Annotated in this window: 50 protein-coding genes and 1 CRISPR repeat array (1 of these 51 cut by a window edge); of the genes, 19 read left to right on the forward strand and 31 right to left on the reverse strand. The window is 39.4% G+C overall.

The window, feature by feature from the left end:
- Positions 1-95: 95 nt before the first annotated feature.
- The 6 genes from coaBC to ureG all read left to right on the forward strand — a co-directional run bounded on the left by coaBC (position 96) and on the right by ureG (position 7,967).
- Positions 96-1,307 (forward strand): bifunctional phosphopantothenoylcysteine decarboxylase/phosphopantothenate--cysteine ligase CoaBC, encoded by a 1,212-nt coding sequence (gene coaBC / locus AACU25_RS14550; protein ID WP_096576734.1) that lies wholly within the window; start codon positions 96-98, stop codon positions 1,305-1,307.
- A 939-nt stretch (positions 1,308-2,246) separates the two neighbouring features.
- Positions 2,247-3,674: an ABC transporter substrate-binding protein gene (locus tag AACU25_RS14555; protein ID WP_096576736.1), complete on the forward strand. Its 1,428-nt coding sequence runs from the start codon at positions 2,247-2,249 to the stop codon at positions 3,672-3,674.
- Entirely contained in the window at positions 3,671-6,067 is a 2,397-nt protein-coding gene (locus tag AACU25_RS14560) for a hybrid sensor histidine kinase/response regulator (protein WP_096576737.1), read from the forward strand. Before AACU25_RS14555 ends, AACU25_RS14560 begins: the two co-directional genes overlap by 4 nt.
- A gap of 49 nt (positions 6,068-6,116) precedes the next feature.
- Positions 6,117-6,557, forward strand: coding sequence for an urease accessory protein UreE (ureE, locus tag AACU25_RS14565; protein WP_096576739.1), 441 nt, complete (start codon positions 6,117-6,119; stop codon positions 6,555-6,557).
- Positions 6,538-7,224: an urease accessory protein UreF gene (locus AACU25_RS14570; protein ID WP_096576741.1), complete on the forward strand. Its 687-nt coding sequence runs from the start codon at positions 6,538-6,540 to the stop codon at positions 7,222-7,224. Before ureE ends, AACU25_RS14570 begins: the two co-directional genes overlap by 20 nt.
- Before the next feature lie 140 nt (positions 7,225-7,364).
- On the forward strand, positions 7,365-7,967 hold the full coding sequence (gene ureG / locus AACU25_RS14575; RefSeq protein WP_096576743.1) for an urease accessory protein UreG: 603 nt from the start codon (positions 7,365-7,367) through the stop codon (positions 7,965-7,967).
- A 67-nt stretch (positions 7,968-8,034) separates the two neighbouring features.
- On the opposite strand, the gene AACU25_RS14580 is transcribed toward ureG, so the two are convergent.
- On the reverse strand, positions 8,035-8,418 hold the full coding sequence (locus AACU25_RS14580) for a response regulator (RefSeq protein ID WP_096576745.1): 384 nt from the start codon (positions 8,416-8,418) through the stop codon (positions 8,035-8,037).
- 472 nt (positions 8,419-8,890) lie between these two features.
- On the opposite strand from AACU25_RS14580, the gene AACU25_RS14585 reads away from it, so the two are divergent.
- The 6 genes from AACU25_RS14585 to AACU25_RS14610 all read left to right on the forward strand — a co-directional run bounded on the left by AACU25_RS14585 (position 8,891) and on the right by AACU25_RS14610 (position 16,318).
- Positions 8,891-10,321 carry a deoxyribodipyrimidine photo-lyase, 8-HDF type gene (locus AACU25_RS14585; protein ID WP_096576747.1) on the forward strand — a complete coding sequence of 477 codons (1,431 nt, stop codon included), beginning with the start codon at positions 8,891-8,893 and terminating at the stop codon, positions 10,319-10,321.
- A gap of 632 nt (positions 10,322-10,953) precedes the next feature.
- Positions 10,954-12,108, forward strand: coding sequence for a phosphotransferase family protein (locus AACU25_RS14590; protein WP_096576749.1), 1,155 nt, complete (start codon positions 10,954-10,956; stop codon positions 12,106-12,108).
- A gap of 25 nt (positions 12,109-12,133) precedes the next feature.
- Positions 12,134-13,243, forward strand: coding sequence for a T3SS effector HopA1 family protein (locus AACU25_RS14595; RefSeq protein WP_096576751.1), 1,110 nt, complete (start codon positions 12,134-12,136; stop codon positions 13,241-13,243).
- 388 nt (positions 13,244-13,631) lie between these two features.
- Positions 13,632-13,847, forward strand: coding sequence for a hypothetical protein (locus AACU25_RS14600; protein ID WP_096576753.1), 216 nt, complete (start codon positions 13,632-13,634; stop codon positions 13,845-13,847).
- Positions 13,848-14,023: 176 nt separating this feature from the next.
- Complete coding sequence (locus AACU25_RS14605) at positions 14,024-15,178, forward strand: aminoglycoside phosphotransferase family protein (protein ID WP_096576755.1); 1,155 nt, start codon at positions 14,024-14,026, stop codon at positions 15,176-15,178.
- A gap of 57 nt (positions 15,179-15,235) precedes the next feature.
- Positions 15,236-16,318, forward strand: a complete 1,083-nt coding sequence (locus AACU25_RS14610; RefSeq protein ID WP_096576757.1) for a T3SS effector HopA1 family protein — start codon at positions 15,236-15,238, stop codon at positions 16,316-16,318.
- A 47-nt stretch (positions 16,319-16,365) separates the two neighbouring features.
- On the opposite strand, the gene AACU25_RS14615 is transcribed toward AACU25_RS14610, so the two are convergent.
- From AACU25_RS14615 to AACU25_RS14630, 4 genes are all read right to left on the reverse strand, one after another.
- Complete coding sequence (locus AACU25_RS14615) at positions 16,366-17,139, reverse strand: peptidylprolyl isomerase (protein WP_096576759.1); 774 nt, start codon at positions 17,137-17,139, stop codon at positions 16,366-16,368.
- Between the two features lie 56 nt (positions 17,140-17,195).
- Positions 17,196-18,704: a beta-barrel domain-containing protein gene (locus AACU25_RS14620; RefSeq protein WP_096576761.1), complete on the reverse strand. Its 1,509-nt coding sequence runs from the start codon at positions 18,702-18,704 to the stop codon at positions 17,196-17,198.
- A 452-nt stretch (positions 18,705-19,156) separates the two neighbouring features.
- Positions 19,157-21,880: a peptidase domain-containing ABC transporter gene (locus tag AACU25_RS14625; protein ID WP_096576763.1), complete on the reverse strand. Its 2,724-nt coding sequence runs from the start codon at positions 21,878-21,880 to the stop codon at positions 19,157-19,159.
- Between the two features lie 35 nt (positions 21,881-21,915).
- Positions 21,916-22,515 (reverse strand): helix-turn-helix domain-containing protein, encoded by a 600-nt coding sequence (locus AACU25_RS14630; protein WP_096576765.1) that lies wholly within the window; start codon positions 22,513-22,515, stop codon positions 21,916-21,918.
- Positions 22,516-22,953: 438 nt separating this feature from the next.
- Between AACU25_RS14630 and thrB the strand changes: the two genes are divergently transcribed.
- From thrB to AACU25_RS14645, 3 genes are all read left to right on the forward strand, one after another.
- Positions 22,954-23,877: a homoserine kinase gene (thrB, locus tag AACU25_RS14635; protein ID WP_096576767.1), complete on the forward strand. Its 924-nt coding sequence runs from the start codon at positions 22,954-22,956 to the stop codon at positions 23,875-23,877.
- Between the two features lie 9 nt (positions 23,878-23,886).
- A complete protein-coding gene (locus AACU25_RS14640) occupies positions 23,887-24,396 on the forward strand; it encodes a hypothetical protein (RefSeq protein WP_096576769.1) in 510 nt (169 codons plus the stop codon).
- A 279-nt stretch (positions 24,397-24,675) separates the two neighbouring features.
- The gene (locus AACU25_RS14645) at positions 24,676-24,819 is read left to right on the forward strand and encodes a hypothetical protein (protein ID WP_190445915.1); all 144 of its coding nucleotides are present in this window, start codon (positions 24,676-24,678) and stop codon (positions 24,817-24,819) included.
- A gap of 321 nt (positions 24,820-25,140) precedes the next feature.
- A CRISPR array of direct repeats spans positions 25,141-26,271; the repeat unit is 37 nt; unit sequence GTTGCAATTTCACTTAATCCCTATTAGGGATTGAAAC.
- A 315-nt stretch (positions 26,272-26,586) separates the two neighbouring features.
- Here the strand turns inward: AACU25_RS14645 and AACU25_RS14650 are convergent.
- The 7 genes from AACU25_RS14650 to yidD all read right to left on the reverse strand — a co-directional run bounded on the left by AACU25_RS14650 (position 26,587) and on the right by yidD (position 34,156).
- Positions 26,587-26,817, reverse strand: a complete 231-nt coding sequence (locus tag AACU25_RS14650) for an EF-hand domain-containing protein (protein WP_045870719.1) — start codon at positions 26,815-26,817, stop codon at positions 26,587-26,589.
- A gap of 254 nt (positions 26,818-27,071) precedes the next feature.
- Entirely contained in the window at positions 27,072-28,256 is a 1,185-nt protein-coding gene (gene bioF, locus AACU25_RS14655) for an 8-amino-7-oxononanoate synthase (protein ID WP_096576771.1), read from the reverse strand.
- Positions 28,257-28,279: 23 nt separating this feature from the next.
- Positions 28,280-28,915 (reverse strand): Holliday junction branch migration protein RuvA, encoded by a 636-nt coding sequence (gene ruvA / locus AACU25_RS14660; protein ID WP_096576773.1) that lies wholly within the window; start codon positions 28,913-28,915, stop codon positions 28,280-28,282.
- Entirely contained in the window at positions 28,912-29,661 is a 750-nt protein-coding gene (locus AACU25_RS14665; protein WP_096576775.1) for a sucrose-phosphate phosphatase, read from the reverse strand. The genes ruvA and AACU25_RS14665 overlap by 4 nt, the downstream gene beginning before the upstream one ends.
- Positions 29,662-29,986: 325 nt before the next feature.
- The gene (gene ilvA, locus AACU25_RS14670; RefSeq protein ID WP_096576777.1) at positions 29,987-31,498 is read right to left on the reverse strand and encodes a threonine ammonia-lyase, biosynthetic; all 1,512 of its coding nucleotides are present in this window, start codon (positions 31,496-31,498) and stop codon (positions 29,987-29,989) included.
- A 508-nt stretch (positions 31,499-32,006) separates the two neighbouring features.
- Positions 32,007-33,368 (reverse strand): IS4 family transposase, encoded by a 1,362-nt coding sequence (locus AACU25_RS14675; RefSeq protein ID WP_096573981.1) that lies wholly within the window; start codon positions 33,366-33,368, stop codon positions 32,007-32,009.
- A 500-nt stretch (positions 33,369-33,868) separates the two neighbouring features.
- A complete protein-coding gene (gene yidD, locus AACU25_RS14680; protein ID WP_096576781.1) occupies positions 33,869-34,156 on the reverse strand; it encodes a membrane protein insertion efficiency factor YidD in 288 nt (95 codons plus the stop codon).
- 224 nt (positions 34,157-34,380) lie between these two features.
- On the opposite strand from yidD, the gene AACU25_RS14685 reads away from it, so the two are divergent.
- Positions 34,381-35,214 carry a M90 family metallopeptidase gene (locus AACU25_RS14685; protein ID WP_096576783.1) on the forward strand — a complete coding sequence of 278 codons (834 nt, stop codon included), beginning with the start codon at positions 34,381-34,383 and terminating at the stop codon, positions 35,212-35,214.
- Positions 35,215-35,357: 143 nt separating this feature from the next.
- Here the strand turns inward: AACU25_RS14685 and AACU25_RS14690 are convergent, their stop codons facing one another.
- The 5 genes from AACU25_RS14690 to AACU25_RS14710 form a co-directional block, all read right to left on the reverse strand.
- Positions 35,358-36,149, reverse strand: a complete 792-nt coding sequence (locus AACU25_RS14690; RefSeq protein WP_096576785.1) for a nucleoside phosphorylase — start codon at positions 36,147-36,149, stop codon at positions 35,358-35,360.
- A 48-nt stretch (positions 36,150-36,197) separates the two neighbouring features.
- Positions 36,198-37,733: a GH3 family acyl-acid amido synthetase gene (locus AACU25_RS14695; protein WP_096576787.1), complete on the reverse strand. Its 1,536-nt coding sequence runs from the start codon at positions 37,731-37,733 to the stop codon at positions 36,198-36,200.
- A gap of 67 nt (positions 37,734-37,800) precedes the next feature.
- On the reverse strand, positions 37,801-38,436 hold the full coding sequence (locus AACU25_RS14700) for an acyl transferase (RefSeq protein WP_321206750.1): 636 nt from the start codon (positions 38,434-38,436) through the stop codon (positions 37,801-37,803).
- Positions 38,437-38,470: 34 nt separating this feature from the next.
- On the reverse strand, positions 38,471-39,217 hold the full coding sequence (locus AACU25_RS14705) for a sterol desaturase family protein (RefSeq protein WP_190445822.1): 747 nt from the start codon (positions 39,215-39,217) through the stop codon (positions 38,471-38,473).
- Between the two features lie 19 nt (positions 39,218-39,236).
- On the reverse strand, positions 39,237-40,259 hold the full coding sequence (locus AACU25_RS14710) for an aromatic ring-hydroxylating dioxygenase subunit alpha (RefSeq protein WP_096576789.1): 1,023 nt from the start codon (positions 40,257-40,259) through the stop codon (positions 39,237-39,239).
- A 180-nt stretch (positions 40,260-40,439) separates the two neighbouring features.
- Between AACU25_RS14710 and AACU25_RS14715 the strand changes: the two genes are divergently transcribed.
- Positions 40,440-41,033: a PDDEXK family nuclease gene (locus AACU25_RS14715; protein WP_096576791.1), complete on the forward strand. Its 594-nt coding sequence runs from the start codon at positions 40,440-40,442 to the stop codon at positions 41,031-41,033.
- A 3-nt stretch (positions 41,034-41,036) separates the two neighbouring features.
- Here the strand turns inward: AACU25_RS14715 and AACU25_RS14720 are convergent, their stop codons facing one another.
- The 12 genes from AACU25_RS14720 to AACU25_RS14775 all read right to left on the reverse strand — a co-directional run bounded on the left by AACU25_RS14720 (position 41,037) and on the right by AACU25_RS14775 (position 50,971).
- Positions 41,037-42,023 carry a DNA-methyltransferase gene (locus AACU25_RS14720; RefSeq protein WP_096576793.1) on the reverse strand — a complete coding sequence of 329 codons (987 nt, stop codon included), beginning with the start codon at positions 42,021-42,023 and terminating at the stop codon, positions 41,037-41,039.
- 49 nt (positions 42,024-42,072) lie between these two features.
- The gene (locus AACU25_RS14725) at positions 42,073-42,315 is read right to left on the reverse strand and encodes a helix-turn-helix domain-containing protein (protein ID WP_096576795.1); all 243 of its coding nucleotides are present in this window, start codon (positions 42,313-42,315) and stop codon (positions 42,073-42,075) included.
- The gene (locus AACU25_RS14730; RefSeq protein ID WP_096583766.1) at positions 42,312-42,572 is read right to left on the reverse strand and encodes a type II toxin-antitoxin system Phd/YefM family antitoxin; all 261 of its coding nucleotides are present in this window, start codon (positions 42,570-42,572) and stop codon (positions 42,312-42,314) included. Before AACU25_RS14730 ends, AACU25_RS14725 begins: the two co-directional genes overlap by 4 nt.
- 41 nt (positions 42,573-42,613) lie before the next feature.
- On the reverse strand, positions 42,614-42,904 hold the full coding sequence (locus tag AACU25_RS14735) for a 2Fe-2S iron-sulfur cluster-binding protein (protein ID WP_190445821.1): 291 nt from the start codon (positions 42,902-42,904) through the stop codon (positions 42,614-42,616).
- A 158-nt stretch (positions 42,905-43,062) separates the two neighbouring features.
- Positions 43,063-43,254, reverse strand: coding sequence for a hypothetical protein (locus tag AACU25_RS14740; protein WP_045867390.1), 192 nt, complete (start codon positions 43,252-43,254; stop codon positions 43,063-43,065).
- A 91-nt stretch (positions 43,255-43,345) separates the two neighbouring features.
- Positions 43,346-44,521 (reverse strand): P-aminobenzoate N-oxygenase AurF, encoded by a 1,176-nt coding sequence (locus AACU25_RS14745; RefSeq protein ID WP_096576799.1) that lies wholly within the window; start codon positions 44,519-44,521, stop codon positions 43,346-43,348.
- 63 nt (positions 44,522-44,584) lie between these two features.
- Positions 44,585-45,487, reverse strand: a complete 903-nt coding sequence (locus tag AACU25_RS14750; protein ID WP_321206749.1) for a ferritin-like domain-containing protein — start codon at positions 45,485-45,487, stop codon at positions 44,585-44,587.
- Between the two features lies 1 nt (position 45,488).
- Complete coding sequence (locus AACU25_RS14755; RefSeq protein ID WP_096576803.1) at positions 45,489-46,538, reverse strand: aromatic ring-hydroxylating dioxygenase subunit alpha; 1,050 nt, start codon at positions 46,536-46,538, stop codon at positions 45,489-45,491.
- A gap of 263 nt (positions 46,539-46,801) precedes the next feature.
- Positions 46,802-48,502: a SulP family inorganic anion transporter gene (locus AACU25_RS14760; protein WP_321206748.1), complete on the reverse strand. Its 1,701-nt coding sequence runs from the start codon at positions 48,500-48,502 to the stop codon at positions 46,802-46,804.
- A gap of 25 nt (positions 48,503-48,527) precedes the next feature.
- Positions 48,528-49,268, reverse strand: coding sequence for a hypothetical protein (locus AACU25_RS14765; RefSeq protein ID WP_096576805.1), 741 nt, complete (start codon positions 49,266-49,268; stop codon positions 48,528-48,530).
- A 277-nt stretch (positions 49,269-49,545) separates the two neighbouring features.
- Entirely contained in the window at positions 49,546-50,568 is a 1,023-nt protein-coding gene (locus AACU25_RS14770; protein ID WP_096576807.1) for an aromatic ring-hydroxylating oxygenase subunit alpha, read from the reverse strand.
- 19 nt (positions 50,569-50,587) lie between these two features.
- Entirely contained in the window at positions 50,588-50,971 is a 384-nt protein-coding gene (locus AACU25_RS14775; protein ID WP_096576809.1) for an Mpo1-like protein, read from the reverse strand.
- Positions 50,972-51,156: 185 nt separating this feature from the next.
- Between AACU25_RS14775 and AACU25_RS14780 the strand changes: the two genes are divergently transcribed.
- Entirely contained in the window at positions 51,157-52,986 is a 1,830-nt protein-coding gene (locus AACU25_RS14780; protein ID WP_096576811.1) for a bifunctional serine/threonine-protein kinase/formylglycine-generating enzyme family protein, read from the forward strand.
- Positions 52,987-53,229: 243 nt separating this feature from the next.
- Here the strand turns inward: AACU25_RS14780 and AACU25_RS14785 are convergent, their stop codons facing one another.
- Complete coding sequence (locus AACU25_RS14785) at positions 53,230-54,735, reverse strand: bifunctional metallophosphatase/5'-nucleotidase (RefSeq protein WP_096576813.1); 1,506 nt, start codon at positions 54,733-54,735, stop codon at positions 53,230-53,232.
- Positions 54,736-54,827: 92 nt separating this feature from the next.
- Positions 54,828-56,414 (reverse strand): glycoside hydrolase family 10-like protein, encoded by a 1,587-nt coding sequence (locus AACU25_RS14790; RefSeq protein WP_339382028.1) that lies wholly within the window; start codon positions 56,412-56,414, stop codon positions 54,828-54,830.
- Positions 56,415-56,751: 337 nt separating this feature from the next.
- On the opposite strand from AACU25_RS14790, the gene AACU25_RS14795 reads away from it, so the two are divergent.
- Positions 56,752-57,671, forward strand: the 5' portion of a protein-coding gene (locus tag AACU25_RS14795; protein ID WP_096576815.1) for a cyclic peptide export ABC transporter. Its footprint extends 712 nt past the window's final position; 920 of the gene's 1,632 nt are visible here — the first part of the coding sequence; it begins with the start codon at positions 56,752-56,754; the stop codon falls past the right edge of the window.

The following is a 57,671-nucleotide window of genomic DNA, read 5'->3' on the forward strand; positions in this document are numbered from 1 at the left end:
GGCATCAGGATGAAGCATGAGGATGAAAGCAACTGCACATTTACCAAATACTCTTCATTTCAGCCTTTATCCTTTAGAATTCATCCTGTTTACCCATGCCTAATTCCATATCTAAAGTTTTAATTGGTGTAGGTGGGGGTATCGCCGCCTATAAAGTTTGTGAATTAGTTTCCTCGCTGTTTAAAACTGGGGTAGAAGTACGCGTCATTCTCACCAATTCAGCGCAAGCATTTATCACCCCCCTAACTTTAGCTACCCTTTCCCGTCATCAGGCTTATACAGATGATATGTTTTGGCAGCCAACTCACTCGCGGCCATTACATATAGAATTGGGTGAATGGGCAGATTTGCTGGTGATTGCGCCCTTAACAGCCAATACACTCGCCAAGTTAACTTATGGCATGGCTGATAATTTGCTCACAAATACAGTGCTAGCTTCTACCTGTCCAGTCTTACTAGCACCCGCAATGAATACAGATATGTGGGAACAGCTAGCAGTACAGCGCAATTGGCAGCAATTGTTGACAGATAGTCGGTATCATGGGATGAGTACAGCATCAGGATTATTAGCCTGCGATCGCGTTGGTGCTGGAAGGATGGCAGAACCTCCAGAGATTTTGACTTATATTCAATCGCTATTACACACAGGCGGTAAACGAGATTTAGCCGGGAAGCGGGTATTAATTAGTGCTGGCGGAACGCGAGAATATCTTGATCCAGTTAGGTTTATTGGCAACCCATCCACAGGTAAAATGGGCTTGGCTTTAGCTCAAGCTGCCTTGCATCGTGGCGCAAACGTCACCCTAGTTCATGGCCCTGCTAGTTGGAATGTCCCCTTGGGAGTGCAAGCAATTCCTGTAGTTAATGCGGAAGAAATGCAGCAAGTCATGGGGGAATATTTCACCAGTGCAGATATCATAGTCATGTCCGCCGCCGTCGCAGATGTCAAACCCAGAGATTATAGTACCGAGAAATTACCCAAGCGATCGCTTCCCCAATCTTTACCCTTGGAATCTGTACCAGATATCGTCAGTCAATTAGCCAAACTCAAGCAACCACATCAACAATTAATTGGATTTGCAGCTCAATCTGGGGATATTATTACCCCTGCTTTAGAAAAGTTACAGCATAAAAAATTAGATGCCATTGTTGCCAATCCCATCGATAAAACTGATAGTGGTTTTGGCAGTGATAATAATCAGGCAGTATTTTTAGATAAACAAGGGAGACATAGAGAAATTCCACCTTGTTCTAAATTACAAATGGCACATCATCTATTTGATTTCGTTTCCAATGGAAAAAATTAATGCTCTATGGGGGCAGTTTCTGTGATATGTTCACATAGCAACCAGATATTTAATTTCAATCTGTCCTGACAAAAGTATACATATACAAAACTTTACATATTTCAGTAAAATCGCATCTACTTACCTTAAAATTTGCAACGCAAAAACACACTTAAAATAATCATTAATCTGAATTTTTAGATATGTTTGTACTGTAGCGCTTACAGAAAAGTATTTACGCAAAATCATTTATTTTATTGCGAGAGTTCACAATTACAAATGTATATTTAGGTTGGCAGTACTAGTTAAAATGTGCTGCTATTTTGTGGTAAAAAAAGCTAGTAATATTGAAAGTCTGTAGATTTATTGATAGCCAGGAAGTCAATACTACTTGGTTAAGGGGAACGGGTTAAAGGTTATTTATTTCCCTTGAACCATTCCCCTTTTTCCCCTTAACCGACAAGTATTGTACAGGAAGTGTGGTTGAGAGTTAAGGTTAAATTTTATGGTCAAAGCTGAAAAATAAGTAATATTTTGCGTTAAAGTGCAATCACTACCAACATTACCTATGTGGGTGGTCTGAGTCATTTGACGATTGAATAATATTCCTCATAGGGCAAAAGCTGAGAATATTGGTATTTTAACTTTTGAACCTTAGCTACTTAGTTGAGAGAAATTTAAAAAATCATTTTAAATTCCTTGTAGCGGTACTAGTACAAGTCGGCGTAAATAAATAGACCATCTGTAATTGCTAAAAGGCTTGTGGTATAAGTATTCTTTCTTTTGACTTTTGACTTTTTACTTTTGCCTTATTGTACTAGTGTGTTTACCAAAGCGAATTCCCAAATCCGATACTGTCTCTGTTAATAGTTATCTATTTTTTGTTCAAAAACTATAGTTATAACCTGGGATGAATTTAACTTAAAAATCACAAAATTAATACCATGATAAAAAATCATAATGATCACCAGAAGAAAATTCCAAAAATTATCTTTTTTCAGCCTATTATTATCTAGTCTAAAAGGTTGTGCCAAGTTAGATAAATCTGATTTAAAACTTAATTCTGCTGTCACCAATCCAGAAACGTTTATCCTGTGGGAGCGTGGATACTTACCAGGAGAAAACCAAGGCATTCTGCAGTTAGTAGCAGCATGGAAGCAACTCACAGGAAAGAAAGTTAATTTAAAGTTGGTTTCCGATGATTTTATTGAACAATCATTATTAGAAACTTGGAAAAATCCTAATAATGTTAAAGCTCCTAACATTATATTTTCAATTACTTTTAATCAAATTATTGCACCTCTATTGGCATGGGAAGATCAGCTGCTCGATCTATCAGATTTGATTGAGCCGATCGCATCCAGTTTTGATCCAGACGTATTACCCCAAGTCCTTTATCACAATCAAGTTCGGGGCGATCGCAGTTACTATGCCTTGCCTATAGGACAATCGGATGCTTATATCCATTATTGGAAAGACTCCCTAGCGGAAATCGGATATACCGAAACCGACATTCCCCAAGAATGGCATCAATTTTGGCAGTTCTGGAAAACTGCACAAACCCAATTGCGATCGCATCAACACCCTGATTTATACGGTTTGGGTTTGTGTATGTCTGCAAACGGCTTTGATACCATAGCCGCTTTTCAACTTTTTTTAGATGCCCATAATGTCAAAATCGCTACTCATCAGAACGGAATCGTTCTTAATAATACGAATAACAGAAAGGATTTCATTGCTATCATTGAGGAATTTGCTGATTTTTACCGACAAGGCTATGTGCCAACCGATACTCTAACATGGTCGGGTTCAGGTAATAATATTGCATTTCTCAACCATAGAATCCTGATGACCCTCAACATGACCTTATCGATTCCTCGATCCCAAAAATTAGAGAATAATCAGTATAACCAGAATGCCGCAAAGCGATATCGAGATATTGGTACCTTGGCAACCTACCCCAAAAAACTAGACGGCACAACTTTGCAAGCACCTAGAGTACTTAACCAAATTCTGGTTCTCAAACACAGCCAAAACTCCCAAGATACCTTAGACTTTGTGCAATATTTGCTGAAACCAGATAATATCCGGCAACTTATTCACGGATTCAACGGCCGAATTTTGCCGACGATGCCACAACTGTTAAAAGATCCCCTGTGGCAAGATCCATCCGATCATCATTCCGCAGCAGCGCTGGCAATCTGCAATCGGCCTCGGCTACCTGAGTATGACAAACTGCACCCCATATTCAGCCATATTTATATGCAGCAACTTTGGGCACAAATCATTCACCGCGTGATTTGCAAAAATGCCTCACCTACCGAAGCTGCTAACTGGGGAATTGAGGAGATCCAAAATATTTGGCAAAGCTTTGAGAACAAACTATGAGTATTTGGAATCGCAACAGTTTATTATATCAACTGGTCTATCGGTTTTCTGTCATTTCCTGGATTGCTATTGGGGTGAGTGCTGCTAGTTCCTCATGGTATTCTCGCCATGATTTGCAGAGAGAAGTTGTCAACAGTTTAAACAATTCCTTAGATTTTCAATCTCAAGAACTGGATTACTGGGTAAACTATCAATTGCGGGATGTGCTGCAACTTGCACAACAAACTGAGATTCGAGAAGCTGTGCCAAAACTCCTAGAACCGCAAAATTCCCCAAAGCGAAAAGCGGCTGACGAACGTCTGAAACAGTACTTAAATCGAACCGCAGCAATTAAATCTAATCTTCGCAATATTTGTATTACAGAAAATAGCGGGTTTGTGCTTTTTTGCTCAGACTCTTCACACAAGAGATATAAATATTTACCCTCAGGTTATCCTGTAACTTATTTAACAGAAAAAAATCTGGTTTCCATCGCGCCTAATTTTTATTTAAATTCCGAACAAAAACCAACTATTACAATAGCGACTCCCTTAAACGATAGTTTAGGGATGCAAATGGGAGCTATGGTGATGGATCTCAATTTGGCAGAACTCCGAAATATATTGTTAGCAAGCACCCTCAAAACTAAAACTCAAGCCATTTATTTGGTGGGAGAATCTAACTTAAACGCTGTTGCTTTCTTAAACACAGCAGCTTTTAAGTTATCCAAAGCAGCAAATTTATCTGCCACTATCCCATTAAAAAGCGAAGCCATTGATCGCGCGATCGCCCAGCAAGATGGTATGGGATTGTACCTCAACCAGTACGATGTATTGGTGATTGGGGTGTATCGTTGGTTGCCCAAGTATAATTTGGGATTCATTGCCGAAATGAGTCAAGAGGAAGCCTTTGCCCCCGCAGATCGTTTAGCCTTAAGCATTGTATTGTTTGGCTGTGTGGCATCTGCTTTCTTAATGTTGGCGATTTATTTGCTGTCTCGGCAGATTACCCAGCCGATTCTGGACATTAGCAAAGCTGCGGAACGTTTAGCACAAGGAGACTTAAATCAACACATACCGGTGATTACTCAAAATGAAGTAGGCATTCTCGCCCAAACATTTAACACTATGGCCAAGCAATTGAAGTTAGATCGAGAAAATCTCGAACAGCGCGTGAATGAGAGAACTGTAGAACTAGCTGTAGCCAAAGGTCAAGCAGAATTTGCCAACCAAGCCAAAAGTGAATTTCTGGCTAACATGAGTCATGAACTTCGCACTCCCCTGAATGCTATTCTCGGACATTCCGAGGCATTGCTAGAAAACATTTTTGGGACACTCAACGAACGTCAACAAAAGTCAATTTTCAGCATCCACAACAGTGGAACACACCTTTTGGCTGTGATTAACGATATTTTAGATGTTTCCAAAATTGAAGCTGGTCATCTAGAGTTGAATATCTCTACTGTAGCGATTTTATATCTCTGTGAGTCTAGCGTGGCGTTTGTCAGGCAACAAGCGCAGCAAAAAGAAATTCGACTACAAACAATCCTTGCGAGTGACTATGAATATATTGCCGTGGACGAACTGCGGATACGCCAGTTGCTGATTAATCTGCTGACGAACGCCATCAAGTTTACCCCATCTGGCGGGCGAGTCACCCTAGATGTTCATCTGGAACAAGAAGTTACAAATTTGGAATCACAATCTCCCACCACAGAAGAATTTCTTTGTTTTTCCGTCAGCGATACAGGAATTGGTATTCCCGAATCCTTTCAAAATAAGCTTTTTCAACCTTTCGTTCAAGTTGACAGCAAACTCAATCGCCGCTATCAAGGCACAGGCTTAGGATTAACCTTGGTGAAACAAATTGCCGAGTTGCATGGGGGTTCAGTCAGTTTATCTAGCGAGGTAGGAAAGGGCAGTTGTTTTACAGTTCGTTTACCTTCAAGCTGTCTTTCCACAGATATTTCCTTGCCGAATCCGCCTTCTCAATCAGATATTCCAGCGTTCAGCCCAACAGATATCTCAGAACCAAGGGGAGATAAACCTTTGGTTTTGTTAGCCGAAGATAACGAAGCCAATGTCCTCAGCATTTCCTACTACCTGGCGGCTAAAGGTTTCCGTCTGCTGGTGGCGGGTAATGGCGAAGAAGCGATCGCAATTGCTAAAACCCAACATCCCGACATAATTTTGATGGACATTCAAATGCCGGGGGTCGATGGTTTAGAAGCGATCGCACGCATCCGTCAAGATAGTCAACTTTTCCATATCCCCATCATTGCACTCACGGCTCTGGCTATGCCTGGCGATCGCGAACGTTGTCTAGCTGCTGGGGCTAACAACTATTTAGCAAAGCCTGTTAAACTACAATACTTGGAAATTAGCATCCGGCAATTGCTGCAATCATCTCAATAACAATAATTTTTAATACTGAGCTATTTACTATATTTAATTTAATTAATTTATGTTGACCTTTACCCAACTGAAACCACCTGATTCTGATGCTGTAGTTAGCTTAACTTTACCTCTCACAGCCGAAGAACGCACCCGCAGCCGCCATCGTTTTGAAACAGCAGATGGTCAGGTTGTATTTTTGCGTTTACCTAGAGGTACAGTTCTGCAAGATGGTGATATTCTCCTAGAAGAAACCCAAGATATTTTAATGAGAATTAAAGCAAAACCAGAACCAGTAATAACTGTTTTTGCTAATACACCACAGTTATTATTAAGAGCCGCATATCATTTAGGAAATCGCCATGTTCCTGTAGAAATTACAATTAATTATTTACGCTTATCTCACGACTCAGTTTTGCAAACAATGTTAGAACAATTAGGGTTAGAAATTAAAGCAGAAATTTTACCATTTCAGCCAGAACAGGGAGCTTATGGACATCACGCTCACTGATAACTCTTTTTTAGCTATTTTGCAATTAACTAGCCCAGCTTTACCCGTGGGAGCATATAGTTATTCGGAAGGATTAGAAACTTTAGTTGAACAAAATACTATTACCAATCAGCAAACCCTGCAAGACTGGTTAGCATCTCAACTAAGTTATGGTGCAATTCGCATTGAAGCGGCGGTGATGCTCAGAGCTTATAAATCAGCGAAAATCGGAGATTTAGCGGCATTAACCCATTGGAACCATTGGTTATCGGCTGCTAGAGAAACCACAGAATTACGCAATGCTAGCTGGCAAATGGGGCGATCGCTCATGCAATTACTTGGTAAACTACAACCAGAAATCATGCCCATAGTGAATGCTGTGGGTAATCCTAGCAATTATGCGATCGCCTTTGGTATTGCGGCAGCTCATTGGCAAATCAACATTCAAGCTGCTGTACTAGGATATCTGCATAGTTGGGCGAGTAATTTAATTACCGCTGGTGTCAAACTGATACCTCTAGGACAAACCACCGGACAGCAGTTACTACTAGACTTACAGCCATTATTAAATATTGCAGCAGTAGAAATTTTAGCTTTAGAAGATGATGAACTCGCCTGTTGTACTTGGGGCTTATCCCTTGCTAGTATGCAGCATGAAACGCAGTATACAAGGTTGTTTAGGAGTTAGGGATTGGGGACTGGGGACTGGGGACAAGGGAAAAATAACAAACCCGCAATTACCAATTACCAATTACCAATTACCAATTACCAATTACCAATTACCAATTACCAATTACCAATTACCAATTACCAATTACCAATTACCAAATGACAAATAACACTTTTCGAGTAGGAGTTGCAGGCCCGGTTGGTTCGGGGAAAACTGCGTTAGTAGATGCTTTATGTAAGGCTTTGCGCGAACAGTATCAAATTGCTGTAGTGACCAATGATATTTATACTCAAGAGGATGCACAATTTTTGGTGCGTTCTCAGGCGCTAGCAAGCGATCGCATTTTGGGTGTAGAAACGGGTGGTTGTCCCCATACTGCAATTCGCGAAGATGCTTCGATGAATTTGGCCGCAATTGAACAATTAGAGCAGCGATTTACTAATTTAGATTTGGTATTTTTAGAAAGTGGCGGCGATAATTTAGCAGCTACATTCAGCCCGGAATTAGTTGATTTAACCATTTATGTCATCGATGTCGCGGCTGGTGATAAAATCCCTCGCAAAGGCGGGCCAGGTATTACTAAATCTGATTTATTGGTAATTAATAAAATCGACCTTGCGCCTTATGTCGGTGCAGATTTAAATGTTATGGATAGAGATGCTAAAAAAATGCGTGGCGATAAACCCTTTATTTTTACTAACTTAAAAACTCAACAAGGGCTAACAGAAGTAATTCAATTCGTCCGCAAACATATTGCCTAACATGAATTTAAAAAATGAGTCACATACATCTGATACGATTAATTTTGTATCACAGTTATGGTGGAACCTAATCTTTTGGCAATAATGCTGTAACTGAGGCGATTAGAGTATCTAAATCAATAGCCTTTCTTATAAATCCGTTAATTTCCACATGATTAATATTTTCAATATCAAATTTATCTATTCCTGTAATCAGGATAATAGGAATGGACTTAAGTTTATGAGATTGTTTTATTTTTTGAATAATCTCTAATCCGCTAATTACAGGCATTTTCAAATCTACTATTAATAAGTCTGGTAAATCAGGCTTATTATCCAGAAAATCCAGCAATGCTACACCTGAAAGAAAGATTTTGCTTTTAAATCCATGTATTAAAAGTGCCGATTTTAACCAGAGTGTATTTTCTACAGAATCATCACAAATAAATATTTGTTTTGTATGGTTATGCATATATATAAAATCATGATTAATTATAAAAGATTAGTTTGATTCAAAGATTTATAATACTTAGATATTGTATGAATAGAAAATTATTATTTAATAATATTTACATGATGAAAAATTTTTGTGATCAAAATCACAAAATAAAGTAATTAAAATGTGCTTCTGTACGTAGGAAGAGAAAAATATTTGCCAATAAGCATGAAAGGATGATTATTTGAGCCTTGGCATGGAAATTGAGTCTATAATCGCCTGTAAGCCTTGACTTTCAAGTAAAATTATGGAGTTTAATTAAAATGTCAGCATCACAACTACTCGAGAAGCATTGAAATACACAAATCATAATAAAAAATATGGTTATATAGATAAATAAAAATTTTTTCTGCTTCTGTTTTACCCTATCTAGAAATTTATCGACAGAATGATGCTGATATGTACACGAGACTATAAGCTAGTACAAGCGAACTATTAAAATAATGGAATGTCTGACTTAATTCTATTTTGGCATCGCCGCGATTTAAGGATTTCTGATAATACAGGACTAGCCGCAGCCCGTAAACAAAGTCCTAAGGTAGTAGGAGTATTTTGTCTTGACCCGAATATTCTCCAACGAGATGATATTGCGGCGGTGCGGGTAACTTATATGATTGGCTGCTTACAAGCATTACAAAAGCGCTATGCGGAAGCTGGTAGCCAGTTGTTAATACTTCATGGTAATCCCATGCAAGCAATTCCCGCCTTAGCTACGGCGTTGAATGCCAAAGCTGTGTTTTGGAACTGGGATGTAGAACCCTATTCTCAAGAACGCGATCGCACTATAATTGATGCACTCCAAGAAAAAGGCATTGCATTTTTAACAGAAAACTGGGATCAGATACTGCACTCGCCAGCAGAAATTCGCACGGGTGGTAATGCCCCTTACACTGTTTACACCCCCTTCTGGAAAAATTGGATTAGCAAAGCCAAGGCTAAACCAGTAGAAACTCTGCAAAATGCCGAAGGGTTAACAGCCATTGAACAAGAAATTGCCCAACAAACTGGAGCAATACCACTACCAACCGCCAAAGATTTAGGATTTATCTGGGATGGTGGATTAGTTCTTCCCCCAGGAGAAACTGCAGCGCAGGAACGGTTAGAGGAATTCAGCGCTAGTGCGATTAATGAATACCAGGAACAGCGGAATTTTCCAGCTATGGATGGCACATCGCAACTAAGTGCAGCTTTAAAGTTTGGAGTAATTGGCATTCGCACCGTTTGGCAAACTACCCTAGAAGCGTTAGAAAATAGCCGTAGCGACGAAACCACAACCAGCATCCGCACATGGCAACAAGAACTAGCATGGCGGGAATTTTATCAACACGCTATGTATCACTTCCCGGAATTAGCTGAAGGTGCATACCGCGAAGCCTTCAAAAACTTTCCTTGGGAAAACAACGAAGAACATTATCAAGCTTGGTGTGAAGGTAGAACAGGTTACCCCATTGTTGATGCAGCCATGCGCCAAATGAATGAAAGCGGCTGGATGCATAACCGTTGTCGGATGATTGTTGCCAGTTTCTTGACTAAAGACTTATTAATCAGTCCGCAATTGGGAGAAAAATACTTTATGCAGAGATTGATTGATGGGGACTTATCTGCCAATAATGGTGGTTGGCAATGGAGTGCTTCTAGTGGCATGGATCCCAAACCTATACGTATTTTCAACCCAGCTAGCCAAGCACAAAAATTCGATCCAGATGCCGAATATATTCGCCAATGGTTGCCAGAATTGCGGTCTATAGATACAGAATATTTAGTTACGGGTAAAATCACACCACTAGAACGCCGTGCTGTCGGCTATCCTGACCCCATTGTGGATCATAAGATTCAGCAAAAACAGTTTAAACAGGTTTATCAACAGCAAAAAAACTAGCTTGAAAATGGGCATAGGGCATTGGGGATGAGGCATGGGAAAGACACATACATTTTCATGCTTGGTTATGCCAAAACCTAGCGTGAATGACTGACATGAAGAATTAATACCGATTCACCAGAATCCTAATTATACAGATAGATTTTGCGTAGGGGTTTAGCAATGCTCATTGGTGTCAACTTAACGTGAAACCCTCTTGGCGACAACGTTCTGCCCTCATCCTGTGCCCCTTGAACACCAACAGAGGGTAGCAAGAGATTTAATTCCCCTTCTCCAGGGGGAGAAGGGGTGAGGGGATGAGGGCGAGGGTTTTTGTACAACACGCGCCGTATTATATAGCTTTTAGCTTAAGTTGACACGTATGAGTAATACTAAACCCTATATCTGAGGTGGTATGAAGTGCGATCGCATCAAAATAGGACATAAATATTCTAGTAATCTTTCTAGATAATGAATATCTCTACTCATGACGATATTTTCTAGGTAAATTACCCTAAATAATAGGTTCAAACTAGATTTTTTTTGTCACTTTTAGAATTTCACAATTTTAGAAAAATATCAAATCCTTGCAGAAGATAGTAATTAACAGCAGTAACCTGCTAAATGCAAAATCTGATATTTTTCAGTTACCCATGACCTTTTTATTGAATTCTAATAATGTCTGCGATTATTTAGCTAGACATAACCTTTGTTCTCCAAGCGAAACAAACCAGATTGACATAGAGTTAAAATCTGCTAAAAATTTTAATTTATTAGTAACACTGCCAAATCATCAAAAGCTGTTAGTCAAGCAAGAACGGCACAATCACGCAGGGAAAGCATCGGGAGAATTTTTAAGTGAGTGGCGCATTCAAGAATTTGTACAAAAATTTCCCGAATTAAATTATCTTCGCCCTTCTCTACCAGAGATACTGCATTATGATGCAGAAAATTCCATTATGGTTTTTACATTTCTGGATGATTATCAGGATGTCATGGAATTCTATACCCAGGAAAAATCTTTTGATAGTGAAATCGCTGCGGCAATTGGTACTTTTTTAGCTGCTATCCATCGCTATACTTTCAACAAGCAAGAATATCAAGATTTCTTCTCTCAAAATCCTGATAATTCCAGAACAGATATGGTGAGAAATTTAATCCGGGGGTTGGAACGGATAGAACCAGAAATTTTTGGTTTAGTACCTGATGATGGTTTGAGATTTTTTGCCCTATATCAACGCTACGACAGTTTAGGAGAAGCTCTTATAAACTTGGGTAATACTGTTATTCCTTGTTGTTTAACCCACAATGATCTGAAGCTAAATAATATATTAGTCAATAAAAATTGGCAGCAATCAACTGACAGCATTATACGCCTAATTGATTGGGAACGTTCTACTTGGGGAGATCCAGCTTTTGATTTAGGAACACTTATTAGTAGCTACATACAATTATGGCTAGGTAGTTTAGTTATTAGTAAATCTTTAAGTCTTGAGGAATCTCTAGGTTTAGCGATGACTCCTTTAGAAAAACTTCAGCCTTCAATTGCTACATTAAACCAAGTTTATTTGCAGACATTTCCAGAAATTTTAGAAAACCGTCCTCATTTCTTGCTACAGGTAATGCAATTTACAGGTTTTGGTTTAATTCAAAGGATTCAGGCAATGATTCTGTATCAAAAATCTTTTGGCAATACAGGAATTGCTATGCTTCAGGTTGCTAAAACATTATTATGTCGCCCAGAACAATCAATGCAAACAATTTTCGGTGCTAGTGAATTAACTCAACAACCTGCTTTGACAGCTTAGTATATTTCCTCATAATTAAATTATTATGCGATTACTTAACTCTGTTCATAGTCAGCTTCAAGCTGGGGTAGATAGTCGATTACTGGATGTTCTAGAAGATATTATAACCAATATTGAAATTAAGTCTGATTTCTCTATTCTTCATCCAGATTATAAGCCATTTGACATACCTACTGATACTGTTGAACGCTTCCACAAATTGCCTGAAGCAATACAAAAAAAATATTTCAGCTTGCAATTGCGGAGTTTTCTGTATGGTATTTATTACAACGGTTCAATGCGAAGCGAACTTGCAGTAGATAACGAAGAAAATAATTTAGCTTTAGATTTAGAAAATAATACGCTTTTTGGAGTAGATGTATTTTTTTATCAACAGTTACATGACAGTAATTTTGGCAAGGGATATTTTCAGCGAGGTTGGTCAGTTTTGAAAGAAGAAAATGATGGTAGTTTAGTGATAAAAAAGGGTGATTTAAGGCTACATATTCAAAGAGATAAGCATTTACTAGAGGCTGATAAATCAGCTTCTGTAGGTGATATAATAGCAGTAAGAATGCCAAAAAATGTGGTACAGAGTGGCTTTTATATGGCGGTTGGTAATGCTGGATTATATCGCAATCATGATTTAAAAAATCAAGTGACTGTGCGAATATATTTCAATTTAACTCCGTCAGGTGCTATTAACGTTATGGGCAACCTAACACAGTGTTTGAATAAAGAAAATATTCCTTTTCAATTTAAAGTTTTGTACCATCCAAAAAGTTATAATCGTTACGATTCAGGTGTTTTATATTTTGACAAGCGGGATTATGCAACAGTAAGGCAATTTTTAAATTACATTTATATAGAAAATAAAAGAAACTTTAAATCTGAAATCCCTCTATTTACTAAAAAACTAGCACCAGGTTTAGGTTTAGCAGAAGAACCAGATAAGAAGTTTGCTGAACGAGAAAGTTTTGGGGTGAATCGCTGTCAGATAATTGCAAATGGTTTGTTAGAAGCTTGGTATCAGGGCGATAACTCGCCTCAAGGAAAGATAAAGGCAATTATTGGACAATTTTCACATTTAGGAATTGATTTAAAGCGCGTTCATCTCAACGTACATTCCGAGGATATTTACCAAGTTTTAGCTTAAGCAAAGAATATTTATATTTTAGAAAATGCTGTTAACAGTATTCAATATTTTTAGCGTTCAGTCCCAAAATGTTTTGGGACTGAATTTTTTATGCTTTTTATAGCTTGAAAGTTAAAAAGTGATATATCTGATTTAGCTATGTCTTTGCTCAAGCTAATATTTATTATAAATATACATTTTGATTACAAATTGCTTGAAGACAGGATAATAGTGAGTATATTTAGCTAATTTTTCCAATATTTTATGACCCAAACTATACTTTTTAAGTCCTATTTATTAGCTACTACTATCTAGATATAAGCATTTAAATTAACTACAATGTAATCATGAATCAAAAATGAATTAATGATTCTAAGTAAACAGCATATCTTGATTGGAGATAACTCAAATGGCTGATATTAAAATTCATGACATTGTAATTACAGGTGCTGAATTGTTTCTCGATTCTGAAAGTTTTATGAACGATTTAGGGGACGATGAAATGAATATACGAGGAGGAGATTGGAGTACCCTCAGTAAAGCTTGTGCCACTGTTGGTAAAGATGAATGGAGTACTTTTAGTGGTGGGTGCCGAAATGACGATGTACCAGAATTCCTACAATAGGAAAGCATAAAAAATGATCCTAAACTAGTTGTACATTATTAGTATTAGGATATGTTTAAGTGGTAATATTACCCAACATATCTTTAGATACTCCTAATTTAGGAGTATCTAAAATGATTTTGTTAATTAAAAATGGCTGAGTTATTTTTTGTTAAATATAAAAGAAGGAATATTTTGTGATAGGTAACCTTAGTTATAATAATTTATTTGATTACTTGATAAATAATCATCTGTCAAATAAAGAAGATTTAGAGGGCAGCAAACTTGAATTAAAAGATAATAATAATTTTAATTGGATCATCGAATTACCCAATAAAGTGGGTAAGCTATTTGTTAAACAGATGCCTCATTATAGGCAAATTAATATCGATAACAGGATTACTAAAGAATGGCATATTTATAATTATTTAAGCATCAATAAAGCCTTAGATCATACTTCATATTTAATTCCAGAAATACTGCATTTTGATAATCAAAATTCTATACTTATATACAAATTAGCCAATGATTATGTTACTTTAGAAAGCTATTATAAAAATCTGAATACCTTCTCTGATACCATTGCTATATTGCTGGGAACTACTTTAGCAAAATTGCATTTCGAGACAATGAATTCTCAAGAATGCCATAATTTCATAACAAAGTTTTCTCAAGATAAGCTTCAGTACCAACTTCCTTATCCTGATTACCTTTCTGATTATATTATTAAATATTTGGAGCCTGAAAGTTTACATAGAACTCCAGTGCAAGCTTGGAAATTTTTGGGTATTATTCAACAAGATGAAAATGTCAAAAAAATTATTAAAGAACTAGTACTTCATCATGAACACCTCTGCTTAACACACAATAATATTCAATTTAAAAATATTTTCATACATAGGAGTTTAGACCAAGATGGGTTATTCGCAGGGTATGAAGAATCCAAAAATAGTCTAATTAAGTTTATTAATTGGGAAGCTTGTAGCTGGGGAGATCCAGCTTGCGATTTAGGCAAAGCAATTACAGGTTATTTTATTTTTTGGCTCAATAGTATGATTACACATCATACTATTGAAATTAAAAAATCTATACAGCTAGCCACAATTCCTTTAGAAGTTGTTCAACCTTCAATCGGAGCTATGATCAAAGCATATATAAGTATTTACCCAGAAATTTTAAATCACTATACAGCATTTACCAAACGAGTAGTACAGTTTGCTGGGCTAGGTTTAATTAATCAACTACTAGAAGAATTTCAATTGCAGCCAGAGACGGCTCGAAATCACCAGAAAATTTATTTTTATATTGCCAGACAATTGCTCTGTCAACCAGAAAAATTCCTATCAATTTAATATATTCGACTAATTTATAAATCACAATATCTGGAACAGTATATAGGATTATTTATAATGCAATTAAGACAGACTTTACAAGATATTGTTTGCAATATTGAAATCGAGGAATCTAAATTTCGCATTAGGCATTATCACTTTCCGCCTATAGAAATTGATCATAATAATATGGTACAATTAAAAAAATTGCCTCAAAAAATTCAGTATGAGTATATAAATTCAAAATTATTAGAATTTATATATGGCATTTACTTTGAAGGTTCGGGTGTAACAGAAGAAAATTTTGAGACGGATAATAACGAGCAAGTTCTGAAAAAAATAGCCTCCAAAGGAATCGACTGGGAATTCTATGAAGAACTAGAAAAAAACAACAAAGGACAAGGTTGGTATCATCCATCTTTTCATATTTTAAGACAGGAAGTAGATGGTAGCCTTATAGCAGAATTTGATAACGGTATTCTACAAATTCTGCGAGAGCGTCATCTACCTGTAGCCCTACAATCAGCGATTGTAAATGATGCGATTTCAATATTTCTACCTTCCAGCTTTATTAATAAATCTAGGTATAGAGTAACTGGCGATGGCTTTGGTGGTTTACCACCAGCAAAGAATTTCTATTATACATTACTGGTTTATTTTAACTTCAGTTCTGAAGCGGCAGTTTTTGCGATGAACTGTATAACAACAGAATTCAATGCGATTAAATTACCCTTCGTATTTGAGGTATTACACAACCCTTTGAACTACAGATTTTATAATTCAGGAATACTCAAAGTTTTTTCTGAAAAATACGATTCAAAACTATACAAAAAGTTTATTTTACCACTTTTAAGAACTATTTATGAAGATAATAAATCCCACTTTCGGGAAGAAATTCCGATATTTACCAAGAAAATTGCACCTGGTATTGGTTTATCCGAACGTCCAAATTCACAAATAAAGTTTAGAAATATAATAGATTCTGAAGGTAGCTATTGTGAATTTGTTGCTGATGCTTTGATAGAAGCCCATCAGAATCAGGATAATTCTTCACAAAGCCGAATGGAATATATACTTAGAAAATTTGAAAAATATGGAATTGATATAGAACGTCCTTATCTCAATCCAAATGCGGAAGATATTTACACACCATTGGTATAAACCAACAGTGTGACAAATCCACTTATGTGTTAGTCATCAAATAAAATTCAGGTGTATGTATCGGGATTAGGATTTAGGCTATTGCTCTGCAACTCTTTCAAAACCTCTACTTGCTCTATTTTGTGCTTCACCCAATCGGCAAAAAATGCTGATATAATTTGATAACGCAATTTCTCACTCAATTCTGGTTGAATAATCTCTTCCACCATAATTAAATGTACTCCCTTAGAAGTAATAATCGGCTTAAGAAGCTGGGGAGGATTAGCAGCAAACACAGCAGCAGAAATTTCTGGCTTTAAATCTTTACGATTTACTTTTCCTCGATAGCCACATTTGCGACGTAATTCTATATCTTGAATGTATTGATTAGCTACATCATAAAAACTAGTCTCACCTTCTTTAATTGCATAAAATAACTCCATTGCTAAATCTTCATCATCCAAGATAACTTCATATATAACTGCACCAGCATATTCTAGTTGATTTTCAAAAAAATAGGGTTCAACTTTATCTGCAAACAGATGTTGAGCTAATTTATTAGCTAGTAAATTACGATAAACTAATTCTTCAAAATCATCTAAAGATAAAGCGTGTTTATCCAACCATTTCCATGTATCTTCAGCAGTTTCCAAGGCATTCATTAACCGGAAATTATCTGCTGCTTTTTGCAGTTCTTCAATCTCTACTTGAATCCCCATCTCTGATATGGTGGTTTCAATTATCTTATGGGTAATAATCTTGTCAATTAAATCAGGAATTTGGCGGTATTGTTTGACAATATGCAGAATATCTTGGTTGCTGATTGTGATGGTTTGTGACATAATTTGGCTCCACAAATAACTGACAGTTATGCAAATATCGGATGAGCTATTAAGTTTTAGCTTCCTTGTTGCAACTGTTTAAATGGGTCTAGTAAAAAGTCAATAATCCGACGCTGACGAACAATTACTTCTGCGGTTGCTGTATCACCAGGACGTAAAGGTGTACATTTATTTTTACTAGGAATACAATTACTTTTCAGGGAAATTTCTAAATTATATGCAGCAATTTTCCCATTAGGTGTATCAATTTCTAATGTGGTTGGTGAAATCTCTAATAACTCGCCTTCAATAATTCCATAATCTTGAAAAGGATAGGCATCAAATTTAAGTTTTACAGGCAATCCTTTGCGTAAAGAACCACTTTCAGATGTAGGCATTTGTGCCCGAATAATTAACGGTGAATCTTCGGGAGCAATTTCTGCAACCATTGTTCCAGGTTGAACAACTGCACCAGGACGCTGAATTGGGAGTTGAAATACTCTACCCGCAATAGGAGATTTTAAGACTCGTTGCTGTAATTGCAATTGCAAGCTGTTAATTTGACTATTAGTTTGAGCAATTTCTGCTTGTAAGGTAGTCGTTTCTGTGTCTAAATTTTTTAATTGCTCCTCGCTTTTGAGTACAGCCAATTTTCCTGAATGAGTTAATGCTTGATAACTGCGTTTTTGCTCTTTTAAGCGCAAATATGCTTGTTCAATTTCTGCCTTGGCTTGACGAATTGTACGCTGATAGCTACTCTGTTGTTCGGCTAGGCGGAGATTAGCTTGTTTGATATCTGATTTGCTTTGTTCGTATAATCTCTGCCTGTCTTTGGCGATATCTTGCTTATCAACAACATTAATTTCGGGGATAGCACCTGCTTGTTTAAGTTTACTGTAGCGTTCTACTTCTCTTTGGGCACTGGCTAAACTATTTTCTAATAATTTATTTGCCGTGTGAGTTTGTTCGATAGTTTGTCTTGCTTGATTAACTTGGGTAATTTTTTCGGTTTGTTGAATTTCATAGGAGTTTTTCAAAGCCGTTAAATTTTGCTGTGCTTGCTCAATTTGGGCTTGTTTTTCTAACTCTTGAGCTTGATTTTGTTGGCGTTGAGTTGCTAAGGAGACGATGATTTGATTTTTCAGCAGATTTAATTGCGATCGCCTATTTAATTGTCCTTCTAATTTCTCCTTACTTTGGCGCAAATCAGACTTAACTAAGTCTGCATCTAATATCATGACAGGTTCTCCAGGTTTGACTAGATCACCTTCTTTGACTGGGATAGATGTAACCGTCCCTGGTACAGCACTATCTAACTTAAATGTTTGACCTTTTGGCTCAAGTCTTCCCCTAGCTGTACCAGTTTCATCTATTTTCGATAACATCGCCCAAGGTAAAGCAATAGATATAAAACTGAGCAAAAAATACAACATACCCCTAGTCCAAACTTGGGGCAAGCTATCTAGTAAATCTTTAGTATATTCAGACAAATCATCAGGCAATTGATTGATGTTTGTAGATGATGTATCTGCCTGTTCGTATTCATTGATGGTGTTTGCTACTTCGCCGTTAAATATCTCGGACATAAGGTCTTTTTTGTTAGAAATTTGCAATTTATGGCAATCCTATAGCCCAATACAGTTCTGCTAAAAAAATAGTAATTGATTTGCCAGTTGTGGAAACAGCTAGCTCAATTGGGGGATTCTCCCCCAAACCCCCGATTGGGTGACGGTTGCGTCCCCCAAACCCCCTCCAAAAGTATTGTTTTGTTGTCAATTAGTTTTCTTAACTGAACTGTATTGTCCTATAGGCATCCGGTTTGATTTAGAGAAAATGCTTGTTGAGACTCTTTCAATTTAATAATGAGACAAAGATATTGGTAGAGGTTTAGCATTGCTATAACCTCTACGAAAAATATATTTGTATCAATATTTTTGGAATTAGTATTAGAAATTAAACTGGGAATAAAGATATACTAAAATTTTCTCAAAAATCAAATATTTGAAAATATCATGCTTGACTTTTAGAGATGCTCAATTTAGGCTGATGCATCTAACTGTTGTTGATTGAGATAGAAATAATGTCCGCGTTTACTCATCAATTCTTGGTGAGTTCCACTTTCAATTAATACGCCTTTATCCAAAACCAAAATTAAATCGGCATTTCTGACAGTGGAAAGACGATGAGCAATTACTAAGGTAGTTCTTCCCTTAAGAATTGTATTAAAATTCTTCTGAATTATTCTTTCCGATTCAGTATCTAAATGGGAAGTTGCCTCATCTAAAATTAATAAGCGAGGATTATCTAATAAAGCTCTAGCTATAGCGATTCTTTGTCTTTGTCCTCCTGAAAGCATTCCTCCACCTTCACCAGTTTGAGTTTCATAGCCCATTGGTAATTTTTTAATGAACTCATCAGCACCAGCTTGAGTTGCGGCTGCAATGATTTCTTCTAATTTTGCGCCGGGATTTCCTAAGCTAATATTTTCTCGAATTGTACTGCCAAATAAAAATGTATCTTGGTCAACTACTCCAACTTGTTGGCGTAAGGAACGTAAGGAAATAGTAGTAATATCGCATCCATCAATTAATATTTTGCCATCGCTAGGGGGATATAAGCCTAAAACTAACTTAGAAATCGTAGTTTTTCCCGAACCACTGCGTCCTACTAATGCTACCATCTGTCCGGGTTGAATATGAAAACTGAGGTTTTCAATCACATTAGTATCACTTTCTGAGTGATAGCGAAAGGTGACATTGTCAAAGCGGATGTCACCTTTAATTTCAGGTAAATTCTGTTTGATTTGCTTTTGTAAATTTTCCTCTGGTTCGGCATCTAATACATCATTAATGCGTTCCATAGCAATTACAACTTCTTGCAGTTGGTTCCACAATACTGTTAAACGTTGGAAAGGAGCAATAATCGTATTTAACAGCATATTAAATGCCACAAGCTGTCCAATTGTTAATTTATTTTGAATGACTAAATGCGCTCCAAGCCATAGCATAGCTGTAGTGGCAATTGCTTGAATAGCATTACTAAAAATTTGCAAGCGATTGCTAATAATTTGCCCAGAAAATCCAGTTTTAATGGCTTTGTGCAATAACTCTTCCCAATGCCAGCGTACTGTTTGTTCTACGGCTGTAGATTTCACTGTTCGCACCCCAGAAATAGCTTCAATTAGATAGCTACTTTCTTGGCTATAAGCACTAAATATTTCACGGGAAATCTTCTTTAAGAAGGGTGTTGCAATCAAAGCTAGTAAAAAGAATGGCGGTACAATTAATAAAGCCAGTAATGCCATTTGCCAACTGTACCAAAACATTAATCCTACATAGATAAATACTGTGAGTAAATCTAAGAGGATTGATAAAGCTTCTCCAGAAAGAAAGCGTTGAATTTTGCGATTTTCTTGGACGCGAGAAATAATATCTCCGACATAACGTGTTTCAAAGAAACTTAAAGGAAGTTGCAAAGTATGACGGATAAATCCGACAATTAAAGCAACATCTAGCTTATTGGCAGTATGGTCTAGTAAATATTGCCGCAAACCTGTTAGTGCTACCCGAAATAAACTAAAAATTAGCAATCCTAAACCCACAGCCGTTAAAGTTAACTCAGAACGCTGCACCACCACTCTATCGAGAATAAATTGGGTAAATAAAGGGGTAATCAATCCAAATATTTGGATAAATAAGGAAGCTAAAAAGACTTCCAGTAACACCAAACTGTGCGGTTTAATTAACTCAAAAAATTGCCAAAAGGGTGTTGTACTTTCTTCCGTATCTTTTAAAAGGGCTGTGGGTTGCAGTAGCAGTGCATATCCAGTCCAATCTGCTTTAAATTCCCGGTGAGTCAGGGTACGCTGACCAATGGCTGGGTCTGCAACTATGACATATTTATTGGTGATTTCATAGACAACTATATAATGTTTGCCCTCCCAGTGAGCGATCGCAGGTAATTTTTGCTTGGCTAATTGGTCGAGACTGGCTTTTACGGGTCTTGTGTTAAATCCGATACTTTCGGCTGCGATTGACAATCCGCGCAGAGATGCACCGTTACGATCCACATTGGCAATATCTCGCACAAAATTGACACTAAAGCGCTTTCCCCAATAACGCGACACCATCACTAAACAAGCTGCACCGCAATCTGAGGCACTCTGTTGGGCAAAATATGGATAGCTTTTGGTGACCCGTTGCCATAAATGCCCGACTCTTTGTGTAGGGTTGGGAAAGTAGGCTTTGCTAATCTTTTTCTGAGAATTACTTGCTGGTAGTGGGGAAGAACTTGTGACGCTTGGTTGTTCAACAAGCTGGGGAGATGGGGGTTCATTGTCAGACTTAACAAACAGAGAATTTCGTGCTTGTGCTTGGGTGCGTAAATGTGCGTAAATTTCTGGATATTTGCCTATCAATGGTGACAGTGCTTCATCAGTAAGGAAAGCTAGGTGTAAATTAACACTAGCTCTGGCTGCATAAGCTTGAAAACCAGCCTCTCTAAACAAGGTAAATTCCCCAAATGATTGTCCTACTTCCAAAGTTGCAATCAATTCACCTGCATCATCGAGTAATCTGACTTTACCTGCAAGTACAATGTAAATACCCGCTTCAACATCGGTTCCTTGCCAAAATTTTCCTACCTTGGGAGTAAGATATTTCACTTGTTCAAGGCAGTGCTGTAAGTCTTCTGAGGAGAGAGAATTACCCAAAACACTGCATAGTTGCTGCACAGACAGCGACTCTGAGATATATTGCGCCATGAAATCCTGAACTGGTACTTACTGTTTCTGCGTATTTATTTTTCTGATTCCAAAAGAAAAAATCCCGTAAAATTACGTGATTTTTCGGCTTTAAGGTCAGAAATCAAGATTTTTTGTCCTGCTGTTTTCTCTGTATGTTCACTCTGAGATAAAGTAGGTTTGGGGATGGTTGATAATCCCATTTGTTTGAGGACGCGTTTAAGATGGCGATCGCTCACATCAATTCCCAATTCTTTCGCTAAATGCTTTCGCAACCAATTGACTGTCCAGCGTCTAAACCCATAGCCACAATCCCTAGGATTTAGAGAAAGTAACTGTTGTAAGCGTTCCAAATATTCCTGATTAATTGCTTTTGGGCGACCTAGAGGGCAATCTTGCCATTGGTGCGCCATCCCAGTACGGGCAATATGCATCCAGTGTCTTGCGGTCGCTGGAGAACATTTTAATGTCTGACAAATTTCGGTTTGAGTTTTGCCCTCATCCGCCAACAACATAATTTCGATTCGCTGATGATAAGACTCAGACAAATCATCTTGTAAATTTTTTTGCAGCTGTTTACGCTGAAACGGTGTTAAATACTTACCTGTTCCCATATTTGGGAGATTAACTTCAGGTTGCTCAAAATCTTTTGACATCACGGTATTTGGCTGTTGATTCCCTATAAATTGACTGTAAACTTTTATGCACCCTGAGAGTTAAAGTAAAAACAACCGTAGAATTCGGTATATCCTAAGTTATTTTTGGTACGCTGCATGATGCAGACGTAAGTTTTTTTCGCCCAAAAGTCAATGCTTTGGGAATTGATACTAGTAACTACACAGATAAGAAATTATTTTCCGTAAAGATTTTATTGAGTACAATTAAGCGGGCAAATGCGCGATCGCATAGGGGTGGGAAAAGGGGAAGGGGGAAAGACAAAACCTTTCTGCGACTTCTGCAAGAAGTCTATTATGTAGGGCGTTTAGTCGCAAATGAGTTGAGGTCAATCAATTACCAAACTCCAAATGACAAATGACAAATGACAAATGACAAATGACATGGGATGCTTATTGAGCGATTAGTGAGATTTGCAGATGTCTGTTGTTTCTAGTGTCACTGTTACTGTTCCCGCTACCACTGCTAACTTGGGGCCTGGTTTTGACTGCATTGGTGCAGCTTTAACGCTGTATAACAAAGTTAAGTTTACACGTCTGGATGCAGGCGGGTTAATTATTCAGGTCACAGGTAAAGAAGCAGAAGGGGTAAACACTGATGAAAGTAATCTGCTCTATCAAGCCTTTGTCAAGTTATATCAACATATAGAGCAGATACCGCCGAGTGTGAAAATTGAGATTGATTTAGGTGTACCTTTGGCGCGGGGTTTAGGTAGTTCCGCAACAGCAATTGTTGGTGGTTTGGTTGCGGCTAATCAATTGGCTGGCGAACCACTCTCTCAGTTGCAGGTGATGGAATTAGCGATCGCAATGGAAGGACATCCTGATAATGTGGTTCCCGCCTTGCTGGGGGGATGTCGTCTAGCTGCTACCAGTGCTGAGGGTTGGGAAATTTGTGATGTTCCCTGGGATGAAAATGTTGTGCCGGTGGTGGCGATTCCTGATTTTGAACTTTCAACTCAAGAAGCGCGGCGAGTTCTCCCTACAGAGTTTAGCCGTGCAGATGCAATTTTTAATACCGCTCATTTGGGTTTATTGTTGCGGGGCTTGGCAACTGGTAAGGGAGAATGGTTAAAGACGGCTTTGCAAGATAAGTTACATCAACCTTATCGTCAAGCATTGATTCCTGGTTACGATGCTGTGAATCAAGCTGCTGTTGCTGCTGGTGCTTATGGCATGGTGATTAGTGGTGCAGGGCCGACATTGTTGGCTTTAGCAGATGCACAACATTCTCCGGCTGTAGCAGCAGCAATGCAAACTGCTTGGCAAACAGTAGGAATTACAGCTGATGTGCGATCGCTTTCTTTGGATAACCAAGGTGCGAAAAGCCTTAACGAAGGATAAATAGGAATTATGCAGCAGATTCTCTCAGAAATAGCAGGGCTTCGCCAACAAATTCAGGTTCTCCAGCAAGAACGTGCTACTCTCACTATTAATAATGTAGTGTCGAGCGAGAATGATTCACCCATCGCCATAGCTGAAGCTTACCGTCGCTTTGCTAGGGAGAATCCGCAATTAGCTGTGGAACTCAAGGGAATTGATGATGCGATCGCAGCTTTAGAATCTCAGATAGACCAAAAACAAGCTGAGTTAGCTCGTTGGCAAACTGAATCTAAACGACTTACTCTAGAGCAACAGCTAGAAGAAGCGAGAAACTTAGCACAGGTTCATGCTCAACGCATCAATCAACTTGCTGGAGAACTAGCCACAGAAATTCGCCTATTAAAATCTTGCGCCGATGAGTTAAGTCCCCTTTACTGGCAGGTTTACTATAAACCATTTATTACCGGCTTTAAGACAATCTCAGTTCCTCATGTGCGTTCCGACGGCGACGTGTGGACAATTGTCAATCGCATCGTCTAAGGGACTTCTAGGGACTTCCAACTAAAAAAATATCCCGTCGCTGAGTAGGCAGGGGGCAGGGAGCAGGGAGCAGGGGGAGAAAGAAAAATATTATCTAAGTAAATTGGATAATTTATTTTCTGGAAGTCCCCTAACTAAAAAAATATACTATCGCTTTTTTGGCAGGGGGGACTCCGGGCGACATTGGTGTCAACTTAAGCTAAAAGCTATATAGGGCGGGCGTTGTACAAATACCTCGCCCTCATCCCCTAACCCCTTCTCCCTCAGGGAGAAGGGGAATTGAATCTCTTGCTCCCCTCTCCTGGTGGAAGCTACGGTGTACACACAAGTCTTAAAATTCCCCCTAGTGCTTGGTTTGATCATCTAACTAATGGTTGTGCGATCGCTCTCGAAGCCTGTCCACACCCAATACTTGTCGGTTAAGGGTAAAAGGGGAAGGGGAAAAGGGGTAAGAAAAAACCTTTAACCCTTACCCTTTCACCTTTTCCCCAAACCAAATTCCAAGTTTAAAATCCTTAACCGAGCAGTATTGTGTCCACACCCAAGAGGAACGACGTAGGCGGAGCCTTCCCGCAGGGTAGCAATCGCAAAAACCACGGGATTATGTGATTACCTCGCTGCGCTCGTAATGACAATTTCAGGGGTCTATAAGGGACTTCCAACTAAAAAAATATCCCGTCGCTGAGTAGGCAGGGGGGCAGGGAGCAGGGAGCAGGGGGAGAAATCGACTTTGGGGCTTCCGCAGTTGCAATTTCACTTAATCCCTATTAGGGATTGAAACAGGAATGCGCCGCTAGCAGAACCAAAAGTTAATCGTTGCAATTTCACTTAATCCCTATTAGGGATTGAAACCAATTCTTAAAGTGTATTTAGGTTCCCATTTTAAGGTTGCAATTTCACTTAATCCCTATTAGGGATTGAAACCTTTTTAATAACTCAATACTAATTTGGCTGAAATGTTGCAATTTCACTTAATCCCTATTAGGGATTGAAACATAATTACCCTAATATCATGAAATGCCCATGACTTTGGTTGCAATTTCACTTAATCCCTATTAGGGATTGAAACACTTCACTTCCTGATGAAGCCCCCGCCGACAACTTGTTGCAATTTCACTTAATCCCTATTAGGGATTGAAACGCAACTAGCGGGGTGATTTCAGCTTTTTTCATGGATGGTTGCAATTTCACTTAATCCCTATTAGGGATTGAAACGATCAACAACTCCCCCATTCTTTCCACTTCCGACAGTGAGTTGCAATTTCACTTAATCCCTATTAGGGATTGAAACTAACTGATACTACCAAAAACCGCTCAATTGTGCGCGAAGTTGCAATTTCACTTAATCCCTATTAGGGATTGAAACAATCAATCGGCGTATGGGGCAATACAGGGCATTCATGTTGCAATTTCACTTAATCCCTATTAGGGATTGAAACTTCTCAAGGATGAGGGCTACCGAGCGTTAGGGGAGTTGCAATTTCACTTAATCCCTATTAGGGATTGAAACTGACATCCTATCGTAGACACGCTATATTAGAAGAGGTTGCAATTTCACTTAATCCCTATTAGGGATTGAAACGGGCTATTAATCATTGATGAATGTAGCCAGGTATTGTTGCAATTTCACTTAATCCCTATTAGGGATTGAAACAAACCATTAGTCCAGGGTTTTACTGTAACTGCTACTCTCTTAGTTGCAATTTCACTTAATCCCTATTAGGGATTGAAACGAATATCTTTGCTAAACCCACCTCCATCATTGTGGTTGCAATTTCACTTAATCCCTATTAGGGATTGAAACTGAGATTTTGAATTTAGGAATTAATCCTGAAAATGTTGCAATTTCACTTAATCCCTATTAGGGATTGAAACAGAAGGATTTTTACAGCCATTTTGAGCGCTTGATTTGTTGCAATTTTACTTAATCCCGTGGTGTTTGCGATTGCTACCCTGCGGGAAGGCTCCGCCTACGTCGTTCCTCTTCACTGTGGACAGGCTTCGGGAGCGATCGCACAACCATTAGCTAGATGACGAACCCAAGCACTAGGGGCAATTTTAAGACTTGTGTGTATACCGTAGCCTGGTGGAAGAGGGGCACAGGGTGAGGGCGAAACCTTGCAACTAATAGGGTTTCACGTTAAGTTGACACCACTGGTAGGAGCGATCGCTCCTACTCCCCTCCGACTGCTAGGTTAAATTACTTGCTTTCTTAACTACTTCCTTTAACTCTTCAAAGGAGATACTACCGTCTTTATCTCCATGCATAGCTAGCAATTCCTGGGGGCTACTGACACCTGTTTCAGCCGAGATAATTGCACTTAAACCAGGGCTTAAAAAAAGCTCATTGATGGAGATTTTGCCATCTTGATCGATATCCAAGGTATTAAAAAGAGATTGAAGCTCTTGCTCGGTTGCCATGACTTTCTATTAGAATTAATTTTTAAATTTAATATGTAAAAATTAAATAAACTTATATCCTGAGACATAAAAACGGGTATCGCTGGGGCTTAGAGGTTATTTATGAAAAACTTCACCCACAAGGGGATGGAGTTTTAGAGCATGGGAAAGGGCTTGCTCCCCCTGCTCCCTGCTCCCTTCCCCCCTGCCTCTTCCGATCATGGGTAAGAGTTTCCAATGCCTAATGCCCAATGCCCAATGCCCAATGCCCAGATTTAGATCCCCTGATTACGAATTACGAATTCTCCCAATGCTGCTACCAGCTGATCGATATGCGTTGCTTGATGGGTTGCCATTGCAGATATGCGGATGCGGCTGGTGGGGACTGTGGGGGGACGAATGGCTGGGGCAAAAATTCCCGCTTCTTGTAAAGACTTACCTACTGCTAATGCTGCGGCGGCGCTGGGCAATTGAAAACATAATATAGGTGATGCTGAAGGTAGTAATTTTAATTCAGCTACCTGTGCTTGCATTAGCTTTTTTAAATAATCGACATTTGCCCACAATTGAGTGCGGCGTTGTGGTTCTTGTTGTACTATCTCAATGGCGGCTAAGGCGGCGGCTGTGTCTGCGGGTGAAAGGGCTGTGGTGTAAATCCAAGTGGGGGCGCGATTGCGTAAAAAGTCAATTAAGGTGGCACTCCCGGCAACATATCCGCCTAAACTACCTAAAGCTTTACTCAATGTGCCAATTTGAATTAGTTGCTTCCCCGTACAACCAAAGTGTTCTACACAGCCTGCACCAGTTTTACCTAGTACGCCAGTGGCGTGGGCTTCATCTACTAGCAGCATACAGCTAAATTCATCAGCTAAATCTAATAGTTCGGGTAAGGGACATAAATCACCATCCATACTAAAAACGCTATCGGTGAGGATTAAACAGCGTCGGTAATTTTGTCTATTCTCAATTAACTGATTTCTTAAAGCTGTGACATTACAGTGGGGATATTCAATTACTGCTGCACCACTGAGAATTGCGCCATTTTTCAGGCTGGAGTGATTGTACTGGTCTGAGAGAATTAAATCGCGCTTACCTACCAAAGCTGCGATCGCACCTAAATTGGCTAAATACCCGGAGCTAAATACTATAGCATCTTCTGTTTGTTTTAAAGATGCGATCGCACTTTCTAATTGTCTATGTAATTCTCGATGTCCGCTAAGTAGTCGAGAACCTGTGCTTCCTGTGCCAAATTCTTGAGTAGCTGCAACCCCGGCTTTAATTAATCGCTGATCCCCTGCTAACCCTAAATAGTCATTGCTGGCAAAATTAATTACTTCTCGCCCCCCTAGTAACACAGTAGCACCGGGAGTTCCATTGATTGTTTGTACTGAGCGATACCAATCTGCCTTACGAATTGTTGTTAAAGACTGCTCTAGCCAAGCATAAGGATCTGTCGCCATATTTAACACTCAGTACTTACAATTTAGCACTCAGCTTGACTGCTCAGATGAGCGATCGCTTGTTTAATCCAGTCTTCCACATAAGCGTCTTTGGGCAGTCCAATGTCTTCGCCAACGACGTGCAAGGCGTGGCTAACTTCGTTGGGGGTATAGCCCAAAGCAAAGAGAGTCATTTGCACTTCTTCGAGAATACCTGGTGCTGGCCCGCCTGTGGCGACGAAGAAACCAGCTGATTTGCGCCATTCGATCAGTTTGCTTTTCAGTTCCAAACAAATGCGTTCAGCGGTTTTCTTGCCAACACCAGGGGCTTGAATGAGAATTTGGATATTAGCAGCGATAATTGCTTGGACTAAATCGGGTAGTTCCAAGGTGTCTAATAAAGTAATTGCTAAGGCTGCACCAATACCACTGACGCTTTGCAAGTGGCGGAATAAGTCCCGTTCTGCTGGGGAAGCAAAGCCATACAACAGGGGTACTTCTTCCCGGACTTGGTAATGGGTAAAGATTTGTACCATTCCCCCCGACTCCGGCAAAGACTTAGTCAGTCGTTGGGGAATTTGCAAATCATACCCGATGTTATTAACCTCAAGGGTCAGAATAACGCGATTATTACCAATTGTTTGAACACCAGCTACGATACCTTTGAGATAACTAATCATTCTAAAAATCCAAAATATTTTAGTCCTTCCAGAATGCCACCTGCACAAAAATCTTGTGCGAGGTAACGGTGATCAGCGGGATATTGATTGTGCCACTGAAGTAACTCAGGGCGCGCATTCCCGACAATAATTCCCCGTTCGTTGCCTACAGCGAATAAAGCAATATCGTTACCTGAATCGCCACAGACAACAGTTTGTTCGGCTGCAAATTTCCACTTTTGACGTAAAAATTGCATTGCCTGACCTTTATCGCTGGAAAGGGGAACAATGTCAAGATCAATTCCACTGCTGTAGATTAACTTTATCTGTAAATTATATTTTTGCAACTGTAGCTCAAGTTGCGATAAAATACCAGGTGCTACTGCTTGTTCTAAGAAAAAACTGACTTTAAAGGGACGCTGTTCGGAATCTGGTTGCAAAATTAACTCAGGATATTTTTCAGTTACCGATAATACTACATCCCGATCCCAACTCTGCGAGAGAATTTCTGACCAACTACTATCAGGGGTATCACTACCATCGAGGTAAATTTCCGTACCCACAGATAGCACGAGGGCATCTGGTTGCATTAAGTTTTTTTCAATTTGCAATTCTCGATATAATTTTGGCGATCGCCCAGTTGCATAGACAATTCTAGTACCGTATGCTTGGCGATGTTGCTCTAAGCGATCGCTTAATTCTACAAGTGCTTCATCATTGCCAACAAAGGTATGGTCTAAGTCAGTAACAAATAAAAAACGGCTCACAGCAACTCCTTAGGTTAGATTTTCCACCAACAACTAAGCTAAAACATAAGGGACTGTGAAAGAAAAAAATATCTATCGTTTTCCGTACTTTTGGCGCTGATGTGGGATGCGTTACTTCCACGCCAAATTAGATCCCCGACTTTTTGAAAAAGTCGGGGATCTGGGCTAAGACGCAATACGGTTTAAATGTAGGATGCGTTAGCGATTAGCGTAACGCATCCAGCCTCTGTTATGAATTTTTCGCCATGATTTTGGGATTATGCAGACGCGATGAATCGGTTGAGCAGACGCGATGAATCGCGTCTCTACAAGATTTAAACGTCAACTATCCTAAAAACAACTTGTAGGCGGGGTTCTTGTTTTCATCCCAATACTGATATCCGAGGGTATCTAAAAATGCTTGCCACTCTGCCATCTCTTGCGGTGGGACTTGGATACCAACAACAATTTTTCCGTAGTCTGCGCCATTATTGCGGTAGTGGAACATACTAATATTCCAGTTGGGACTCATGGAACCGACGAATTTCATTAACGCCCCTGGGCGTTCGGGGAATTCAAAGCGGTAGAGTAATTCATGTTCTGCTAAGGGTGAATGTCCGCCAACCATGTGGCGCAGATGCAGCTTTGTCAGTTCGTCGTCGGTGAGGTCGAGGGTTTCAAAGCCGCAACTCTCAATAGTTTCTCGCATCTTAACTGCATCGGCGCGGTTTTGAACTTGCAAGCCGACAAAAATATGTGCTTCTTGGGCGCTGGCAATGCGATAGTTAAACTCAGTTAAATTACGATTGCCGATACATTCACAAAATTTCCGCAGACTTCCCCGTTCTTCGGGAATGGTAACGGCAAAAATGGCTTCCCGACGTTCCCCCAGTTCGGCGCGTTCAGCCACAAAGCGCAAGCGGTCGAAGTTCATGTTCGCACCGCAAGCGACAGCGACTAAGGTTTGTCCCTCGATTTGTTCGCGTTCCGCGTAGGCTTTAGCAGCTGCGATCGCCAATGCTCCTGCTGGTTCTAAAATGGAACGGGTATCTTCAAATACATCTTTAATAGCGGCGCAAGTATCATCTGTATCTACCAAGATGATTTCATCTACATATTGCTGACACAGGTGAAAAGTTTCCTCCCCGACTTCCCGCACTGCTACGCCATCAGCAAATAAACCCACCTGAGATAATCTCACCCGATGTCCAGCTTTCAGCGATTGACTCATCGCATCTGCATCCACTGGTTCCACACCAATTATCTTGATTTCTGGACGCAACCGCTTTACATAAGCCGCAATCCCCGCAATTAATCCGCCACCACCAATGGCCACAAAAATAGCATGGATGGGTTGCTGATATTGCCGTAAAATTTCCATACCGATGGTTCCCTGTCCGGCTATGACATCGGGATCATCAAAGGGGTGAATGAAGGTAAGCCCCTTTTCGGCTTCTAGTTGTCGCGCATAGGCATAAGCATCATCATAGGTATTACCATGCAATACCACGTGTCCACCCCTAGCTTTGACTGCATCCACCTTTACCTGGGGTGTGGTTACAGGCATCACAATAATTGCTTGCGTTCCCAAGCGACTGGCAGATAAAGCGACACCTTGGGCATGGTTACCAGCAGACGCAGCAATTACACCTTGCTGTAATAAATCTGGTGGCAGGTTTACCATCTTGTTATAAGCGCCACGCAGCTTAAAAGAAAATACTGATTGCATATCTTCCCGCTTCAGCAATAGCTTATTGTTCAGTCTGCGTGAAAGATTCGGTGCATACTCTAAAGGTGTTTCCTGGGCAACATCATATACACGGGCAGTGAGAATTTGAACCAGGTAGTCACAATACATGAGCGTCAAGGGGGTAGCAGATGCCGGATGGAGAATAATTGTACGCTACTTTTGGGGATTGGGGATTAGGTAATTGGTAATGGGTAATTGGTAATTAGCTTTGGTGGTAAGTGTTTGATAGCTGTGAATGAATTAGGACTTATGCCTATTGAAACCAAGAATGCGATAAATGGGTAGGGGCAAGGCAATGCTCATTGGTGTCAACTTAAGCTAAAAGCTATATAGGGCGGGCTTTGTACAAATACCTCGCGCCCTCATCCCCTAACCCCTTCTCCCCCGGGAGAAGGGGAACTAAATCTCTTGCTCCCCCAGGGGAAGGGAAATTAAATCTCTTGCACCCCTCTCCCACTGGGAGCTATCCATTAGTCACATCTTTCTTAACAAAGCTGAAAGCCATTTATAGGAGTAATTTCACGTTGAGGATTCTTAGCTGTGGTTGACAGAGTGAGAAAAATATGTATCCATATGGATTGTTGTTGACATACCCTTGCGGATTTTGTTGATTTGGCTAGTGGGTTAGCCGGGCTAATTTCCAAGTAGCAGCGATATCATGTAATCGTCGCAATCCACGCCAAATAGTCTTAACTCCAGGTTCGCCATCGCTTTTGCGCCCTAAAAAACCACCGAGAGTGGCAATCATACGTACAGCTTCTCTAAGAGTTGGTGGCTTTTGAGGTGGAATCGGATTTTTAGTAAAATGTACGCATAACGACTGCCATTCAAATATCTCTAAAACAGTTTCACAACTAATATCTGGATTATGTCTGGCTTCGTAAGTGAGCCATAATAAACGCCAAGCGACAATTGAATATGTAGCTAATGCCATATTGATTCGCTTTGCAGTTTCGAGTTGTAATTCTTCGATTTGACAACCGCTTTTTAAAGCATAGTGGTAGCGTTCAATTAACCAACGATAGGTATACCATTTGACGCAACGTATGGCGGCGGAAAAATTCTTAATTTCTAGGGTCGTTAATAATAGCCAACTAATCGGGCTAACACCTACTGGTGGATTTTCTTCTTCTGCTAAAATCACCTGTAATTTTACTGGTTTAAGTTGTGAACGTGCTATGTGATGCCGTGGTACATCTACTTCAAATGTTGCATATTTAATGATTAGTTTTGCAGTTCTAGCTGCCGCTTCTGGATTACGTTTTACTTCTACTAATAATGTTCCCCCTACTGAGGTAGCACGGATTGCTTGATGTAAATACTTGGCTGTGTGATTGACTTTTCTATTGTGGGTTCCCCGGATGAGTAAATGTGAATTTCTCGGGCGTTGTTTCCGAAATAAGTCAAATATATCAGCTTCGGAATCTCCCATAGTGACAACTGTTGTTTCTGTGGGCACAAACTCTTGTGTTCTCTCTAATCCATCTAACCATCTTTGACTTTCTTTTTCTTGTATTTGTCGTTGACGGCGTTTTTTCGCTATTCCTAAATCTTCTATATCTCTTGTCCAAACTTGTTGATTAATGATTCCCAGTGGTACTCCGTTTGTACTGGCTGCAAACGCTGTATGTACTTTTAATCCCAAGCTTTTTCTATGATCTAGATAACCAATTCCTCTTGTCGCTGGATGTTTTGTCAAATCTATATTTGTTGTATCCTGAATCATCAACACTGTCTCATGTTCTTTGATTCTAGAGACTGTACTTTTGATATGGGCATTCCTAATATCATCTGCTTCAAAGTATGGTGAATTCCAAAAATCATACGCTGCTGTGGTTGCTGCTACATTTCCACAAGCTTGCGGTATGCTCGCACTAGGTTGTGCTGCTAAATCTTCCACTATCCTTATTAAACGTTTATTTCTTCTTGCATCTCCTAAGTCTGCTTGTCTCAATTCTTCTGATGCCCACTTTTCCATCTTCCATTACCCGTTTTTACTTCCCATGACAAAACTATACCTACTCAGCTTTCTAGCTATTTTTAAGTAAATTGTAGTTTTGTTGAGAAAGATCCGGGTAATGGATAGCACTGGGAGAGGGGCTGGGGGTGAGGGCGAAACCTTGCAACCAAGAGGGTTTCACGTTAAGTTGACACCAATAGGCAATGCCGTGTCCTCTACAATCAATATATATATTGATGTGTCGCAAACATTAAGTCATACCATTTTGAAAAAGAACGCGACAGATGGGTTGGTAGGGGCACGGCATCCACAATTTTGTGGTATACCAAATTATCTTACTGGTGCCGTGCCCCTACAAAGACTTTATTTGTCCCAAACATTATTTAAATTGGTATCAGTCAGTGGAAATCAACCCAACTATATTAAAAACATAAATCGGCTTGAAATCCTTACCAATGACAAATGACCAAGGACTAATGACAGCCTCAGCCAGTTACCTTTAATTTCGCGATAAATATTTAAAGTGGTATACAGCAAGGAACCACAATACATCCACCCTCAGCTTTGGTTTGGAGAGTTTGCGCTGCTATTTTACATGATTGAAATCGCTGGGGAACTGTTTTGATAGCTGTCATCAAGTCTTGATTAATTAGAATGTGCTTTACGTAGTCTGAGCAAGATTCGCCTCCATATAGCAAGCGATGGGGACAGGAGAAACCTTTGCGCGGGGAAAGATGTTTTTGATATATATTCAAAGATGCGATCGCAGCTTTGGTAGCCACAGTTTCCATCGTACTAACTGCCATAAAACAAGCCGAATCAGAAACTACGATTTAATCTTGTACTCCAGTTAGCAATGATAACTCTATCAAAAGGCCTAACTTCAAAATTCCTGAGAGGCGGGGGAAAGGGTAAGGGGTAAAGGGGAAAGGTTTAAAACCCTTCCCCTTTCACCTTTTCCCCAAAACCAATTTTAATTTCAAAACGCTTAACCGAGTAGTATTGACCCATTAACCAACTCTCAAAACCAATGATACCAGCAATCATTGCCTTTCTCATTATTGGCATAGTTATCACCGCAATTTTAATCAGTCCCCTGTTAATTAAACAGCACCGTAAACGTTTAAAATCTCGTCCTTTCCCACCTCTATGGAATGCCATTATTGAAAATAATCTGCCGATTTATCTCCAACTTTCACCCCCAGAACGCAGACGGCTACAAGGACATATTCAAGTCTTCTTAACCGAAAAGCAATTCATTGGCTGTAAAGGATTACAAGTCACAGAAGAAATGAAATTAACTATTGCATCTGTGGCTTGTTTGCTATTACTGAATGAACGAGGTGAATACTTCTCAAAATTGCGTTCAATTTTAGTTTATCCCAGCGCTTATTTAGTAACTGAAACCGTCGCGACTGGAGAGTATGTAGTCGAAGAAAGGCGAGAAGCTAGATTAGGTGAGTCTTGGAGTCGCGATCAAGTTGTACTTTCTTGGGAACAGGTGGAGCAAGACACGCAAAACTGGCAAGATGGACATAATGTAGTGCTGCATGAATTTGCCCATCAATTAGATCAAGAAGATGGTAATTCCCAAGGTGTACCTATTTTACCGAATAAATCAGATTATCCAATTTGGGCGCAGGTAATGACAGCAGAATATCAACAACTCTGCAATGATGTGCAGCAAGGCGTGAAAACTGTAATTAATAGCTATGGTGCAACAAATCCCGCTGAATTTTTCGCCGTCGCCACAGAAACCTTTTTTGAGAAGCCTCAACAGTTGTTACATCAGCATCCGCGATTGTATGAGTTACTGCAACGTTACTATCAAGTTAATCCTCGGCAATGGGGATTTAAGGACTGATAAATAAAGATTTAAGGTAGGGTGTTTTATTGCTGAGGGTACGGCACATTAAACATTTGATATTGCGTCGGTGCGTTGCGCTGCGCGACAACACACCCTACATTTACTATGCCCAATGCCCAATGCCCCATTCCCTATTTTCGCTATAACTCAAATTTAGCACTCAGCAATGTTTCGGCTGCAGATATAGCAGTTGCGATCGCATTCTCAATGGCAATATCTTTCTTGGGGAAGATGATATTTTCAGAAACAGTACGTTGAGCAACTACAGCGCACACAGCAGCAGCGGCAAATTGGTAAACTCCTGCCATTTTAAATAGTGTGCCGCATTCCATTTCATAGTTCAAGATATTTAAATGGCGATATTCTGCGGTAATTCCCTGTAGCGATCGCATTAAATATGGATTGGCTGAATCCATGCGTTCTTGTCCTTCATAAAAGGTATCTACTGAAGCTGCAATGCCTAAATGATGCTCACAGCCTAATTTTCGTGCTGCTTTTACTAAGGCGACTGTAAGAAATGGATCGGCTGCGGCTGGATACTCAAGAGGTGCAATATCATTAGCTGCACCTTGGCGACACAATGCGGCATTGCTAATCACAATACTACCAACGGCTACATGAGGTTGAATTGAGCCGCAAGTACCAACGCGAATAATTTGCCGGATTCCTACCTGGACTAATTCATTGACTACAATACTTAACGAAGGCGCACCCATGCCACTGGTCGCTGATAAGATAGGGCAACCATTGGCTAAATATCCTAAATAACTATTCAGCCCCCGATTATCTGATAACAATTTCACATTTTGCAAATGAGTTTGGGCGATCAGAGATGCACGTTCTGGATCGCCAGATAATAGCGCTAATGTGGGAGGTTTTGCACCCAAATCCGCTTGTTCAAAGCCAATGTGGTAAAAGCGTTTACTGCACATAAGGCAACAGAATTTAGTTCAGAATCATCTTAAGTAACTAAGTAGGCACTATGATGATGTTCTTTGCAATTCTTGTAAAAGTTCGGTGCTAATAGGCGATGTTGCTAAAATTGGATGCTTAATACCTCCCCAAATACTTCCACTGCGGAGACGATGTAAGGCTAATATCTCTGGAATTTGAGCAGAAATTATAACTTGCGGCGGTGCGAGTTGACCAAGCGATCGCGCCCGTTGATAATGATATGACTGTGATAACGCCTCATCTAGTTGTTGCGCCAGGATTTCTTTTGAGGTTGCTGCTGAATCGAGTAGTAAAATATACTGTGGTGGTTCAGCAAGACTGACTAAGCTTTTAAAACAGCCTTCCGGTAAATTCATGCTATGCAAAGCATGATGGACAAAGTTGGATTGCAACTTCTCTCCCACTAAATCGCTAACAGCTTGATGTCTTCCCAGAAACTCTAAACAGGGGGTTTGGCGATAGTAATGCGTTACTCGGATGCGATCGCCTATACGATAACGATACAAACCGCCTTTCTGTGACAAAATTATGGTGTATTCTTCTCCCTGTTGGAGTTCGTGTAAGCGATACACCGAACCGTTATTATCCTCAAACTCAAAAAACACTTCATCCAAAACCGGAACATAACCCCCAGCCGCAATTAAGGGAATCGTCATCGGTGCTTCGGTGGCTAGCAATCCCTTACCTTGAACCAACACACCCGGAAACTGAGATTGCAACCCTTTGGCTTGATCAGCGGCGTTAGCGCTATCCCAACAAGAAATCAGCTTTAAATTTGACCATAATTGCGTCCAAGGTATCGGATTTTCGCCCAGAAGTTGCAGGCGATGTCTACGACGGGCTACGCCTACACGCGATATTTTATTGTGTAATTCTTGCTGTAATAATTCCTGATTTTCTTGAATATATTTTAAATGTACTTGTAGAAAACTCGGACTCCAAATTGAAATAATTTCTAATTTTTCTGCCTGTAATAAAGCCAAAGCCAACTGATGTTTAAATTCTTGGGCATTATGTAGGTGATTAAGGTTATTTGGCATTACTAACCAAGGACGCAGCAACCACCGCAACCAGCCATCTAAATAATCTAAGTCATCTTGTAAAGATGAAGCATCCGCAACATTTAATTGCGGCGAGATACAAGCGTAAATTTTACCTGTAGAAAATCTCGGGCCATTTTTAATTAAATCATAAGCCCACACACAAAACATTTGATTAAATGAGCGTCGTAAAGACAGAGTGTAGGGAATCCATTTTATCGCCCCACTACTACCAGAGGTTTTTTCATAAAATAAAATTGGTTCGGTAGTTAAAGGTATTTGCTGACGCTTTTCTTGTCCTAAAATCCAAGGCTCTAATGTATCGTAATCAACAATTGGCACATCTTGCCAATCTTCTACAGAGCGAATTTTTAAAGCTTTGCCATAGTCGCTAGCCATCAGGCGATCGCAAATTTCTTGCTGCACAGATAGTTGTGTTAATTCTGGATAATTTAAAGCTCGCTCAAAGCGTCGGTAAGCTGGTGCAAAAAGTTTTCCAAATAATTGAATAATCGAACGCATAATATCAAAATTTACAGATGATTTTATACTGTGTAATTTTTGGATTAATTTGAAAAATATCTAACAATTATTCCACCTTTGTATTAGGATAAATATTTGTCCCAGCCGGGACAAACGTACCATCACTAATCACGACACCAGGAACAAGAACGCATCCAGCACCCACAAATACATCGTTACCAATTTTGACTTTATTGACATACAACATTAAGTCTTGTTTGCGGGGCTTAATTATATGAGACGAGATAGTGACACGATGTCCCATAACTACGCGATCGCCTATTTCAATTAAACCGCGATCGGCAATTTCTAATCCTGGTGTCCAGTAAATATTTCGCCCTATTTTAGCACCCCACAATCGCAACCAAAACGAAAATGCACCTGGAATCAATCGCAATATTGTTTCCAATACGGGGATTGCAATATAAATTACCTGAATTTGATGACTACCCCACCAAGGACTATATGAGTTACCGCGTAAATAACTAATACCTTCCTGTACAGGATATATCCATTGATGTAAGCGGTAAATTAGCAAAGGTAATCCATACAAAGAAAATAACACTGCTAAAATACTAAAGATACTGGGTGAATAGGCAAGGTAGATGATAGCAGCCCCAGTTAGTATTAATATCAAGGTAGGAAAAAATAAAAGAATTGTACTTAAAAAGGTCATAAAAATAGGGTATTGGGCATTGGGCATATAAAGAGATATGCTTATGCCTTTTTTGTAAATCTTATGAAAATGGAAATAAAAGTTTTTGGCTTAATGTTAAGGAAGTAGAGATTCCGATTACTGATGGTAAATCTTGGGTTTCATAATAAGTTTTATGTAACTTATCCCACAATTTCAAGTTAGCACCATAATTGCAATTAAAAACTTCACTGCAATGATGCCATGCATGATCCTGGGGTAAGATTAGCCAGGGAAATACAAATTGATATAGCCAACTATTTTCATCAATCATCAAGCGGCTATGTCGCCATAAGTCTAAAGCAGAAGTTAGACTAACCCCTAGTAAATAAGCCGTTGAATCGGATAGAAGATACAAAAATAAAGTGTGTATCCATAAATAAACAATTAGCAAACTTGTCCATAGCGTATTACGAGAAGTGCCTAATACATCCATTTGTGTCACAGTATGATGCACTTGATGTACTGACCACAGAAATTTACTATGTAATAAACGATGATTCCAATAATATAAATAATCTACTAATATAAAACTAATTATAAAAGCTAAAATAGGTGCAATTTTTAAAATGCCCTGTGAGTTGGGTAATAAATGATGGTAAAGCCCGTAAACTACAGTAGCCTGCAATAAAGGAATCACAATTCCTTGAATCATTAAGCCAACAGTATCCAAAAGCCAATCTTCACGATTTTTTGATTTGAGTTGAGTTCGCCCGAATTGATTATTAATTGTCCATACAAGCAAAACAATAAATGTAATAAAAATGATAATTTGTGCTAGGTTATGCATAATTAATTACGAAATATTCTTAAACCCAAAATCTTACTTTTACCGATTGATTTGGTAATAATCTCGGGTCTTCTCTCCGAGAAATTGCTGTTATAATTGACTCTACAAATACATGAATTGTGTCCGCAGGTGTATTAGAAAATTGTGTACCGTATTTTGCGATCGCCTCTCCCTGAATCCCTAAAATTTCAATATCCTGGCGGATAATATGTTGAGCAGTCCACCACACCAACGGACGCGCTAGTTTGTTCCAGATGCCATAGTTGTAAGTGACATCTGTATAAACCAGAGTGGAATTATCGGTTTCTGGGATAGATTGGCTGGTAATGAACAGATGGCGATCGCGTCCCATGTGATATTCCACAGAGGTAATATTGGGCATATAAAAGCGATCGCAATGTTGAATCTCTGCACTTTCACGATTAAGAAAACGGCTATACCAGCCTAAATTGCTGGTTTCATGGCGATACTCTACTAAAACTGCACCATTTTCCCTTTCCACAGTCATTTCTAGCTTTTGTTGGCGAGAGGTACGAAATACGCCAGGATGTACAAAAGCTGTGTGGGGAATATCAATAAAGTTCTCTGCACAATTAGTGACATTGTTAGCAAAACGATTAATTACCCGCACCGTTTCCCAACCAGCTTCTCCATAATGTGGCATAGAAAATGGCTGAAATTCTTCGCGGGGAGTTTCCGCTAACCGCACATATATATAACCATCCTGTTCTTTAGTAGCGTACCGCTTGGCTTGACGCTGCTGGGAAGGTTTGAAATCCTCGCCCTCAGATGGAACTGCAATCACCTTGCCATTTTCATCGTATACCCAACCATGATAAGGACATTGCAAAGCCCCTGCACAGACTTTACCAGTTGATAGACGACTGCTGCGATGCAAACAGCGATCGCGCAACGCTACAGGTTGTCCATCTTCGCCACGAAATATTGCTAGCCACTCACCTAAAACGGTTCTTGCTAATACCTTGTTTGGTTGTAGTTGCTCACTGAGTGCGACAGTATACCAAAAATCTGCAAATTGCATGGTTGATAGTGGGGATTGCTGAGAGCGATCGTATTTAAATTATGACAATCTCTCTGCTCCAAGAGTGCTAATTTACAATTAAAGATGGTTTGGTGCGTAATGTAGAAACTAAGGTTAAATCTCAAAACTAATACACAAAACTGTACTACTCTTGCGTAACTAAGTCAGTGAGTAGTTAATATGAAAATTGTTCAAGAGGTTTCTTTGATCAGTGTTGGTAGTTTTGAAGAATCAAATGATTGGTCTATCATTAGGAATGAAATTCGGGAAGCTATTTCCCTAATCGTTAATCCTCCTGGGACATTCAGCTTTACAATTAATCCAGCAAAACATGGTAATGGTGTTAAACCAATTAAAGAAGCTTGCATGATTGCATTGAGAGAAAGATTTGGATGGAGCTTGGAAACTCCAATTAATTATGCAACCAAATCCCCAGGAAAGGTGGATGCAACAAAAATCATTGATAATTATCGTTTTGCTCTGGAGTGGGAAACAGGCAATATTTCCTCAAGTCATCGAGCAATTAATAAAATGATTCTGGGGTTGTTACGCGGTGTTTTTTTAGGTGCAGCTTTGGTACTTCCAAGTAGAAAACTTTACCCTTATCTAACTGATCGCATTGGCAATTATGAAGAGCTAGAACCTTACTTTGATGTTTGGCGAGCCGTTAAGATTGAAGAAGGTTTTTTGGCAATCTTCGTAATTGAACACGATCAAATAGACAGCAGCGTGCCAAAAATTACTAAAGGTACAGATGGACGTGCATTAGTCTAAAAGCTATGTAGAAAAGGGAATTGGCAGTTGTGATGCAGTAGTTTTATTTGGCTTCGGTTTTTTGCTTCCCCTTGCCGATTCCCATTGTTCTAGAACCCCATTAGCTAAATCGGTTAGTCTTTCTACTGCTGGATTTGTATCACCAATTTCTGAACCAATCCAGTAACGATGTAGCCTTTCTGCTGCATAGAATGTAGTACCAGAACCCCCAAATGGATCAAACACAATTTGACCTGGATTCGATGCCATTGCGATGATTCTTTCTAGCATAATCGGTGCAAGTTCGTTTGGCACTCGTTTTTTGTGCCGACGATGCCGAACTGGTGGGATATCAGTCCACATTTCTTCTGTTAATGTCCATAAAACTTCAGAGGAATTAGCTTCGGCTGTATCGTCCCAAACATCTTCTGGTGTGTCCCAGACATCCATTAAATTAATACCCTTTTCATTAAGCTTTTTTCGATGTCCACCATAATCACGAATTTCTCCGCCACAATGCCGACAAACCTGGATAGGAGTATAAACCTTATTGAATACTGTCGGCTCTCCTTTTGTGTAATAAATTAGACCATAGTGTGCAGGAGACATCTTTTTTCCTCTAGGAAATGCCTTCGGCATTCTGCAAGCAATCCAATGACGAAACCACATCCCTTGACGATTCAGATAAGCCCCATACTCTATACACCATTTAGGTAGATTAAATATAAACAAACTTCCACCAGGTTTAAGTACTCGAACACACTCACCTATCCATTGTTGTGACCATTCTAAATACTTATCTACCTCCATGCGATCGCTTACACCTTCACCATATTCTTTACCAAGATTAAAAGGTGGATCGGCAAATATCAGATCTATAGATTCATCAGGTAAGACTGAAAGCAGTTTCAGACAGTCTCCTAGATAGAGTATGCCATGCTTACTCATGTAAACCTGTTGCAGCCCTTGTTGACTTGCAACCTCAGGTGTAATTACTTGAAACGGAAGCATTTATTTAGTCTTGAGTAATTAGTATAGCTTGAGTCTAAAAACTCTATTGTCAATTGTCAATAGAGTTTTGTTGAGCAGTTGTACTGCGTGGCTGATAAGGTTTTCCCACAGGTTGATTTTTGTATCTCTCAACCTCAACAGTTTCTATGTAATAGTAATTTCCTAGTTTACGAGCTACAATCTGACCATTCTTAATTAAGTCATGAACTCGCTGACGGGTAACATCAAGTAATTTGGCAGTTTGAGCTACTGATAGTAGTTCGGGGTTATCATTTGAACTGGAATCTGTCATACGATAGGTTTGCATTGCTCATTGCCCTCAAATGCTACCAAAATCTCTTCTGGTAAAGGAGCAGTAAAGTCTTCCGGTACTATGAACAGTCCTCGATCCTGCCCTAAACTATCGCTTCGGTTTGATGCGGCGCGGAACGGAACTAACTTTGCGATCGCAATACCTTGGTTAGAAATAATGATTTTTTCTCCTAATTCTACGCGTGACAACATCTCTGTAAAATTTGTTTGAGCTTGATCAATATTTACAGTTTCCATAAAATTAAAAAACTCAGCCGTTAAATTCAATGTAAACAACCTCATTGTTCTATTTTACGAATTTCGACATCAGCTATGATGTCAAGTTGACAAGCTAATCTTACATTGGGATGGTTCGGTACTAAGGTATTCAACATTTCCTGTTCATCAGGTAGGGGAGGCGAAATTTCACCAATCACCTCAACTAAACAAGTTCCGCAAATACCAGTGCGACAACCAAACAATACAGGTGAATTTTGAATTGTCAGATACTCAGATAAATTTTGATGAGGTTGCAGATTTATGGGGGGATAGTTAGTTCCCGGAAAGGATATTTTACAAAGTTCAGGCATAATTAATCAATTAATGCACAGGGATAAAACTTAAAATCTTTACCATTAAATAGCTTGCGATCGCACAATTTAAATTTGCAATTAAATAAGCAGGATTAGGCATACAATTCGCACATTGTATACCCAATCGATTTTATTTACCTGGCTGGCTTTTTGCGTCAAACATCAACATTTATCTGTTCTATCTGTCTAGCAGCTTTCTCCCACAGCTTTGCTGAATGTTCGTCTTGCCAATGAGTTCTCAAATTTTCTGCTTTTTTGTGGCATAAGCGCTCTAACATTTCTAAAATAGCAGATAATGTCAATTTATCAAGTAATGTTTCTAGAATCTCCATATATTCTTTGTGCATGATATGTACCTCTTGGATGTCCACTGATATATTCTGACAAAAGCTATGTAGATAACTTTTGTTTTATCAAATATATAGATTAAGATTTATTTCAATTTCGATAATTTTGAAACCTTTGAAAAGCACTTTTTTGAGTTGCTAGATATCGAGCCAGGGAATTAGCTCCCATAATTGACATTTCTCGATTTTGCTGCCAAAGATAATCGAGCTTTTCGACATAGACTTTATAAGATGCCATCGCTTCTTGATGGGTGGAAAAACTGCGATGCAAGCCTTCCGATTCTTCGGTAAAACAGCGACGAATCATTTCTTTAGCATCATTATCACTCATAGAAAAAATTGGCGATCGCAACAATTTATAAATCTTGTCATACAGCGCTGGGTCGTACCAGAAAATTCCGTTAATCGCTGCTGAAAAGTGAAAGTGATCGCGCTGACATCCAATCAATCCTAAATTAGCAACTAGGCTCTCAAATGCCGTTGGTGGAGGCAGGCAGGTAACGACATCGTGAGATATAATTGTCGAACTATTAAAATGAAAGCTCTCATCTAGAAAGTGGTAGTAAGAGATTTTCGCAGGAATAGGTGCAGTTTCAGAATAAGGATGTTTTTGATAATAATTGCTGAGTTTATGCTGTACTAATTTGCCATTTAGTGTCCGCACTCCTCGGACTGTAAAATACTGACAAGCTAAAAAGGTATTATTTGCAGAAATCAAACCGAAGTATTGCAGTTGAATTTTTTTCCACCAAGTTTTGAGAGCGTTTGTGTCAGCATAAACTATCGTTTCGGTAAACGGGCCGCGCATGGGGTAAGTAAATATCAATTCTCCAAATAATGCTTGCTCAACCTGTTTAGCAATTGTCCGAAAAGCATTGATATGCGCTCTTTCTTGAGAGGATTCTAAATCTAAGGTATCACAAATTAAGCGGAAATCTTCATGAGCATAAAGTCCGGCTGCGCTAGTTTGATTAAAATATATTGTGGCAATTTCAGCAGAAACTATTTGCGAATAGTATGCTACCCAGTAAAGGTGATTTAAAATGACACGTTGATGTGGGCTAGATTGTTCCCATAAAGCTGTACCGTAGAGTAGGGAAAATTCTTCAGGATTCCAATATTCTTTTTGGCAATCTTCATAGCGAAAATTAGCTGTTGCTTCATCCATTAAAGCAGTATGATCTTGCTGTTTGTTGCGAGTGTGGTTAATTTGTAATTTACGATAGGTGGTTGGATTTTCTGATAGTTTTTGAATAGTATTTTGCATATCAAAGTTTTTACGTTGTGATGAGAAGTATTAATTAGGCTCACGCAAAGAAGAGTAAGAGGGTTAATAAACGCATTGATGAGGGGGGAGTGGTGAAAATGCGCCGCGTTCCTCTAAAGCTTGTACAATGGCTTCTGCGGATGCACCACCCATGAGCGATCGCAGTATCTCTAATCTGGTTCCACTGTGGGTTTTGGTATCGAGTTCTTCGAGGATTTGGATTTTTTGCGATCGCGAAAGATGTCCTTTTACCTGCTCAATGGCTGATAGAACGCTTTGCGGCCCTACTTGTACCATAGATAGAAAGCTAGCTAAAATCTCGATTGCGGCTGCTTTACTTGTTGCTGAAACAGGATTGCGGTTAAATAGCATTGTTCCTGTACCATGATGGCGAGATTCGGCTTGGAGAAAACTGAAGAAAAGTTCCGCGAGGATAGGATGATGACACTCTTTAGACAAGCGGCGGTAATGGCTTAATCCCCATCCTTCTAAAACTACTTGCAGCACAAATAACAATACTGTTTTGTCTGCACTTTCAACTACTTCTGCTAGTAACTTTAGAAATGGATCGTTGCTATTAGTAGATGCAATTTCTGGTAAAAAATTAATGATTTGGCTGAGGTGAGTAGCTTCATCAGCGCTAAACAGTGCATAAAGCATTCTTTCTTCCACTGTTTCTGCTAACAATACCATTTTTGCCATGTAACCAACGCCAGCTTTCTCGATAAAATAAGATTCTGCTAATAGGCTGCGATTGGTAAACTGAAGTATGGCAGATTGTTCATCTAAACTCGCTTGTTGAAAAATTTGGACTTGATGTAAATTAAAAAATTTTGCATCCCAATAATTTAATTGTGGTTGTGAAGTCTTATCGTTTTGATTAGGTAATGCGGCTGTTAATATTCGCCGCAGTTTATCATCATAATTTATATGCGGTAAATCTATTCCGGCAATTTTATAGGACAAATCAATGTTGTTCATGTTCAAATAAAGATGCAGATGAAATAGGAGAATCAACAGTTTCCCAAGTTTTCCAGGTTAAAGCTTTTTGCTGATTAACGTGCTGAATAAATTGCAGAATAGATTGATCTGCTTTAATAGGTATTTTTAAATCAAATTGAATTGTTTGAAAGACTTGAGTATCGCCTTTAGCAAAGTAATTACCAACCTGTTGCGTTAACCACAGTAATACACGATTTACACTCCATCCTAAAAACCCATTGCGTTTGCGAGTTACTAAAATTGTTTGCCCTTCTGTTTTGCCATCTTCTAACATTCGCAACGCAAAGATGATATAGAAGTGTAAAAAATCTGGGCCTAGCGTTACAGTTCCAGTGTTGCCATACCAATAGCACATACTATATGTAACTTCATTGCGATATAGAGGACGAATCAGGCGAATTAACCAGGAATCATCGCCTCCTCTTGTAATGTTGCTGAAGGTAATAGCATTAGAGTTGAGGTTTTGGGAATCAAAGACAATTTCTAAAGGTAAATTATGTACTGTATTGAAATGGTGAGCATCAATTGCATTAATTAATAACACATTGGGATGGCAATTTTTGACAAACCGAGTCCCTAATATATAGTCAAATTCTACGTTTTCTAGTTCCGGTACAAAAGGTAATTTACTTGGCTTATCTTCTCCTACCCAAACCCAAATCATGCCATATTTTTCTGCCGTTGACCAAGTTTTAATACATACAGGTAAGGGTTTTCCCAATGAAGGAACCTCTACACAAATTCCGCGCTCATCATATTTCCAGTTATGAAAAAAGCAGCGAATTCCTTCACCTTCTACTTTACCTTCTGCTAAATGTGCGCCCATGTGTGGACAATAAGCATCTACTGCTATTACTTGTCCGCTAGCTCCGCGATAAATTGCGAGATTTCTACCTAATAATTTTACAGCTTTTACTTTGCCAATCTTTAATTTTTTGGATGGTAATGCCCAATACCATCCCTCAACAAATAGTTTTGGATTATTAAAAATAGAGGTTGTGCTAGTAGAATGCATATATTTTATAGTCTTTTATTACAAATATCTAATTATTTTAAAATAGGAAATATATATGACTCATGTTTGATTTTTAAATCTCAGGTAGGATGCGTTAGCGATAGCGTAACGCATCAATGCCAAAGCAGAGATTTTTTCATAAATAAAATCGGATTTCTATATAATTTAAATTAATTTATTGGTGGTGCGTTACGGCGAAGCCTAACGCACCCTACGATTGAACTATCTACACTCAATGATTTGGTGTTGATCAGCAGTTAATTTCAATCATTTAATTCCAACAACTCTGGAGATTTTAAATTAGCCGCTACAGGTTGAGAATGTTGAGGAGTAATAGAGTAAATAGCATCTGTTGTTGTTTCAAAGCAATTAGATAATCCAATTGTTTGTAACAATCCCGAACGTTCTAATAACTGTTGAACCTGTGGCTGTAAACCTGTGAGAATTAAACGACAATTATGCCTTTCCAAATCATGATAAATATCCTCTAAAGCCACCAAGCCTGTTGTGTCCATATTCGGTACAAACCGCAACCTCAAAATTAAATACTTCACTTCTGGTTGCTCTCTCAGGAAAGTAACAAACCTTTCCGCAGCACCAAAAAATACAGGGCCATCTACACGATAAACCGCAATTTCTTTGCTTAATTCTAAAGGAATCCCGGGAGGAAATACTTCGGTTTCTGGGATTTTCGCCAAGCTTAAATCGCTCATGCGCTTGATAAATAATGCGCCAGCTGCAATTAATCCCACTTCTACAGCCAGAACCAAATCAAATAATATTGTGACTAGCCAGGTGAGAATCATCACCGCAAAGTCGGAGTAGGTAGCACGTAGTAGTAAGCCAATAGCTTCCCATTCAATCATCCGCAGACTAACTACCATCAAAATCCCTGCCAAGGCTGCTAAAGGAATCTGTGCTGCGAGGGGTGCTAAAGTTAACACAATCAGCGCTAAAGCAACGCCGTGAATTACGCCAGATAACCGGGTTTTACCACCAGAACGGACATTAACCGCAGTCCGCGCGATCGCACCTGTGGCGGGAATGCCACCGAAAAATGGAATAATGATATTGGCTAAACCTTGACCAATTAATTCGCGATCGCTGTTGTGTTTTTCGCTCACAGTCATCCCATCAGCCACGACTGCTGACAGCAAGGATTCAATACTACCCAGTGCTGCTAAAGCCAAAGCTGGATTAATCAGTTCCCGAATTAAGCCAAAATCATTCCAGTGAGGAATACCTTGTAGCATTGGTAAAGCTTGCGGGATGGCTCCAATAGTGGGAACATCGAGATGCAAATAAGATGCGATCGCAGTTGCTAACACCAACCCCATCAACGAACCGGGTATTGTAGTATTAATCTTGGGCCATAGAATATTAGTTGCAATTACCAGGATTGCTAATAAAACTGCTGCCCAATTTAACGCTTCTACATGAGTTAGAGTTTGCCAAAGTCCCGGCAAAAAATGTTCTTGACGCGGTAGTTGTAAGCCAAAGAAATTATTTAATTGACCACAAAAAATAATAACGGCAATCCCATTAGTAAAACCAGCCGTTACCGGATAGGGAATAAATTTAACTAATTGTCCAAGTTTAGCGACTCCTAAAGCAATCTGGATGATTCCAGCCATTACCCCAGCAATCCAAACTTTCTCTAGTCCGTACTTGGCGACAATTCCCACCAAAATTACAGCCATTGCACCTGTAGGGCCTGTAATTTGTACTGGTGAACCGCCAAAAATTGCTGCGACAATTCCTGCCACAATAGCAGTGTACAGTCCCGCCTTTGGTTCTACGCCACTAGCCACCGCAAAAGCTAATGCTAAAGGTAAGGCTACCACAGCAGCCGTCAGTCCTCCCGCCAAATCGCCCCGCAGGTTAGTAAACAAGCGATTGACACCAAAAAACTGCGGTGCTTCTACAGTCTTAGCTATTACTATCTCTTCACTTTTAACTTTCATACACTAGTTGATAGACGCATAGGTTTTAAATCAGAACCGAATCTTGCACAAATTCTAACAGCGATTCTGAATGCCACATTCTTTGTCCAGCACGTGTAAGATTGTCATAACTGATTTCAGTTAAACACACCAATTCATCCCCTTGGCGATAATCTGGGTTTTTTTGTTCAAAAAACTGGATATGGGGGTTATTCTGTCTTCCTGTAGGAATTTCAATTAAATTCTCGCGCAGAATCTGCGGATTTTGGAAGCGAACAATACCACTGGCTTGTTGATAGGAATCACCATAATATTGCTGTCCCAAACTCGCTATCAGGTTGGTGATATGGGTAGGTGTAATGGTATTGTGGCGGGGGTAAAACTCTTGCCAAAAAGTTGGGAGAAAGCGGTAAGTACGAAAGCCAGAACAAATTAGCAGCCAGTATAACTTATTTTCTACATAGTGTTGGCGCAGAAAATTCACAGCATTAATCCAAGAACGCGGTAGCGTTGTACTCGACCAAGCACTAGGATCAACAATCGTATCGCCGGAATAAATTACACTAATTCGCTCTCCTGCAAAAGTAGTCTGGCTCAACATGAGAGTTGAAAAGCCTTTCAGGGTGTGGGTGATGTCGTCCCGCAACAACAACACCCAGTTTTTGCGCTCTAAATCAGCCTGAAAGTTATCCCAGGTTACACCTTTAAAATGATTATCTAGCAGCGCATACATAGCAATGCGATCGCTTGGGTGCAAATTTTGAACAGGAACCAGCGAACTCTTCATTATCGGTAATTACTTAAAAATAATTAGATACAAGTTATCAATTAACACTTTAACGAGTCGGTCGCTAAAGTTACATACTAATGTGACAGATTTTCAAATGGTTATTGAGTAGATTATGAATTATGAATTAAAATCAGAAGTATAAGTAATATGTGTTAAATGTATATCTTCGATATAATTTGTCACTAAAAACATTATTAAAGCCTTTTATAGAACACCATAAAAGATGGTGCGTTATCCTATGGCATAACACACCCTACGATTTAAATTTATTAGCTTAATTTTGAATCTTAACTTTTGAACTTACCTCAGATTTTGACCATCGAGAAGGTTTTAGTTGGTTTACATACTCCATATATTGAGCCAATGGCTGATCGATACTCAAGAGCAATTTAGGATTAAAGCGAATATTCTCGTAAATCTTGCCGTCTTCATCTCTGAGCATATAGTAAGCCAAGCGAGTACAAAATAGCAAAAATTTACTCAGCAGATATCCCACAATTCCTTTACGTTTTGCAGTTACATAAATAGGTTGAATGCGCGTTCTTCCTGGTGCAATTGGAGTGTAAGCATATATCATGTGCAATGGCGGAAACAGCCGCACATTTTTCATCATTGTTAATAAACCAATGCAACCATTAGCATAGCGCATCGAATATTCATAGGTAGAACCTAGAAATCTTTGTCCTAACTTTTCTCTCCAGGTTGTTTGAGGAAATTGCCCCCGCATTGTAAAGTCAATTTGTGTACCTAATTCGCTGCGATGTAGCGACAAATTCATTTTGATATCTAAATGATGAATTGTTTTTAAATGTTGAGCATCAATCCCATTCATCATACAAATATGGTGATGGCAACTTCTTTCAAATGCAGTATCAGGTTGTGCAACAATTTCTTTACCTTTCAATTCATCAAAATCAGCCACACCTTCTGGAGCTACAGCATCAGGATAAACCCAGATAAAACCATACTTTTCTTCTGTTGCATAAGCCTCTACTTTCGCTTGATTCGGAATCGCTGATTGACAGGGAATATTTTGACAAATTCCTGTTTCATCAAATGCCCAATGATGGAAAGCACAGCGAATCCAATTACCATCAACCTTTCCAATTCCTAAATCTGTACCCAAATGTGGACAGTAAGCATCTAAAGCTCTTACTATTCCATCTTCACCACGAAATATGGTAATTCTTTGACCACAAATTTCTACAGATTTGGCTTGTTTTTGGGCTAATTCTTTACTAGTGCAGGCAATATACCAACCCTTAGCAACTATATTCCAATTATTAAATATTTGCATAATTATTTATATTTTTACTTCATACTTCATCTTTAGAATACTGATAATTATTCAATATTTCTTGTTTTTGGCGAATATCATCTTGATATTTACCCATGATTACCCTAAATAGCATTTTACCTAAACAGTAAGAAGCTCGCCAAGAAAACACAGCATCTTGTAAATCTATATGGCTACGCTCAAATAAGAAATGTCCAGTTAACCCAATTAGCTGAGTTAATGGTAAGCCTAAGAGTAACCATAAGTTTTGCAGCTTCCAAGCAGAAAACAGTAATCCGTAGAAAAAGAATATACCTACAATATGGAAAGCTATATTAATAGGATGCTGATGTTTGAGAACAAAAACATCCCAATAATCAGTAAAAGGATGATCCTGAATTTGATTATTAATTCGATTTCTCAACTTGGCTTCCTATATTGCGACAAGGTCAAACAATTTTGGATTTTGGATTGACTCCATAGATAAATCTAGAGGCTTGAGGATTCTATAGCATTTTGAAATTAATTTTATTTGCGTTCAAAAAAATCGACAATTTTCTGCCTGAACTTTGGGAATTATAAAGCAGAAAACCTTAATAATCCCAAATTATGCAAATCTGTCAAAATCTTCATTGCTCAAATCCCTTTAACCCTGATAGTAACAAGTTTTGCATGAGTTGCGGACACAGCAACTTTGGTAAGCTACTGGGAAACCGCTACCGCGTCTTAAAACTATTAGGTGAAGGCGGGTTTGGCAAGACTTACGCCGCAGAAGACACAGGTAGATTTGATGATGCTTGTGTGATCAAACAATTCTTTCCTCAAGTATCGGGAACCGCCGCATTAACTAAAGCAGCAGAATTATTTAAACAAGAAGCAAAACGTCTGTTTGAATTGGGAGAAAATCATCCTCAAATTCCTAGGTTATTGGCTTATTTTGAACAAGGCTCAAGCTTATATTTAGTACAAGAATTTGTTCAAGGACAGACTTTATTGGCAGAACTACACCAACAAGCCTTTAGCGAAGAACAAATTCAGCAACTTTTAGTTGATTTATTACCAGTTCTGCAATTTATCCACGATCGCAACGTCATTCATCGAGATATTAAACCAGAAAATATCATGCGTCGTCAAAAAGATGGCAAACTCGTGTTAATTGACTTTGGTGGTGCAAAACAAGTCACCCAAACGAGTTTAGCCAGACAAGCTACAGGAATTTATACTATCGGTTATGCGCCAAGTGAGCAAATGGCAGGATTTGCTTCTCCAGCCAGTGATTTATATGCCTTAGGTGCAACTTGTGCGCGTTTGTTAACTCAATCCTTGGCTACACAAGATGCAAATGGTAACCTCTGCGATCGCCTTTATGATCCTTATAATGCTCAATGGTTATGGCGGGAAAGATTGCAGGAAAAAGATATAACGATAAGTGATGAGTTAGGACAAATTATCGACAAGTTACTCAAACACGTGGCTAGGGAAAGATATCAATCGGCAGCAGAAGTTTTACAAGATTTGAATTTTAACAAGGCTAAAGTTGCGCCGTCTTTATCTCCTCAGAGTCCTAAAGTGATTAAAGTAATCCCAAAATTTAAATCTTCACTTTTTCAAAGTAGCCAAGTAAGTAATACTTTACCTCTAAAAACATTTGAATTTGATGTAATAACAGTAGATACAAGAGGTAAAGAAATTAGCCGTAACCGTAGTAGTGCACAATTCTTTGAAGAGGAATTAGGGAGCGGTATAACTCTAGAAATGGTATCTATTCCTGGCGGTAAATTTATGATGGGTTCATCACTAAAAGAAGGACATGAACGTGAAAAACCGCAGCATCCAGTTAAAGTTTCTGGCTTTTTCATAGGTAAATATGAAGTTACCCAAGCCCAATATAAGGCAATAATGGGTAGTAATCCATCTAAATTTAAAGGTGATACACGACCAGTAGAAAAGGTTATTTGGAATGAAGCAATAGAATTTTGTGAAAAATTAAGCCATAAGACAGGACGTACCTATCGACTACCCAGTGAAGCAGAATGGGAATATGCTTGTCGTGCTGGAACTACTACACCTTTTTATTTTGGCGAAACCATTACTAGTAATTTAGTCAACTATGACGGAAATTATGTATATGCTTCTGAGCTACAAAGTAACTATCGTAAGCAAACAACACCAGTAGGTAGTTTTCTACCTAATGCTTTCGGTTTATATGATATGCACGGTAATGCTTGGGAATGGTGTGAAGATTATTATCATGAAAATTACCAAGGCGCGCCTATGAATGGTAGTGCTTGGTTAACTGCTGGAGATGGTATTTATCGACTACTGCGTGGTGGTTCTTGGTACAATGTGCCTAGTTATTGTCGCAGTGCGAATCGCATTTGTGCTGGAGTAGATAATCGTAATCTATACATTAGTTTTCGTGTCGTATTTAGCAAGTAAGCAATTCATCTTTAATATTATTTTCATAGGATTAAAAATTGAAAATTTCTGAGTTACAATTTTAATAAATTGGTGTTTCAATTAGTAGTAGTAAATGTAGGGTGTGTTGTCGCGCAGCGCAACGCACCGAGACAATATCAACGACTCCAGGTGCGTTAGCCTACGGCATAACACACCCTACTTTAAATTTAAATTTGTTTATATACATTGAAATTTTCTCGTCAATTTACTTAATTAATCAAGTCATTTTACTATATGTTTATAAGATACTTGACTCTTCATCTGGTCAATTACAACAAAACGAATATCCCGCTTTTCTGCAATTAACTTCATACCTGGCTGTTGCAAATTTAAGAAATCTAATCCTATCTCTTTACCACTGATTAAAAACTCAGTAGTAGCAACTTTATAAGTTCTTTTAACGTCAAGTGGTTGACCATTAATTAACCAACTTCCTGAATTGGTTTCTTGAGTAACTTTGGCTGTTTGCAAATAGCCACCAGTACCTTTATTAAGTTGTCCTTGATCCAATACCCTTTTTAACAGCGCACCATTTATCTCTATCGCCACAACTTTACCGCCGAAAGGTAGTATGCGAATCACATCATATTGAGTAATTGGGCCTGGTGGAATCACATCATCAATCCGAATTGAACCACCATTAAATACGGCTAAATCGGCATCAGGTAATTCTTTCAACATCGCCGCCGCAATTAAATCTGTTAACTGAGTGGATTTATTGCGAACGCTAGATTCTAAACCATCTAAAGCAAATGGCAGTTTCGCGATTTGTTGATCTGGATTAAAACCGTTGGCGCGGAATGCTTGATAACCTTTTTCTAGCCATTCTCTAACTACCTTTGCTGTTTTTGGTTCGTCGGCAATTTTTTCGGTAATTGGTACTAGCCGGGAGTTAACTGCCAGACTTTTTTTAACAGTATCGTAAGTCAATTGATGAATATAAACTGTACGAGCATTAGCATCAGCTTTAAAAATCGGTGTCAAATCTCGACCCCGCCATGCCTGGATATTTTCATGCTCATGACCACCTAGAATGATATCAATTTCTGGTACAGCTTCCGCTAATTGGATATCGCTGCTATAAGGCAAATGGGTAATGGCAACTATAATATCCGCTTTTCCTTTCAGTTCCTTCACTTGCTGTTTAGCTGTGGCAATGGGATCTGTATAACTAACGTACTTAGCCGGATTACTATTGAGGGTAAGACCAATTAAACCTACCCTGACTACAGCACCGCGATCGCCTTTCACATTCAAGACGATGGAACGAGGTACACTTTTGAAAGGCTGTCCTTTGCTATCTGATACATTACTCGATACCCAGCGAAAGCGAGATTCTTGCAATCTTTGATAGAACAGGTTTTCTGGTAAATCAAATTCATGATTACCAAAAGTCGCATAGTCAAAGCCAACAGCATTCATCACCGCTACCATTTGCTGACCGGCTAGGGGTACACCATTAATTTTGGCTGTTCCTAAAGCCGAAGGGCTAAATGCATCTCCTGCCAACACCGTGTATGTACGAGGGTTGGCTTTGTAAAGTTGTTGACGTAGTGTCGCCACACGCGCCAACCCGCCACGAGTTCCCCCTTCTACTGGTGTGATTTCATAGATGTCATTTAGTTGCAGCAGGTTAATATCTACAATTTCCGCAGATGCTGGAGTAGCTAAAGCTACCGTCGCCAATAGCTGTAAAACAATGCTGCATCCCTTCGGGATTAGTTTCATATTTGGCTGGTAATCACTTTGAATCTACGGAATTGATTTTACATGAGTTGGGGAGACGCGATGAATCGCGTCTGTACAAGAATCCCCAATCCCTAACTCCCAATAGCTGTTTGTCCCTGGGTACCGTAGCGATTGACTGCGGAAATGGCGACGCTATCAATCTTAGCTGGGGAGTTAACACTATTGAATAAGTAAGAAGTTTGCGCTCCGGGAAGGATGGTTGTATTCCACTGATTGCCAGTTTTGGTTTGCATTACCCACAACCAAGCTTTTTCTGGTGCTGGAGATTGCCAAGTAAGTTTATTGATTTTACCTGTAGTTGTATCTCGCTCAACGTTGAGTATCGGTTGAGCAGGTTGCGTCTTGTCTAACCAAGGAGAAGCAGGAATCAGCGCAGGAGTGGAGTAAGCTTCTTTTTCCAGTAGATTGGAGATGCGATCGCGGTTTTGCATAATCGGCTTCATACTATAGTGAATGTTGCCTGTTGAGCCTGCAGAATTACGCGTTGACTTAATTTGAGAGATAATTTCATTGGCTGGCCAAGCAGCAGAACTGCGATCGCCTACCCGACTGGTATAATTACCCGGCCAGATATGTCTTCCTTGTTGGTTCTGCTGAATCCACCAATTGAGCAAAACCGGATAACTTTGTTGAACTTTGTCAATTCTCCAATATAACTGCGGCGAAAAGTAATCTAACCAGCCATTAATTAGCCATTGACGGGAATCAGCATATAACTGGTTGTAAGCATCGAAAGACCCACCGCCATTAAGACTCTTGGTCTGAGCAGGATAGCCTGGCCGCCAAATACCGAAAGGACTAATACCAAACTTGACCCAGGGTTTTTCCTGTTTAATTGCTTGATAGAGATGCTGCACTAATGTATTGATGTTTTCCCGTCTCCAGTCATCACGGCTGAGTTTCCCTCCAGTTTTCTGGTATTTCTGCCAACTGGATGCGTCGGGAAAATCTATTGTACCTCTAGCATTCTGTTCTGGATAAGGATAAAAATAATCGTCAAGATGGACTCCGTCTATGTCGTAGCGCTTGACGACATCCATCACCACATTGACAGTATAGTCTTGAACTTCTGGTTCACCGGGATCTAGCCAAAGATATCTACCATACTTCTTCACCCACTCGGGATGCGCTTTACTAACATGGTTAGCCGCTACTGCTGATTTTGATTGACCGTGACGGGCGCGGTAGGGATTAAACCAAGCGTGTAATTCTATGCCGCGCTTGTGTGCTTCATCAACTGCAAAAGCTAGGGGGTCGTAATTTGGGAATGGTGCTTTACCCATTTCTCCGGTCAAAAATTCCGACCAAGGTTCATAAGCAGAAGCATACAAAGCATCAGCAGCCGGGCGCACCTGCAAAATCACTGCATTCAATTTTAAAGACGCAGCGCGATCGAGCATAGCAATTAGTTCTGCTTGCTGCTGTGATGATGTTAATCCTGGTCTGGAAGGCCAATCAATATTAGCGACAGTCGCAATCCATGCACCCCGAAACTCTCGTGTTGGTTGAGGAGGGAGAGCCTGAGATTGTATTGGGGGAAAGGTTTCTGCGGAATAGACTGCGGGTGTAACTGTCAGTAGTAATGTAGTAATAAAAATTGCTATTAAATAGCAGTAACGTAGTTTTTTACGGAATAACAAGCGAAACATTTTGATCATTGGGAGTTGGTGAGGAGAAGCAAGTCGGGAGGATGAGGTAGATGAGGAAGCAGGGGTGCAGAGGAAGCAGAGGAAGCAGAGGAAGCAGAGGAAGCAGGTGAGAAATTTCCATTACCCAGTCCCCAATCCCCAATCCCCAGTCCCCCATTCCCCATGACGACCTTATTTTATGAACCATTCGTTTGACAAGTAGCAGGCAGATCTTGTTCCCTGAAACTATTGCTGTGCCTGAAAAACTGATAAATTCTGTTTATAGAATGGAATAATAAAGGGTTAACAATATCCATTTCTTTCTTACCCCTGGAGAGCGCTAGCCAGCAATCGGTAATTATATTTCATGAATCTGATTTATTTTCTTTTACGTTCTTCATGGGGACTTGTTGCGATCGCGATCGTTACTGGATTCCTGAGTGGTGGTAGTAGTGCGGGATTAATTGCCCTCATTAGTTCTGCTGCTAATCCCGGTACCTCGTCACCCCTCACAGTTATAGCTTGGGGCTTTGTTGGTTTAGCCATAGTTGCATTAGTTACCAGTATCATTTCTCAGGTGATGTTAGTTCGCCTCTCACAAAATGCCATCTTGCAATTACGGATGGGTTTAAGCCGTCAAATACTGGGTTCGGAGTTAAGCCATTTAGAACATTTAGGTAATCCTCGACTATTAGCAACTCTCACAGAGGATGTACAAGCTGTAGCGAATGCGGTGTATATCATTCCTTTCCTCTGCATTGATATCTCAATGGTTTTGGGTTGCCTGGTGTATATTACTTGGCTATCTTGGGTTGTACTGTTCTCTGTTATTGTTTTGATGCTGGTAGGTGTAGGCAGTTGTCAATGGTTGTTGAATAAGGGCGAGAAATTGCTGGCGTTAGCACGTGAGGATCAAGATGTTTTATTTAAGCATTTAGGCACCATTACGGGAGGAGTTAAGGAACTTAAACTTAATTATCAACGCCGGCAAATATTTTTAACCAAAAACCTCCAAACAACAGCCGATAACTTCCGCAATCACAATGTCCAAGGGCTTACCCTATTTGCTACCACTACAAGCTGGGGAAAGCTGCTATTCTTTTTTGCGATCGGTTTTTTACTGTTTGCATTACCTAAATTACTAACTATTAGTCCACAAACTCTCTCTGGCTTCATCTTGACCTTTACTTATTTGATGTTGCCAATGGACAATATTATCAACAATCTACCGCAAATCAGCAAAGCTAATGTCGCTTTGCAAAAGATAGAATCTCTCGGTTTATCTTT

This window comes from Tolypothrix tenuis PCC 7101 (assembly GCF_963874875.1).
Lineage (GTDB): Bacteria > Cyanobacteriota > Cyanobacteriia > Cyanobacteriales > Nostocaceae > Aulosira > Aulosira tenue.

Bases quoted from the DNA above. Each gene is read 5' to 3' on its own strand.
- coaBC (WP_096576734.1), top strand. From the start codon at position 96: ATGCCTAATTCCATATCTAAAGTTTTAATTGGTGTAGGTGGGGGTATC.
- AACU25_RS14715 (WP_096576791.1), top strand. From the start codon at position 40,440: ATGAAAATTGTTCAAGAGGTTTCTTTGATCAGTGTTGGTAGTTTTGAA.
- AACU25_RS14580 (WP_096576745.1), bottom strand. From the start codon at position 8,418: ATGCATAACCATACAAAACAAATATTTATTTGTGATGATTCTGTAGAA.
- AACU25_RS14780 (WP_096576811.1), top strand. From the start codon at position 51,157: ATGCAAATCTGTCAAAATCTTCATTGCTCAAATCCCTTTAACCCTGAT.
- AACU25_RS14705 (WP_190445822.1), bottom strand. From the start codon at position 39,217: ATGCATAACCTAGCACAAATTATCATTTTTATTACATTTATTGTTTTG.
- AACU25_RS14640 (WP_096576769.1), top strand. From the start codon at position 23,887: ATGCAGCAGATTCTCTCAGAAATAGCAGGGCTTCGCCAACAAATTCAG.
- AACU25_RS14725 (WP_096576795.1), bottom strand. From the start codon at position 42,315: ATGACAGATTCCAGTTCAAATGATAACCCCGAACTACTATCAGTAGCT.
- AACU25_RS14610 (WP_096576757.1), top strand. From the start codon at position 15,236: ATGCAATTAAGACAGACTTTACAAGATATTGTTTGCAATATTGAAATC.
- AACU25_RS14745 (WP_096576799.1), bottom strand. From the start codon at position 44,521: ATGCAAAATACTATTCAAAAACTATCAGAAAATCCAACCACCTATCGT.
- AACU25_RS14630 (WP_096576765.1), bottom strand. From the start codon at position 22,515: ATGTCAAAAGATTTTGAGCAACCTGAAGTTAATCTCCCAAATATGGGA.
- AACU25_RS14700 (WP_321206750.1), bottom strand. From the start codon at position 38,436: ATGCCCAATGCCCAATACCCTATTTTTATGACCTTTTTAAGTACAATT.
- AACU25_RS14695 (WP_096576787.1), bottom strand. From the start codon at position 37,733: ATGCGTTCGATTATTCAATTATTTGGAAAACTTTTTGCACCAGCTTAC.
- yidD (WP_096576781.1), bottom strand. From the start codon at position 34,156: ATGGCAGTTAGTACGATGGAAACTGTGGCTACCAAAGCTGCGATCGCA.
- AACU25_RS14585 (WP_096576747.1), top strand. From the start codon at position 8,891: ATGTCTGACTTAATTCTATTTTGGCATCGCCGCGATTTAAGGATTTCT.
- AACU25_RS14720 (WP_096576793.1), bottom strand. From the start codon at position 42,023: ATGCTTCCGTTTCAAGTAATTACACCTGAGGTTGCAAGTCAACAAGGG.
- AACU25_RS14765 (WP_096576805.1), bottom strand. From the start codon at position 49,268: ATGAAGAGTTCGCTGGTTCCTGTTCAAAATTTGCACCCAAGCGATCGC.
- ureG (WP_096576743.1), top strand. From the start codon at position 7,365: ATGACAAATAACACTTTTCGAGTAGGAGTTGCAGGCCCGGTTGGTTCG.
- ureE (WP_096576739.1), top strand. From the start codon at position 6,117: ATGTTGACCTTTACCCAACTGAAACCACCTGATTCTGATGCTGTAGTT.
- AACU25_RS14570 (WP_096576741.1), top strand. From the start codon at position 6,538: ATGGACATCACGCTCACTGATAACTCTTTTTTAGCTATTTTGCAATTA.
- AACU25_RS14650 (WP_045870719.1), bottom strand. From the start codon at position 26,817: ATGGCAACCGAGCAAGAGCTTCAATCTCTTTTTAATACCTTGGATATC.
- AACU25_RS14625 (WP_096576763.1), bottom strand. From the start codon at position 21,880: ATGGCGCAATATATCTCAGAGTCGCTGTCTGTGCAGCAACTATGCAGT.
- AACU25_RS14755 (WP_096576803.1), bottom strand. From the start codon at position 46,538: ATGCATTCTACTAGCACAACCTCTATTTTTAATAATCCAAAACTATTT.
- AACU25_RS14675 (WP_096573981.1), bottom strand. From the start codon at position 33,368: ATGGAAAAGTGGGCATCAGAAGAATTGAGACAAGCAGACTTAGGAGAT.
- AACU25_RS14685 (WP_096576783.1), top strand. From the start codon at position 34,381: ATGATACCAGCAATCATTGCCTTTCTCATTATTGGCATAGTTATCACC.
- AACU25_RS14790 (WP_339382028.1), bottom strand. From the start codon at position 56,414: ATGATCAAAATGTTTCGCTTGTTATTCCGTAAAAAACTACGTTACTGC.
- bioF (WP_096576771.1), bottom strand. From the start codon at position 28,256: ATGGCGACAGATCCTTATGCTTGGCTAGAGCAGTCTTTAACAACAATT.
- AACU25_RS14785 (WP_096576813.1), bottom strand. From the start codon at position 54,735: ATGAAACTAATCCCGAAGGGATGCAGCATTGTTTTACAGCTATTGGCG.
- ilvA (WP_096576777.1), bottom strand. From the start codon at position 31,498: ATGTATTGTGACTACCTGGTTCAAATTCTCACTGCCCGTGTATATGAT.
- AACU25_RS14590 (WP_096576749.1), top strand. From the start codon at position 10,954: ATGACCTTTTTATTGAATTCTAATAATGTCTGCGATTATTTAGCTAGA.
- AACU25_RS14620 (WP_096576761.1), bottom strand. From the start codon at position 18,704: ATGTCCGAGATATTTAACGGCGAAGTAGCAAACACCATCAATGAATAC.
- AACU25_RS14760 (WP_321206748.1), bottom strand. From the start codon at position 48,502: ATGAAAGTTAAAAGTGAAGAGATAGTAATAGCTAAGACTGTAGAAGCA.
- AACU25_RS14770 (WP_096576807.1), bottom strand. From the start codon at position 50,568: ATGCAAATATTTAATAATTGGAATATAGTTGCTAAGGGTTGGTATATT.
- AACU25_RS14615 (WP_096576759.1), bottom strand. From the start codon at position 17,139: ATGTCACAAACCATCACAATCAGCAACCAAGATATTCTGCATATTGTC.
- ruvA (WP_096576773.1), bottom strand. From the start codon at position 28,915: ATGATTAGTTATCTCAAAGGTATCGTAGCTGGTGTTCAAACAATTGGT.
- AACU25_RS14710 (WP_096576789.1), bottom strand. From the start codon at position 40,259: ATGCAATTTGCAGATTTTTGGTATACTGTCGCACTCAGTGAGCAACTA.
- AACU25_RS14555 (WP_096576736.1), top strand. From the start codon at position 2,247: ATGATCACCAGAAGAAAATTCCAAAAATTATCTTTTTTCAGCCTATTA.
- AACU25_RS14595 (WP_096576751.1), top strand. From the start codon at position 12,134: ATGCGATTACTTAACTCTGTTCATAGTCAGCTTCAAGCTGGGGTAGAT.
- AACU25_RS14730 (WP_096583766.1), bottom strand. From the start codon at position 42,572: ATGGAAACTGTAAATATTGATCAAGCTCAAACAAATTTTACAGAGATG.
- AACU25_RS14560 (WP_096576737.1), top strand. From the start codon at position 3,671: ATGAGTATTTGGAATCGCAACAGTTTATTATATCAACTGGTCTATCGG.
- AACU25_RS14600 (WP_096576753.1), top strand. From the start codon at position 13,632: ATGGCTGATATTAAAATTCATGACATTGTAATTACAGGTGCTGAATTG.
- thrB (WP_096576767.1), top strand. From the start codon at position 22,954: ATGTCTGTTGTTTCTAGTGTCACTGTTACTGTTCCCGCTACCACTGCT.
- AACU25_RS14690 (WP_096576785.1), bottom strand. From the start codon at position 36,149: ATGTGCAGTAAACGCTTTTACCACATTGGCTTTGAACAAGCGGATTTG.
- AACU25_RS14735 (WP_190445821.1), bottom strand. From the start codon at position 42,904: ATGCCTGAACTTTGTAAAATATCCTTTCCGGGAACTAACTATCCCCCC.
- AACU25_RS14740 (WP_045867390.1), bottom strand. From the start codon at position 43,254: ATGCACAAAGAATATATGGAGATTCTAGAAACATTACTTGATAAATTG.